The organism is Janthinobacterium sp. MP5059B (genome assembly GCF_001758645.1).
In the GTDB taxonomy this organism is placed as follows: domain Bacteria; phylum Pseudomonadota; class Gammaproteobacteria; order Burkholderiales; family Burkholderiaceae_D; genus Janthinobacterium; species Janthinobacterium lividum.
The window spans coordinates 1-55,265 of record NZ_LRHX01000021.1 but is presented as its reverse complement, the minus strand read 5'-3'; the positions used below and the strand labels follow the sequence as shown (position 1 = coordinate 55,265).

Below are 55,265 nucleotides of genomic sequence, written 5' to 3'. Positions count from 1 at the left end.
GTCGGAAAAGCGCCTGCCCGGCGTGCTGGCCAGCGTGCCGACGGCGCGCGAGCAGGGCATCGACGTGGTGTGGCCCATCATCCGCGGCTTGTGGATGGGGCCGCAGGTGCCGGAACAGGATTACCAGCGCTGGGTGGCCACGTTCGACCGTGCCATGGCCACGCCGCAGTTTGCCCAGTGGCGCACGCAGGCGGGCATGTATCCGTTCGCGCTGACGGGCGACAAATTGACGCAGTACGTGAACCAGGCAGTCGAACGCTACTCCAGGCAGGCGGCCGAATTGGGCCTGATGCGCTGAATCCAATAGCAAACCATACAACAATCACAGACGGAGACAAACCATGCAAACCAAGACCATTCTCGCCATCGCCCTGGCCGCCGCTTTCGCCGGTGCCACCGGCGCCGCTTTCGCCCAGGTACCGGCAGGTTATCCGGCCGACTACCAGAAGATCATCGACGCGGCCAAGAAGGAAGGCAAGGTGGTGATCTACAGCGCCACCGACAGCAAGGCCGCCGCGCCGCTGATCAAGGATTTCAGTGCCCTGTATCCCGGCATCTCGGTCGAATACAACGACATGAATTCCACCGAAGTGTACAACCGCTTCATTTCCGAAGTGGCCGCCGGCGGCAACACGGCCGACGTGATGTGGTCGTCGGCGATGGACTTGCAGATGCGCCTGGCCTCGGACGGCTATGCGCTCAAGTACAAATCCGTGGAAGCGTCCAAGATCCCCGGCTGGGCCATGTGGGACGACCAGGCTTACGGCACCACGTTCGAGCCGGCCGCCATCGTCTACAACAAGCGTTTGCTCGATCCGAAGGAAGTGCCGAAGAACCACGACGACTTCGCCAAGCTGATCGCCACGCCGAAGTTCAAGGACAAGGTCACCACGTACGACATTGAAAAGTCGGGCGTGGGTTTCATGTTCATGTCGCAGGACGCCAAGGAGTATCCGAAATTCCTGGCGCTGCAAAACGCGTTTGGCGTGGCCAAGGTGCGCGTGCAGTCGTCGACGGGCACCATGATGGAGCGCATTTCGTCGGGTGAAAACCTGATCGGCTATAACGTGCTGGGTTCCTACGCCCTGGTGCGCGCCAAGACCGACCCGTCGATCGGCGTGGTGCTGCCCAAGGACTACACCCTGATCCTGTCGCGCGTGCAGTTCATCAACAAGAACGCGAAGAACGTCAACGCCAGCAAGCTGTGGCTCGACTACATCCTGTCGCACCGCGGCCAGACCATCATCGCCAACGGCGCCAAGCTGTACGCGATTCGCGCCGACGTCACGGGCGAGACCACCTCGGCGGACCTGATCAAGGAAATCGGCGCGGCCAACGTCAAGCCGATTCCCGTGCATCCGATCATCCTGCAATTTTTGGGACCTGCCAAGCGCATGGCCTTCTTAAAGCAGTGGAAAGAAACAGCCGGCAAAAAATAGGAACATCCGAAAAACCTACTGCGCGTCGCGATTTGCGGCCTCCGATGCTCACTGTGCATTCGCACAGATCCGCTTCTCAGCCACAACTCACTGCCGCTCGCTACGGTTTTATCGGAGTTCCTTGGCCAGCCGCGGGCGTTCGCCGGCGGCTGGATGCCGCACCCTTCATTCATTGGATTCATCATGCAAACTGCTATCTTGCCGCTGCCTGCACGGTCGCGCTCTCCCTTGTCGCGCCTGAACTGGTCGCGCGGCGTGGTCGTGGCGATTACCCTGGTCGCCATCTTCCTGCCGCTGTTCCTGATTTTTTACCAGAGCTTTTTGAACGCGCCCTTCTTCATGCCGGTGCGCGAATTCGGCTTTGACTCCTACCGTTTCATCTTCGATGATCCCGATTTCGCCATGGCCTTCAAGAATGGCCTGATGCTGGCCTGCGGCCTGACCGTGATCGCCGTGCCGCTGGGCGGCATGCTGGCCTTCCTGATGGTGCGCACGGATTTGCCGGGCCGCGGCTGGGTGGCGCCCATGCTGCTGGTGCCGATCTTTGTCTCGCCGATGGTGATGGGCTTTGGCTACGTTGTGTCGATGGGACCCGTGGGCTTCTATTCGATCTGGGCCAAGGAGCTGTTCGGCTTCGTGCCCTGGAATATCTATTCCTTCACCAGCATCGTCATCATCGCCGGCCTGACGCACGTGCCGCACGTCTACCTGTATGCCTCGTCGGCCCTGAAAAGCCTGGGCTCGGATGTGGAAGAAGCGGCCCGCGTGGCCGGCGCTTCGCCGATCCAGGTGATGCTGAACGTGTCGCTGCCGATGATCATGCCGGCGCTGGCATATGCGGGCGTGCTGGTGTTCTTCCTCGGCTTCGAAGTGTTCGGCCTGGTGCTGGTGCTCGGCGATCCGGAAGGCCACCTGGTGCTGCCGACCTATCTGTACAAGCTGACGAACAAACTGGGCACGCCGTCGTACCACCTGATGGCCGCCGTCGCCGTCTGCCTGGTGATGGTGACCATGCCGCTGGTGATGATACAGCGCTGGCTGCTGAAATCGGCGAACAAATACGTGTCGATCAAGGGCAAGGGCGCGCGCAGCAAGGCCATGCCGCTGGGCCGCTGGAAGTGGCTGGCGTTTGCCTTGCTGGCCGGCTGGCTGATCTTCACCATCATCCTGCCGTTGACGGGCATCGTGCTGCGCTCCTTCGTGCAGTACTGGGGCGACGGCGTGCACCTGGCCGACGTGCTGACGTTGCAGCATTTCCGCGACATTTTTGACCAGCCATCGCTGGTGCGCGGCATCGTCAACACCATCCTGATCGGCGTCGTCGGCGGCGCGCTGGCCGTGGGCTGCTACAGCTTCATCGCGCTGGCCATGCACCGCAAGCAGGACGGCATCACGCGCCTGCTCGATTACAGCGTGCTGGTGCCGCGCGCCGTGCCGGGCCTGCTGGCCGGCCTGTCGTTCCTGTGGGTGTTCCTGTTCGTGCCGGCCTGGCTCGACGGCATATTGAAAGGCATGGACAACGGCGTGGCCTTGTGGCTGAGCGGCCATGTGATTCCCGTGCTGCGTGAAGTGCGCTCGACGATCTTCGCCCTGTGGCTCGCGTATTCGGTGGTGTGGATGGCCTACGGCATGCGCCTCATTTCCACGGCGCTGCTGCAAGTGGGGCCGGAGCTGGAAGAGGCGGCGCGCGCCGTCGGCGCCAACCGCGGCCAGGTGACGCGCGATGTGACCCTGCCGCTGATCAAATACGGCTTGCTGGGCGCCTGGCTGATGGTGTTCCTGATCTTCGAGCGCGAATATTCGACGGGCGTGTACCTGCTCTCGCCGGGCACGGAAGTGATCGGCGCCATGCTGGTATCGCTGTGGGCAGGCGGCTCGACCGACCTGGTGGCGGCGCTGTCCTTCATCAATATCACCCTGGTGGCCATCGGCCTGGGCATCGCGCTGCGCTTCGGCGTCAAGTTACACAACTGAGTTGCATAACTAAATACAAGAACTGAGACCACATCATGAATGAATTGACCGTCAATGAGCTGTACCTGGACTACGGCACCGGCGCCGCCGCCAACCAGATCCTGAAGGGTGTTTCGATGCACCTGAAAAAAGGCGAAGTGGTCGCCTTGCTGGGACCTTCGGGCAGCGGCAAGACCACCTTGCTGCGCGCCGTCGCCGGCCTGGAAAGCCCGAAGGCGGGCACCATCCAGATCGGCGAGCGCAATGTCTTCGACGGCGCGCAGCATTTCGAGATGCCGGCCGAGCATCGCAACCTGGGACTGGTGTTCCAGTCGTATGCGCTGTGGCCGCACAAGACCGTATTCGACAACGTCGCCTACGGCCTCAAATTGCGCAAGATGGGCAGCACGGAGATCGCCGCGCGCATCAAGGAAGTGCTGACGCAGCTGGGCCTGGGCCACCTGGGCGAGCGCTATCCGCATCAGCTGTCCGGCGGCCAGCAGCAGCGCGTGGCGATCGCCCGTGCGCTGGTGTACAACCCGCCCGTGATCCTGCTCGATGAACCGCTGTCGAACCTGGACGCCAAGCTGCGCGAGGAAGCGCGCGCCTTCCTGCGTGAACTGATCGTGCGCCTGGGCCTGTCGGCCCTGATGGTGACGCATGACCAGGGCGAGGCGATGGCCATTTCCGACCGCATCCTGCTGCTCAATAACGGCAAGATCGAGCAGCAGGGCACGCCGCAAAGCATGTATGAAACGCCGGACACCCTGTTCACGGCCGAATTCATGGGCAGTAATAACCGCCTGCCCGGCAAGGTGGTGCAGCGCGAAGGCAGTCAGGTGCGCCTGCTGGTCGATGGCGCGTCCATGCAGGGCGTGGCGCGCGGCGCCAACGTGGGCACGGAAGTGACCACCATGATCCGCGTCGAGGAAGTGAAGATCAGCGCCACGCAGGTCGACAACGCCATCGAGCTGCCGCTGCTGACGTGCATGTACCTGGGCGACCGCTGGGAATGCCTGTTCGAGCGCGGTGGCGCCGAGAACATCAGCCTGCGCGCGTACTCGCGCCACAAGCTCGAGGCGGGCAAGTACTGGCTGCACATGCCGGCCGATAAGCTCTGGGTGTTTTGACGGTGACGAGGTGGCCATGCTGGCCACCTCATCCGTGCTGCAGCGCCCTTAATTCCCCCGCACGACGATTTCCTGCACCTTCGGTTCGCGCTGGCGCATGAAGCGCACGATGGAGTCGACGGTGACGACATCGATCTGGCGCGTCATGCGGCGTTCGAACGGGTGATCGTCAAAAGCGATATTGGCGCGGAACATGCGCGCGCCCAGGCGCGTGGCGGCGGGTATGCTGAGCGTTTGCGGCGCGTAGCTGGCGCTGCGCAGCCAGCCTTGCGCTTCGGCGCGCGTTTCGATCTTGCCCGGCTCGTTGCTGGCGGCGGCCAGGGTTTCCAGCACCCACTGATTCGAATTCTGGTACTTGGTGGAAAACGGGTAGGCCAGCATATTGTAGTGCGGCTCATGCAGGCGCTTGGGCGTGTTCGACGTCAGCAGGCGCACCAGTTGCTGCTGCGTATCCTGGCCGGGAATCAGGATCAGGGTTTCATACATGAACACATCATCCATGAAGAAATTGCCCAAGCCTTCGTTGTACAGCGACGATTGCGCCGTGCCGCATTCATTGAGTTCATGCACCACCAGCCAGCGGCCTTTCGGGTGGTCGCGCCAGGCCAGCGCCATGTGCGAATAGCGCAAATTGTACTTCGACAGGTCTTGCCCGGCGCGCGCCACCAGCGCCACCTGCGCGCCCGAGCCATCGAGCGCCTGCAGGGTCTTTTGCGCCAGGTCCATCGATTTGACGAGGGTGCTCGCATCCGTTTGCTTTTCCTCGCACGAGCGTCCCGCATGGGCGGCGCCGGCCAGGGCCAGGCTGATGACAATCACGGTCAGGCGTTTCATGGGGTTCACGCTTTCGAATGGTAGAGGATGGCCTGGCCGGCGGCGTTCGGCACATAGGCGATGGCCTTGCCCGACAGCACCAGCATGTGGCCCGTCGACACGGCCACCACGTTGACGACCGTGCCGGCCGCCAGCGACAGGCCTTGCGTGGCCTTCTGGCTCAGCTTGACGGAAGCCGTGGCAGCCTGCGAGGCGCCCCGGGCCGTGCTTTTCAGTACGAGGACGCTGCCGTCGGCCACGTCTTCCACCTTGTCGATGACAACTTCACCGGCGGCGGCCAGCACCGACATGGAGCCGACCAGGACGATGGCCGAGGCCATGCTGGCGTTGTCGGACGCGTTGGTGGTGTCGGAATTGGCGGCCTGGGCCAGCGGCGCCAGGCTGGCGGCGCACAGCAGGGCGGTGGCGAGCAACTGTTTCATGGGATGTCCGTTCTTCATTGGTGCTTACGCTTTGGAGTGGTGCAGCAGCGCCTTGCCCAGTTCGTTCGGGATGAAGGCGATGGCCTTGCCGGACATGACCAGCATGTGGCCGGTGGACAGCGCCACCACGTTGACCACGGTGCCGGCTGCCAGCGACAGGCCCTTGGCCGCTTGCGCGCTCATCTGGATGGAAGCGCCGCCCGCTTCGGACGCGCCTTTCAGCACGATGACGATGCCTTCGCCCACCGTTTCCACGCTGGCGACGACCACCTGGCCGGAGGCGACCAGCATCGACATGGAACCCGCGACGACCACGGCGGAACCCTGGCTGAGGTTTTGCGAACCTTTCGACAGGTTCTCGGAGGCGGCGGCGTGGACCAGGCCGGGAGCGGCTACGGAGAGCGTCAACAGCGACAGGGACAGGCAGAGGGGCAGCAGGCGTTTCATGTGTTTCTCCTTCAAGTGTGCCAAGTGGCAACGCCATCATTGTAGACTGTGGGCAATTGGTCAATGAAAACGCTACTCGTAGCGGGCAGGCATACCGCAGGTAGCGTATTGCGCTACTTTTTTGCCGCTGGAACCGATGCTATTTATATAAAGGAAGTGCATGCCACAAACCCACGCCTTGATCGAAGCCTTGAAACGCCTGTTGAAAGCACGTTCCGTCACGTATGCCGAGCTGGCCCAGCGCATCGGCGTATCCGAAGCCAGCGTCAAGCGGATGTTTTCGCAGAAGCAATTTACCCTGCAGCGGCTGGATCAGATCCTGGTGGCCATCGGCAGCGATTTCCAGCAGCTGGCGCTGGCCGTGCAGTCAGCCCAGGCCGCGCCCACTCTGATTACGGGGCTGACATATGCGCAGGAAAAGGAAATCATCGAGGACACCCGGCTGTTCGTGGTGGCCGTGTCCGCCCTGAACTTGCTGCCGCTGGAACAGATCGTTGCCATCTACGACATCAGCGAAGCGCAAGCCGTGAAATACCTGCTGCGCCTCGACAAGATCGGTTTTCTGGAACTGCTGCCGAATAACCGGGTCAAACTGCTGGTGGCGCGCACGTTTGCGTGGATACCGAACGGTCCCATCCATACGTATTTCAAAAAGGAAGCCTATGGCGACTATTTGAATTCGCAATTCGATGGCGAAACGGAATTGCTGCGCCTGGTGAATGTGATGCTGTCGAAAAAGTCCACGGCGGCCTTGCTGGAGCGCCTGAAGCAAGTGGCGGTGGAATTCTCGCAGCAACACCAGGAAGACGCGCGCCTGCCTGGTGAGGAGCGCCTGGCCATCAGCTTCATGCTGGCGGCGCGGCCGTGGATGCCGCAGACGTTCAAGGCGCTGCTGCGGCAATAAGGCAGCCATATCGGGCAGCCATATCGCGGCCAACCGGCTAATGTTGCTGCTTGTCGGTACTGCCTTGTTCCTCTTTCATCTGCGTCAGCAAACGCCAGGCAAAAAAGCCCAGCACGCTTACGCCTAGCAGCAGGGCCGCCCATAGCGCGGCCAGGCGCCATGGCGCACTGGTGCCAGCCGGTGCCGGCGCGGCGTCGCTTGCGCCAGCGCGTGCCGTCAACGCACCCAATGTGGCAATCGGCAGCGCCTGCAGTTCGCCGTCGCGATAGCCTGGTGCCACCTGCGACAGCGGCTGCGCCACCGGTTGCGCATCGGCTTTGCCGAACACCAGATGATATGGCCCCTTGCCGCCGGCCAGGAACACCAGCGTTTCCGGCGTCCAGCCAAGGCGCAATAGCGGCGCGCTGGTCGGCATCGCCGTACTTTGCGACTCGGGCCGCAGCACCCATTGCGTGGTCTGCACCACGGGCATGGCCAGGTCGCCGGAGACGCGTTCCTTGCCAGCCTCGCTGATGCGGTAAAAGCTGGTGGTCAGCAGCGGCTCAAAATATTCGCCATTTGCCGGTCGCGTTTGCCGGTGCAGGGACAGGCGGCGCTGCGGCACATAGTTATTTTGGCGATACACGCCCAGCGTGACGGGCAGCACCACATTGCGCTCCTTGAATTGCAGCGCAATGCTGTCGGCGGGAATGGCGATCGGCGTGGCATACGCCCAATCGCCAGCAAGTTTGCCTGGCGCACCGCGCAGCACGATGCTCGCGCGTGGCGGCGCCGCCTCGGTTTCGCTGACGGCTTGCGCCGCAATCGATGCAAACACCAGCGGCTGGCCTTCCTGCCAGCTCAGGCGCGCGTAGCGGAAAGCACGCGGCGCAAAAGCGATGCTGTCGTTGGCCAGGGTTTGCGTGTCACTGTTGCTGAGCCAATTCAAGGTGGTGGTGCCGATGGCATCCCATTGCTTCAGGTCGTCGCTCACTTCCAGCAGTACTTGCGCACTGTAATTTTGCGTGCGCTCCGGTGGCGTGAAGCGCAAGGCGGCGATGCGCCTGTCTTGCGTCTGCTTGCCCAGGTCGAGTATCAGCGCTTGCAGCGCCGCCGTGGCCGCTGCCGTGCCGGCGCGGGTGCTGACCGACAGCAAGCGGCCATCGTCCGCCGTGCGGATGTCGATGCCTTGCAAGCCATCGCCAGTTGCCGGCGCGCCCGCCACGGGGAAAATGCGGACGGGAATGGCTGTCCGCTGCGTCGCCGATTGAGCCGGCGGCGCGCCGATGGCATAGGCCAGGCGCTTGCCGTCGGCATCGAACAGCCGCACGTCGGCCAGGCTGGCCGAGCTGGCGTGCAGGTAGACTTCCCTGGGCAATGCCAGCTTGACGATGCCCGCGCCGGCCGGCACGGTCACCGGCATGCTCCAGCCGTAGTCCTGTGGCCTGTCCTGGCCAGGGGCGGCCAGCGCGGCGCCTGCCAGCAGCAGGCTGCAGCAGATCAATGAGTGTTTCATGCTGCTCCTTGTTGCGGTTCAGCTGGCGCTGGCGCGGCAGCCTTGGGGAAAGGCGCCAGGTAGCCGATCAAGACCATCAGCAAGCCGACACCGACAAAGGAGATGATGCGTTCGATGCCGCCCACGTTCGACAGATCGATCAGGAACAGTTTCAAGACAACCAGTCCCAACAGCACAGCGCCCATGCTCCATTGCTGGCGCCGTTGATGGCGCGCCGCGTGGCGCATCAGCAGCAGGGCCGTGATGCTCCATACCAGCGACAGCATCGCTTGCACGAATTGCGAGGCCAGCATGGCGTCAAAGGTGTACGGCACGCCGACATAGTGCGATACCGTGCGCAGCAGCATCAGGTTGAACCACACATACATGCAGCAGGCGGCCACGGCAGGCAGACGTGCTTGCCACAAGGCAGGCAGGGGCAACTGCTTCGCCGGCAGCAGGCGGTAGCTGGCAATGGCCAGCAGGATGGCAAAGCCCGTGCTCAAGTCCAGCGGATTGAGCAGCGGCAAGTAGGGCAGCGGGGCCATGGCGCCATCGTCGAAGATATTCCAGGCGGCAATCAGCAGCAGCGACCAGAGTGCGCCCAGCGGTATCAAGGTGCGCTGGTACCACTCTGCAATCGGCGCCACCGGCCAGGCGCCCGCGCGGCAGCGGCGGATCAGCAAGGCCAGCACCAGCATCATGGCCCAGGCCGGCAAGTAGCGGGCCCAGGCCGGGCTGACGCGGTCTTCATGCTGTGCCAGCCAGGCGTTGACATGCATGGCGCCGACCGGCCACAGCATCAGCCATGGCGCGGCAGTGCGCAGCGTATGCAGCAGGCGCTGCGCCCGCAGGCCGAGTTGCCAGCCCGCTTGCGGCCAGGCCAGCAGCAGGTATTCGCCGGCCGCCAGGGCGCTGGCCAGCGCCAGCCAGCTCAAGCCGGTCGGCAGATAATCGCGCAGGTACAGCGCCAGCAGCATGTTGGCGCTCCACAAGCCCAGACCGAGCCAGGTGGCGACGGTGAACCAGCGCAATTGCGGCCAATCGAGGCGCCGCGCCAGGATGGCGAACGCGGGCGTCGTGACGCACACGGCGACCAGGTACAGGGCCAGCCAGTGCTCGCCCGCGTGCGGCTGCATGCTCGGATCGCCGTCGATCAGGCGCAGCAGCCAGCTGACGAGCGGCACGAGGATGGCGGCAAACCACAGCAAGCCGCTCCAGACCAGCAGGGGGCGCGCTGCCAGGGCCAGCAGTTCGTCGCCGCCGCGCGCGCGCAGCGCAAGGAAACGGGCGCTGGCAAAGGCGGCGGCGCCCAGCAGCAGCGCGCTGAGGAAGGAACCGTCGAACAGGCTGGCCGGGTGCTGGTCCCAGGCCCAGCTGGCGCGGCTGAGCATGACCATGCCGGCCAGCACCTGCACGGCCAGCAGCAGCGCGCGCGGCGCATGCCATTGTTCGCGCCGCGCCAGCGCCGCCAGCAAGGCGGCCACAGCCAGCGCGCTGACGGTGAGCAGGTTCAATTGCGTGGTGGCATCCGTGCGCAGCAGGATTTCGCTCCAGATGCCGCCCAGCAGCCAGGCTGCGGCGGCCGTCAGGAACAGCACGGACAGGCTGCTCATGAACTCCGGATGCAAATGGCCGGCGTGGCGGCGGAAATTGTAGGCCATCACCAGCGCGGCGGCGGCCAGCAGCGCGCAGCCGAGCCAGATGTTGGCGTGCAGGGCCGCAGCCGTATCGAGTTCCTGCATGGCGATCAGGAAGGCAATCCAGGCGGCCCCCTGCACCAGCAGGCCGAAGGCCCAGGCCAGTGTCTGGCGCTGGCGCAAGCCGACCCAGACGATGCCCGCGCCTTCCAGCGCCCAGGCGGCGGAGGTCCAGCGGCCGTCGAGGGCGAACGGGATGGCCAGGGTGCCGAAGACGATGCCCAGCGCGAGGAAGGCTTCGGCCAGCAGTTTGAAACCTGCGCGGCGCCACAGCGCCACGGCCAGTCCCGTGTAGCCCAGGCCGGCAATCAGCGCGGAAAAGGCCAGGCCGAAGTGAAAGTGCTGGACCAGGCCGTATTGCAAGCCCATGGCCGCCAGCGGCGTGCCAAAGACGAGGGTGCCATCCACGTAATGCTTGAGGCGCGGCGCCTGGCGCGCGCAGTAGGCGATGGCGATGCCGATATAGAACAGCACGAACAGGATCAGGAACAGCTGCGTCGACAGGTAGTGCTCGGGCGTGTAGCGCAGCAGGCCCCAGGTGGTGGCGACGACGAAGGTAAAGCCAAAGCTCAGCACATTCAGGACGCGCCAGGCGCGTTTCAGGGCGATGGCGAAGACGCCCGCATTGAGCAGCGCGTAATAGCTGAACAGGCCGATATGGTTGCCGCTGCCCGTCGACACGAGCAGGGGCACGGCAAAACCGCCGACGATGCCGAACACGGCCAGCCAGACGGCGTTTTGCAGCACGGCCAGCAAACACGTGAACGCCGTCAGCACGAACAGCACGGCAAACGCCAGGCCGGCCGGGATCAGTTCATACAGGCGGAAGGCGCCAAACGTCACCAGCATCAATATCGCCAGCGCCGTGCCCTGCAGCGGCAGACTGATGCCGGGACGGCTGAGGCGGATGCGCCAGGCCCAGGCCAGCAGGGCAATATCGGCCAGCGCGATGCCGGCCAGGCGCAGTTCGATGGGCAGCGTGACCTGCGCCGACACGTACTTGAGCAGGAAGCTGACGCCGAGGAAGAGGATCAGCAAGCCCAGCTTGGCAACCAGGTTGCCGGTGAATAGCCAGTTCTTTGCCTTGGCACCGAGGCCGTCCGGGTGCGCGATCCAGGAAGGGGTGTTGGGGACGGCAGGAGCGGGCCGGGCTGGAATCGGCGGGGCTGGTTTTGGCGGCTCGGGCGCGGCGGGTGCGGGAGCTGCTGCCGGCGCGGCCTGCGCCACCTCGGCCACCTTGAGCGCGGCCGCCTGCGGCACGGGGCTGGGCGTGGGCGGCGGTAGGGGCGCCGGCACGGCCACCGGCGCCACGTTGGCGGGCTCGGCGGGTGCTACGGCAACGACGGACGTAGCCGCAGGCCCTTCGGCCTGGCCTTCCAGCGCCCGCAGGCGCTGCTGGATACTGTCAACTTCCTTGCGCAAGCGCGCCGTCAGCAACTCCAGATCCGCTACTTTCCTGCGGTGCTGCAGCACGAGCACGAAGGCGGTGACCAGCAAGGCCAGGATGGTCAATGATGTGAATCCAGACATGGAGGCGGCTTTCCGGAAGGGGCGGGCAGGGGCGCCAGCGGTATGCACACATTACCTTATTATCAAGAAACAAGCGATTTCTGTTGTGTCAGGGTAAGTGCCAGCCAGCGCATGGAGCGGCAAGGCGAGCATGACGCGGCATGCCGTTTTCCATATTGACGCTAAGCAAGATGTCGACATTCACATTGTCGTGCGCATGATAGTGCTGTATTTTAGCAATTCCTTAATTGCCAGTTCCCCATGCCATGAGTCAAAGCAGCCAGTTTTCCTTATTGTCGCAGCGCCGTTTCGGGCCCTTCTTCTGGACCCAGTTCTTTGGCGCCTTCAACGACAATCTGTTCAAGACGGCCTTGATGGTGATCCTCGCCTACGATGCGCTGAGCTGGACCACGCTCGATCCGTCCACCATCACCAACCTGATTCCCGGCCTGTTCATCCTGCCCTACGTCGTGTTTTCAGCCACGGCGGGCCAGCTGGCCGACAAGTTTGAAAAGGCGGGCCTGGCCCGTTTCGTGAAATGGATGGAGCTGGCCATCATGGCCGTGGCCGCCGCCGGCTGGATGACGCATACCCTGTGGCTGCTGGTGGCGGCCGTGGTGGGCATGGGCGTGCATTCGACCCTGTTCGGCCCCGTCAAGTATGCGTACCTGCCGCAGCAGCTCAAACCGGAAGAACTGGTTGGCGGCAATGGCCTGATCGAGATGGGCACCTTTGTCGGCATTTTATTGGGCGAAATCCTCGGTGCCGTGCTGATCGTGCACAAGCCGCTGGGCGTGGAACTGGTGGCCGGCGCCACCATCGCCGTGGCCGTCTTCGGCCTGGTCGCCAGCTACCGCGTGCCGCGCACGCCGGCGCCGGAGCCGGACTTGAAGGTGAGTTTGAACTTTGTTGCCGAATCGTTCCGCAACCTGAATTTTTCGCGCAAGAACCGTCCCGTCTTCCTGGCCATGCTGGGCAATTCCTGGTTCTGGTTCTATGGCGCCCTGATCCTGGCGCAGTTTCCCGTGTACTCGAAGGATTTCCTGCATGGCGACCACAGCGTCTTCGTGCTGCTGCTGACCGTGTTTTCCGTCGGCATCGGCACGGGTTCCTTGCTGTGCGAACGCTTGTCCGGCCACAAGATCGAGATCGGCCTGGTGCCGTTCGGTTCCATCGGCCTGTCGCTGTTCGGCATCGACCTGTATTTCGCCAGCAATGCGTATGCGAATACGCAAGTGGTCGATGCGCTGGCTTTCGTCAGCCAGGCGGGCGTGCCGCGCATCTTGCTCGACATCGTCATGATCGGCGTCTTTGGCGGCTTCTTCATCGTGCCCCTGTTCGCCCTGATCCAGACGCGCTGCGACCCCAAGCACATTTCGCGCACGATCGCCGGCATGAATATCCTGAACGCCCTGTTCATGGTGGCGGCCGCCGGCGTGGCTATCGTGCTGCTGGGCCAGGGGTTTACGATTCCGGAATTGTTCCTCGTCACGGCCATCCTGAACGCGCTGGTGGCCGCCTACATTTTCTCGCTGGTGCCGGAATTCCTCATGCGTTTCCTCGCGTGGATACTCATCCAGACCGTGCACCGCGTCAAAGTCGTCGATGGCGAGCGCATCCCGACGGAAGGGGCGGCCGTGCTGGTATGCAACCACGTCAGCTATGTCGACGCCATCGTCATCATGGCGGCCAGTCCGCGCCCCATCCGTTTCGTCATGGACCACCGCATCTTCAAGATGCCGCTGATGGGCTGGATCTTCCGCACGGCCAAGGCCATCCCCATCGCGCCGGCCAAGGAAGACCCGTTTCTCATGGAAAAGGCTTTCATCGATATCGCGCAAGCGCTGCACGAAGGCGAGCTGGTGTGCATCTTCCCGGAAGGCAAGCTGACGCGCACGGGCCAGATCAGCGAATTCAAGGGCGGCATCGCCAAGATCGTCGAGCGCAGCAAGGTACCCGTGATTCCGCTGGCGCTGCGCGGCTTGTGGGGGCATCTGCTGAGCCATCGCAATGGCCATTTGTTCGAGCGCGCTTTCAAGGCGGGCTTGCGCTCGCGTTTGTCGCTGGCCGTGGGCATGCCCGTGGCGCCCGAGGCCGCCACGCCGGAATTGCTGCAGCAAAAGGTGCAGGAATTGCGCGGCAAGTGGAAATAAACGCTATTTTGTCCGCGTAGCTGTCCCCGTCCGCCGCGCCAGGTGCTGTTCCAGCAGGGCGGCGATGGCGGCGAAGTCCACCGGTTTCGTCAGGTGATGGTCGAAACCGGCTTGTTCCGTGCGTGAGCGCGCCTCGCCCTGGCCCCAGCCCGTCAAGGCGACCAGCAGCACTTCGCGTCCCTGCGCACGCTGGCGTATCTGGCGTGCCGCTTCGTAGCCATCCATGTCCGGCATGCCCAGGTCCATCACGATCAGTTGTGGCCAGGCCATCTCGACGGCCGCCAGCGCCTGCGCGCCGCCATACGCGACCTTGGCGGCATAACCTTCGAGCTGGAACAGGCTTTGCAAGGAATCGGCCGCATCGAGGTTGTCATCCACTACCAGCACTTGCACGGGCGGGTCCGCGCCGGTGGGCGCCTCGCTGCCGGCCGCCGCCGGGGTGGGCGGGGTGGCTGTCTGGGCGTCGCCGGCGCTGGCCGGCAAGGTGACGATGAAGCGGCTGCCGCGGCCGGGGCCGTCGCTGTACGCGTCGATGCTGCCGCCATGCATCTCGGCAAATTGGCGCGCCAGGCTCAAGCCGATGCCCAGGCCGCTGGCCATCTGGCCTTCCACCGTGCGTCCCTGTTCGAACATGGAAAAGATGCGCGGGATGGCGTCCGGCTCGATGCCGATGCCATTGTCTTCGACCGTCACCTGCAGCTGCCCCTGTCCCAGGCGCACCGTGATGTGGATGCGGCCGCCCTCCGGCGTGAACTTCACGGCATTCAAAACGATATTGGCAAAGATCTGCACCACCCTGGCATAGTCGGCGTGCAGCGTGATGGCAAGCGTCGGCAACGCCTGCGTGATGCTGATGTGCCGGCTGTCGGCCGCGGGCTGGCACAGTTCGATTACATGGTCGAGTACTTGCTGTAATTCAATATTTTCGCGCTGCAGCAGTACCTTGCCGCTGGTGATGCGCGCCACGTTGAGCAAGTCATCCACCAGCCGCGTCAGATGCGTCACCTGGCGCTCGATCACGCCGCTGATCTTGCTGACCTGCTCCGAGGCCGGATACAGGTGCTTGAGCAGGGCCACCGAAGTCTTGATGGGCGCCAGCGGATTGCGCAGTTCATGTCCGAGGCTGGCAAGGAATTCGTCCTTGCGCCGCTGCGTCTCGCGCACCTGGTACTGGCGCTGGCGCGCGCGCAGCATGGCGTGGGCCGAGGTGATCAGGGTCAATATGTGCACGGGGCGTTCCAGCAGGGTCAGGTTGCCCAGGGTGGCGACGGCTTGCCGCAAGGGCAGGGAATCGAGTCCCGCATGCGTCAGCAGGATGATGGGCAAATCGGACCAGTCCGGCTGCTGGCGGGTGTAGGTGTCGAGCACGGCGTAGACGCCTGCATGCAAGGCCTCGTCCACCGTCAGCACGCCGCCGGCGCCCAGCGCCAGCTGCTCGGCCAGCTCGCCGGCGGAGCGGCAGGCGTGGCTGGCGATGGCTACGCTGGCGAGTACCCTGGTGGTCAGGGAGGCGTCCTGGCCGCCAGGCGCGTAGATCAGGATACGCTGCTCCATGGCATTCCTAGGGGAAGGGCGTGCCGCCGACGGTGGGCAAGCCGGACAGGATGCCGTGAAAGCCGGCCAGGGCCGGGCCGATGCGGATGCCCTGCGGACTGATCTCGAAGCGGCGGATGCTGCGCTCGTGCGCGCTGCCGCGCTTCTTGAAGACGGAAATGGCTTGCCGCACCTCGCCTTCCGTTTCGTAATAGCGCAGCATGATGACGCCGTCGGCCAGGTAGCTGGCGTCGGCCGAGGTCGTCATTGCGGTGCCCAGCATGTTTTGCTGCACGCCGACGAGCAGGGTGGCCACGCCGCGCTGGCCCAGGTAATTGAGCAGTTCATGCAGGTAGGTGCTCTGGAAGCGCTCGTCGGGCACCGCGTGCATGTAGCCGTTCAGGCTATCGATGACGATGACCCGGGCGCCCCGTTCTGCCGCGTCGACCACGGCCTGGGCGAACTCTCCCGGGGTCAGCTCGGCCGGATCGATCTGCTGTGCGCTCAGCAGGCCGGAGTCGAGCGCCGCCTGCAGGCGCATGCCCACGTTGTCGGCCCGGCTCAGCAGCTTGCTGCGCGCTTCCTCGAACAGGAACATGGCGCACGATTCGCCGCGCGCCGTGGCCGCGTGCACGAATTGCGCCGCCAGGGTGGACTTGCCGCTGCCGGCCGGGCCGGAAATGAGCGTGCTCATGCCTTCTTCCAGGCCGCCCCCTATCATGGTGTCGAGTTCGGGCACGCCGCTCGACAGGCGCCGATGGTCGCCATCGCGGCGCGTGTCGGCCGCCACCAGGCGCGGAAAGACGAGCAGGCCGTCATGGGCGATCTTGTAGTCGTGGGTGCCGCTGCGAAACGGCACGCCCCGGTATTTCACCACCCGCACGCGGCGCCGGTCATTGCCATAATCCTGGTTTTGCAGCTCCAGGGAAATGACGCAGTGGGCCACGCTACGCACTTGCAAGCCGTCGTCCACCGCGGAACGGTCATCGATCAGCAGGGTGGTGCAGTGCCGGCTGGCCAGGTATTGTTTCAATGCCACGACCTGGCGCCGGTAGCGCAGGGGGTTCTCCGCCAGTAGTTGCAGTTCGGACAGCGAGTCGAGCACCAGGCGGGCAGGGCGGTGCTTTTCGATGGCGGCGAGGATGCGCTGGTTGGTCGATGCCAGTTCGATTTCCGACGGGTGGAAGATGGTGTACTGGCGCTCGGGGTCGAGGATGTCGTCGTTGGGCGCCACTTCTTCGATGGCGATGCCGGCCAGGTCCCAGCCATGCGACAGGGCCGCGCCGCGCAGTTCGATTTCGGATTCCGCCAGGGCGATATACAGCACGGGCACGCCGCTGCGCGCGCCTTCGGCCAGAAATTGCAGCGCCAGGGTGGTCTTGCCCGTGCCGGGGACGCCTTCGACCAGGTACAGGCGCTCGGCCAGCAAGCCGCCCGAGAGGATGGCATCGAGGCCGTCGACGCCGGTCGACAGCAGTGGCGGCGTGTCCGGGCCGCTGGCGCCATCCTGCCGCCGTGTTTTTCGCGCCTGTGCTGTCATCTTTGCGCCCCCGCTTTGCCACGCTGTGGAGACTATACTAGCGCGTTCGCCGCGGCATGTCTTTTCGATACCATTGGTAAATATTCATGGCGGCCGGCGGCCGCGCGTGGGGCAGTGTTGCGCGCGCGATCAAGGCTTCAGCAAAAAACGCATTACCCTGCTACAGTATTCATTCAATCCAACTTTCCCGCATTGCCGTTTTGCCGCCGTCCGCCAGCTCCCTGTTCCAATTGGCTGACGTGCAGACGCTGTCGCTGTCCTCATTTTATTGCTCATTGATAATTTAATTCGCTTGATAGTTACTATGTTTCAATTGTAACGATGCTTGACGATTTTAGAATGATCGTTCATTCTTTGATCTGCGTTAATAAATTTAGTCATTTCTAACGACACTAGCCAGCTTCTTTTTCAGAAAGTCCAAGATGCAACCAACTTTTTCCCTGACGTCGCCGCGTACGAGCGGCGCTATTGCCGTTCTGTGCGCCACTGTAATCATGGCCGGCTGCAGTAAAAAACAGGAAGCACCTCACGCGCAGCAAGCGCCACAGGTGGTCGTGTTTACTGTTAATCCGGCCGCGTTGCCGATGAGCGCCGAACTGCCCGGCCGCACGAATGCCTACCAGGTCGCCGATGTGCGCCCGCAAGTCGGTGGTTTGATCCAGAAGCGCCTGTTCGTCGAAGGCAGCGATGTGAAAGCAGGCACGGCCCTGTACCAGATCGATTCGGCCACCTACCAGGCGGCCTACAATTCGGCCAAGGCCGCCTTGTCGAAAGCCAAGGCCAACCTGCTGACGGCTGGTCCGAAAGCGTCGCGCTACAAGGAACTGGTCGCCATCGAAGGCGTGAGCCGCCAGGAATACGATGACGCCGTCGCGGCGTTCGAGCAAGCCAAGGCAGACGTCGAGTCCGCCACAGCGGCGCTGGAATCGGCGAATATCAACCTGAAATACAGCACCGTGACGGCGCCGATCAGCGGCCGCACTAGCCGCTCGACCGTGACGGCCGGCGCGCTGGTCACGGCGGGCCAGGCGGAAGCACTGACCACCGTGCAGCAACTCGATCCGATCTATGTCGACGTGACACAGTCGAGCACGGATTTGCTGCGCCTGAAGCGCCAGATGGCCGACGGTTCGCTGAAAAAAGTGGGCGAAGGCCAGGCCAAGGTCGACCTGATCTTGCCGGATGGCAGCAAGTACAGCGAACCGGGCAAGCTGCAGTTCGCTGGCGTGACGGTCGATCCGACCACCGGCAACGTGGTCTTGCGCGCGCTGTTCCCGAACCCGAAAGGCGAATTGCTGCCAGGCATGTACGTACGTGCCCAGCTGGAAACGGGCGTCGATGAAAAAGCCATCACCGTGCCGCAAGTGGGCGTGACGCGCAACCAGAAGGGCCAGGCAACGGCCCTGATCCTGAACAAGGAAAACAAGGTCGAGCAACGCGTGCTGACCACCAGCGGTACGGTCGGCAACGACTGGCTGGTGACGTCCGGCCTGGCCGCAGGCGATCGCGTGATCGTGGAAGGCTTGCAAAAAGTCAAGCCAGGCGCACCAGCCGTTGCCGTGCCGGCCAAGGCGCCTGCCGCGCCTGCCGCTGCCGCCTCTGCCGCAGCATCGGCTGCCAGCGCCCACTAATTCAGGAGAATATTAATGGCCCGTTTTTTCATTGACCGCCCGATTTTTGCCTGGGTGGTCGCGATCGTCATCATGCTTGCCGGCGTGATTTCGATCCTCAGCCTGCCGATCGCGCAGTACCCGAGTATTGCTCCGCCGTCGATTTCGATCAGCGGCTCCTATCCTGGCGCCTCCGCCAAGACCGTGGAAGACGCCGTCACCCAGGTCATCGAACAAAAGATGAAGGGTATCGACGGCTTGCGCTACATGGCTTCGTCGAGCGACGCCACTGGCGGCATCAGCATTACGCTGACGTTTACCAGCGGTACCAATCCCGACATCGCCCAGGTGCAGGTACAGAACAAGCTGCAGCTGGCCACGCCACTGCTGCCGACGGCTGTCACGCAACAGGGTCTCGTCGTGTCGAAGGCCACCAAGAACTTCCTGATGGTGTTCGGCTTCATTTCCGAAAACGGCAAGATGGACCAGACCGACTTGAGCGACTATGTGGCCGCCAACGTCGTCGACCCATTGAGCCGTGTTGCCGGCGTGGGCGATGTGACGCTGTTCGGTTCGCAGTACGCCATGCGTATCTGGCTCAATCCGGCCAAGCTGCAAAGTTTTAACCTGACCCCGGCGGACGTGATCACGGCCGTGCAGGCGCAGAATGCGGAAGTGTCGGCCGGTGAACTGGGCGGCACGCCGTCCATCAAGGGCCAGCAGCTGAACGCTACCGTGTCGGCGCAAAGCCGTTTGCAAACGGTGGAGCAGTTCGGTGCCATCTTGCTGAAAACCACGACCGACGGCGCCATGGTGCACCTGAAGGATGTGGCCACCATGGAGCTGGGCCGCGAGAACTACAACACCGTGGCCCGCTACAACGGCCATGCGGCAACCGGCGTGGCGATCAAGCTGGCGACGGGCGCCAACGCGCTCGATACGGCCAATGCGGCGAAAGCCATGCTGGGCAACCTGAGCAAGCAGTTCCCTGAAGGCATGAGCTACCAGGTGGCGTTCGACACGACCCCGTTCGTGAAACTGTCCATCGAAGAAGTGGTCAAAACCCTGGTCGAAGCGGTCATCCTGGTCTTCCTGGTGATGTATCTGTTCCTGCAGAACTTCCGCGCTACCCTGATCCCGACCATGGCCGTGCCGGTCGTGCTGCTGGGTACCTTCGGCATCCTGAATGCATTCGGTTACTCGATCAATACCCTCACCATGTTCGCCATGGTGCTGGCCATCGGTTTGCTGGTCGATGATGCGATCGTGGTGGTGGAAAACGTCGAGCGCGTGATGAGCGAAGAGGGCTTGTCGCCGCTGGAGGCGACGCGCAAGTCCATGACGCAGATCACGGGCGCGCTGGTCGGTATCGCCATGGTGCTGTCGGCCGTGTTCGTGCCGATGGCCTTCTTTGGCGGTTCGACGGGCGTGATTTACCGCCAGTTCTCGATCACGATCGTCTCGTCGATGGTGCTGTCCGTCGTCGTCGCGCTGGTCTTTACGCCAGCCTTGTGCGCCACCTTGCTGAAACCGGTCGAAAAGGGCCATCACGCGACCAACAAGGGTTTCTTCGGCTGGTTCAACCGCAGCTTCGATAGCAGCAGCAACAAGTACCAGGGCCTGGTTGGCGCCATGATTACGCACCGCGCCCGCTCGATGCTGCTGTATGTGCTGTTGCTGGCCGGCCTGGTGTTCATCTTCATGCGCTTGCCAACGTCGTTCCTGCCGGAAGAAGACCAGGGCATCCTGTTTACGCAGATTCAATTGCCGACGGGCGCCACGCAAGAGCGCACCCTGAAAGTGATCGAGCAGGTCGAAGACCACTTCATGAACAGCGAGAAAGATAACGTCGCTTCCGTGTTTGCCGTGGCCGGTTTCAGCTTCGGCGGTAATGGCCAGAATACGGGTATCGCCTTCGTGCGCCTGAAAGACTGGTCGCTGCGCAAGGACGTGGCGCAAAAAGCGCCGGCAGTAGCGGGCCGCGCCATGGGCAAGTTGTTGCAGATCAAGGATGCGATGGTGTTTACGTTTGCACCGCCTGCCGTGCTGGAACTGGGTAACGCCACCGGTTTCGACATGCAGCTGCAGGATATCGGCGGTGTCGGCCATGACGCCCTGATGGCGGCGCGTAACCAGTTGCTGGGCATGGCGTCGCAGAATCCGGCCATGGTCGGCGTGCGCCCGAACGGCCAGGAAGATACGCCGCAGTACAAGATCGACATCGACCAGCAGAAGGCAACGGCGCTGGGCTTGCAGATCTCGGAAATCAACCGCGTGCTGAGCGTCGGCTGGGGTAGTTCGTATGTGAACGACTTCCTCGACCGTGGCCGCGTGAAGAAAGTATTCATCCAGGGTGACGCCAGTTCGCGCATGCTGCCGGAAGACTTGAACAAGTGGTTCGTGCGCAATACCGCTGGCCAGATGGTGCCGTTCTCGGCCTTCGCCACCGGCAAGTGGATTTACGCGTCGCCACGCCTGGAACGCTACAACGGCTTGCCGTCGGTAGAGATCCTGGGTACGCCGGCGCCGGGCCAAAGCACGGGTGCCGCCATGAACGCGATGGAAGAAATGGTGGCCAAGCTGCCGCCTGGCATCGGCTTCAGCTGGACCGGCGTGTCGCTGGAAGAGCGCGAATCCGGTTCGCAGACGCCGCAGCTGTACGCGCTGTCCCTGCTGATCGTGTTCCTGTGCCTGGCCGCGCTGTATGAGAGCTGGTCGATTCCATTCTCCGTGCTGCTGGTGGTACCGCTGGGTGTGATTGGCGCCGTGCTCGGTACGTGGATGTTCGGCCTGTCGAACGACGTGTACTTCCAGGTGGGCTTGCTCACGGTGGTGGGCCTGTCGGCGAAGAATGCGATTCTGATCGTCGAGTTTGCCAAGGAAATGCAGGAATCGGGCATGTCGCTGCTGGACGCGACCTTGCACGCCGTGCGTCTGCGTCTGCGTCCGATCCTGATGACTTCGATTGCCTTCGGCCTGGGCGTGTTGCCACTGGCCATTTCCAGCGGCGCCGGTTCCGGCAGCCAGAACGCCATCGGTATCGGCGTGCTGGGCGGTATGTTGACGGCCACGTTCCTCGGTATCTTCTTCGTGCCGGTGTTCTTCGTGCTGGTGCGCGGCTTCTTCTCGAAGTCGGACGCGCCAACCACGCCGGCGACGCCTGGTTCGCCAGCCGTCACGCTTTCCAAGGATGCACATTAATATGAAAAAATCGCTACTCTCCATGGCGGCACTGGCCTTGCTGGCCGGTTGCAGCCTGGCCCCCACGTATGAACGTCCGGCAGCGCCGGCGCCCACAAGCTGGCCGACCGGTCCTTCCTACAAGGCCGACACGGCCGCCGCCGACGCCAAGCCGGTGGCGGACGTCGCCTGGCGCGAGTTCTTTGCCGATGCCCGCCTGCGCCAGGTACTGGAACTGGCGCTGGCCAACAACCGCGACCTGCGCGTCTCGATCCTGAACATCGAGAAGGCGCGCGCCACCTACGGCATCGAACGCGCCGCGCTGATCCCGACCCTGTCGGCGTCCGGCGGCCAGTCGGCCAGCCGCGTGCCGAAGAACGCCAGCGCCAACGGCGAAGCGTCCATCAACCGCCAGTACACGGCCAATCTGGGCGTGTCGGCGTACGAGCTGGACTTCTTCGGCCGCGTGCGCAGCCTGTCCGACAGCGCGCTGGAACAATACCTGGGCACGGAAGAAGCACGCCGTGCACAGCAGATCAGCCTGGTGGCCGAAGTGGCCAGCACCTACCTGAACCTGGTGGCCGACCAGCAGCGCCTGCGCGTGGCGCAAGATACCTTGAAGAGCCAGCAGTCGTCGTATGACCTGGCCGTGCGCCGCTTCAGTGCCGGTGCTACCTCCGGCCTGGACAAGTACGATGCCCAGACCAGCGTCGAGTCGGCCCGTTCCGACGTGGCTGTCTACACGAGCCAGGTAGCGCTGGATCAGAATGCGCTGGTTTTGCTGGTGGGCGGCCCCGTGCCGGCCGATCTGCTGCCGCAAGGCGAGTTCGGCGCCGTCACGGCCCTGGCGGAGATTCCGTCCGGCTTGCCGTCGGACGTGCTGCAACGCCGTCCCGACGTGCTGGCGGCCGAGCGCACCTTGCGCGCTGCCAATGCCAACATCGGTGCGGCGCGCGCGGCCTTCTTCCCGCGCATTTCGCTGACGGCCACGGCCGGTTCGCTGAGCGACAACCTGTCGGGCCTGTTCAAGGCGGGCAGCGGCACGTGGAGCTTCATTCCGCAGATCAGCTTGCCGATCTTCGATGGCGGCGTGAACCGCGCCAACCTCGATATCGCCAAGGTGCAGCGTGAAATCTCCGTGGCGCAATACGAAAAGGCGATCCAGGTCGCCTTCCGCGAAGTGTCCGATGCGCTGGCCCAGCGCGGTACCATCGACGAGCGCCTGCAATCGCAGGTCTCGCTGGTCGAGGCGTCGACGAAGAGCTACACCATCCACGACGCGCGCTACAAGCAGGGCGCCGAGTCCTACCTGAACGCCCTGGTGGCCCAGCGCGCGCTGTACACGGCGCAGCAGAGCCTGATCACGGCGCGCCTGGCCAAATCGACCAATCTGGTGACCTTGTACAAGGTGCTGGGCGGCGGTTGGCAGCCTGAGCAGACAGCCGTCGCGGCGGCTGGCGGCGCCCAATAATCACGGGGACGCCGACGCCGGCCTTGCCCGCAAGGGCAGGGCCGGCGCGCTACTGGAAAATCATGAACCAAGTTGAAAAGAAGCATCCGGACCCCGAGCGCGCCAACACGCGGCGCAAGCAGGTGCTCGATGCGGCCGAAAGCTGTTTCAGCCGCCGTGGCTTCCACGGCGCCAGCATGGCCGAGATATCGAAAGCGGCCGGCATGAGCGCGGGCCACATCTATAATTATTTTGACAGCAAGGATGCGATCATCGCCGCCTTCGTCATGCAGAATACGGAGCGGGTGTCGAACCTGATGCAGGACCTGGCGCAGCGCGAAGACCCGCTGCAGGCCGTGATCGACAATGCGGGCGAGCATGTGCTTGAAGCGCTGGACCCGAAAACGTGGATGATGCCGCTGGAAATTTTTGCGGAAGCATCGCGCAATCCGGTGATCGCGGAAATGCTGCAATGCTCGGACCAGCGTTCGCGCCAGTTGTTTCTCTCCATCATCCGCGATGCGCGCATCAAGCGCGGCTTGCCGGCCGATGAAGAGATGCTGGAAGGCCGCCTGAATGCCCTCGTCGCCATTTACCAGGGCTTGCCCGTGCGCCTCATTCACAATCCGGACGTGAAAGTCGAGCCGTTGATCGCGGGCTTCCGCATCGTCCTGACGGCGCTGCTGCTGAACGAATAGGCCGCTTGCCAGGGCCATGCAAAAAAGTTTGCGCAGTTCGATATGAATCACGCGCAAAGCATGGCAAAAACCTAAAAGGCTCTGCTATAATTCCCACCTCGTCGGGGCGTAGCGCAGCCTGGTAGCGTACATGCATGGGGTGCATGGGGTCGGAAGTTCGAATCTTCCCGTCCCGACCATTAAATTCAAGGAGTTACAGCGCAAGCTGTATAAAAACCCAGTACTGTATATTATACGTTTGTATAATATCGGTGCTGGGTTTTTTCCTTTGTGAAGTAGCATTGTTGAATGCGAATCTCCGTCTTTGTCACGCGCCGTGTGGGGAGGGCGATCTCATTGTGTAAAGAATCATCTCTAATGCTGTCTACAGAACTTGCAATATAAGATATTTTTAGCATGCTCAACAAACGGGGTCTAAATGAGATTAATCGAAGGAGTGGAAATTGCATATTTCCGATCGATTTATAAGTTTCAACTGAACGACTGTTCAGATGTAAATATTTTGTTTGGCCGGAATGACTCTGGTAAAAGTAATGTATTGCGTGCCTTGAATCTTTTCTTTGATGGAAAAACAAATCCTTTACAGAGTTTCGATTTTCCTCGTGACTTTTGCCATGCACGATTGTCCGAGGCTCAAGCTGCAGCAGATATTAGAAAATTCGTGTATGTAAAGATTTGGTTTCGTACGCCTGCTAACTGGCGTGCTTCACTTGGGGATAGTTTTTGGGTGAAGAAACAGTGGAGCATTACGACGGGTGGGAATGCACAGTTTTCAACTTCAGTTCAGAATAATCAAACATACTTGACACGTTTCCTAAATAAGGTGCGCTTTCACTATATTCCAGCAATCAAAGATCGAAAGATATTCGAACAGCTACAGGCGGAAATATACAAAGTTATATCTAAAAATGCCGAATTCGATGGTTCTTTTGCTGGGTTTACTAAATCTCTTCAACAAAGGACGGAAGAGCTTAGTAGCGGATTACTGGAGCGGCTTGGCATAGTTAGTGCTGTGTCAACTCCAGACGATCTCACGGACCTCTTTAGGTCACTTGATTTTGTTACGACTTCGGAAACTGGAGATTCATATAGTTTGACGTTACAACGTGGAGATGGTGTACAGGTTCGCCACATTCCACCGATTCTTGCCTTTCTTTCAGATAACAGTGTTGAGGATTACCACATCTGGGGTTTTGAAGAGCCAGAAAATTCACTAGAGTTAGTGAATGCAATCAAAGAAGCCGAGACGTTTCGATTATTTGGCGCACAGAAAAATAAACAGATTTTTTTGACCAGCCATAGCCCGGCATTTTTTTCACTAGATGGTCTGGATATACGTCGTTTCTATGTGTCTCGATCTGAGGAGCGTGGCCAACGTCTAACTTCGAAGATTCAGAAAATTGACTTTGCGACTGGTTTTCCTGGCGACCTCATGGGTGAGACGCCCCATTTGCCAGTCATAAGTGAATATTTACGTGCCGCGCATGAGGATATTCAGCGGCATGCAGCCGCAAGGGAGCTATTGGAAGGTAAAATCGCTGAGCAGGCGGTTCCAATTGTCTTCGTTGAGGGGGATAGCGATAAGATAATATTTGAGAAGGCTTGGTCTGTTTTAATGCAGACTCCGTTACCTGTAGCGTTTATTCCCGCAGGCGGAACAACGAAAATGGAGAGCCTTGGCCGAGACGGTCCAATACTAAATCGCCTAGCACCAATGCGCACGGTCTACACCTTGGTCGACAATGACTCGGAAGGTCGTGACGTGAATTCGACTGCGCGGCTTGCGCCTGGTGGCAAGTGGGTGCAACATAATTCGAACAAGGTGTATTGGTGTCGCTTACCCTTTGAGCCAGGTTTGGAAGCACTTATGGGGCAATTAAAGTTGCCACCAGCCGTTTGGCCAGGATGTTTGGAGAACCTATTTCCACCAGTATTGAGGCAGAGAGCGGTTAAGGACGGAGCACTGGCGTTTACAGAGAAGCCCCATGCGGAATTATGCGATGCGGAAACCATTGCTAAAATAATAGGCCACTTGACCCCAAGGGAGGATTTGGGCCACTACTATCTATTGACTGCGACGCCGCAAAGCAAGGTTACGTTCGCTGAATGGATAGTGAGTAAAGCTGACGCCGAGCCGGAAATCTTGGAATTGTTGAGGCCTGTTATGGATGGGTTACAGGTAGCACTTGCACCTATGCCTTAGTCTCGTTTTTCAGACCTTTCGCGACCGAATGTGATTTATATTGTGGACCTGGTAAAGGTTCTCCTAAATAGGTTCCGATCTTTTTTTTGACCTCATTTCCATGGAAGCGTCATAGGAATTTCCGACACGTCTGGCACGACTTCTTTAATGTAGATATCGGTTGTCTTGCCTGATGTGTGCACCAAGCGTTTCTGGATGTCGGCGCGGTCCTCTCCGCGCCGCGCCGCGTCCGTGGCCGCCAAGGCTCGGATATCGCGGAATACCACGTCATCCTTCATGCCAACTCTCTCCTTTGCGCGGTCCCACATCGAACTGAGGCCGGAGCGGGTGTAGGCGCCGCCTTTTTGAGTCGGAAATACGAACTGGCTGATAAGCCCATACTTAATTTTCAGCCCGCGGGCGCGAGCGATAACTTCGGCAATCTCAGGCGTGACGACGATATCCACTGCCTTGCCGCTAGTTTTTTGTGTTTTGCTTGGTTTGATCCTGATCCGCCCATCCTCGATTTGTGATTCTTTCAGCATGCGGATGTCGATGCCGCGCGCCCACAGCAGGTAGGACATATCGATGATGCACGCGAACATGGGGCCGCTGGCCGTCGGGATGCTCAAACCCGTTCCCTTGCGCTCCTTGCTCATCATGCCGGCTTCGCGTATCGCTTGCACTTGCGCATGCGTGGCCAGCACCTCGCGTCGTTCAGTCTTGTAGCTGGACATGTCGAGTTGATCGATAGGGTTGTCCTGGCGCACGCCCAGCTCGCCGATGATGAACTTGAACAGGCGGCTCATCAGTGCAGCGTATTTCTTCGCCGTGTTCGGCGTATTTTTGAAGTTGTCGCGCAAGAAGCCGGCGCAGTCCTTGGTTGTCACCTGGGATGCGTGAAATTCTTCGAACTCGTCGGCGATCACGTCCAGGTAACGCCGGTAGGCATCTTGCGTATCCTTGCCGTAGTTGCCCAGCTTGTTTTCTTTGAATTCCACGCAGGCATGTGGCATCGAGCCTTCGACAAGTTGCGGACTGCCCAGCAGCGCGGCCAGGGCAGTCAGCATTTTGCTTTCCCCCTCGGCCTCATAGGCAAGGTGAATCCAGCTCTGCATTTTGCCATTGGCCGGGTTGCGCATGGGCGCGGCCGCCAGGTAGCGATACGCGCCGTTCTTCAGATAGACCCGGCGCGGCAGGCCGCGATTGGTTTTGCGGTGACGATTCATTTTCTGGCAGACTTCCTTACAGGGGCGGGGGCCGCCGGCATGGTGGCGGGATGGATAAGATGCATGCGAAGCACGCGAACTGTGTTGTCGTGCAATCTGGTGGCGGGTACGCCCATTTCCTTCAAGACGCGGAGCTGCTCTGCCGCGCGCCGGTAGTGCGTCAGGTCGATAACCTCTTGATCGGTCAATGCCAATTCGTTCATTCCGGTATTTCTCCTTATTGGTCTATGAAATAGTTCTTATCAGGTCAATCTGGCGCGGATCGCTCTGGTCCAGCACGTAGATATAGGTCATGCCGCCCGGTGCGCGCTTCTCGCAGTCTGGCTGGCCATTGGCCATCGCAAGTGCAGCGGCAGTGGCGCACACACCGAACGATTGCTCAAACAGACAACCTTCGCAGTTCACCGCCTCTGCTTCCCGGGCCTTGAAGCGCACCGCCGCCGGATCGACGGGCTCGGCGCGCTCTCCGCGCCATTTATCGCTTGTGATGCACTTCGTCATGGTGCTGTTGCGGTGAGCTGCCGCACAGCGGCAAGCGGCACCGCCCTGAACATGCCGGCCCACTGGTGATCCAGCGTCACCCAAGCATGCAACTCCCCATTGCCCACGTCGCGGCGCAGGTCGTTGACGGTGCCGGCTTGGTAGCCTTCGTCGGTATCGAAGCTCACTCGGTCACCAATCGAGACTGGCTGTGAAAATTCAGTTGCTTGCATGGATATCACTCCTTTTTATATTTGCGTTGCAGATGCGCCAAATGCGCGCTTGGCCCGCCTGGCTGCCGTTTTTTGTGGTGCAGATAGATGGCTTCGGTATCAATCCGGGCGCATGGCGCGCCCTCTCTATCAAAACTCCGTCCGGTGTTGAAGGACGGAGTGAATTTTTTGTTTTCTGGCACTACGGCCGCCGGCGCTTTCGTGGCCTGCGTATACTTATTTACACCAGTCCGAGGAACGGCAAGGGCCACCCCGGCCCGGTCTATCGTCCAGCGGTAGCGGGTGGACTCATAGACCGCATGCGGCTGCGCCGCCAGATACACGCCTATGGGCCTGTGCGCCTCCACCTGCTCATAGCGCCCTTCGACGTCCTCTACCCGCTTGGCAAGCTGTATCGCGGCCTGGCGGCCCACGGTAGGGCCGCCCATGGCCCATATGAAACGGGCGAAGTCGGCGCGCTGGGCGATGGCGGGATTTTCGGACTCGACTTTCTGCGCGGCCTGGTATGCCTCGCGGATAGGCTCCGGCGCATTGCGCACCGACTCATCCGATAGTCGGCGGAACTCGCGCCACACGCCCACCGGCACGCCGCCGATCTGCTGGAACTGGCGAATGCCGTGTACCTGTGCCCAATAGGTGACGCGCTGGGATGCCGTGAATTCCTGTTTGTCGAACATATCGGGCACGATGACGTAAGTGCGGCCATCCTCGAATGCCTTGTGGTCGCCCACGCCTGCGCCGTCAATGCTCTTGCAGACGTACTTGATGATGTAGCCCGCCGCCGTGCCTTTCCCCGCCTCGATCCGTACCAGTTTGACGCGGTTTTTGATGGCGCCTGGCTCGTCGCCATCCTCGCGCATGGCGTAGGCATTTATCACGCCTTCCATCTCGGCCTGGTGTTCAGGCGCGACGAACAGCAGCATGTGCCAGTGCGGGCACCCGTCCGTGTGCGGCTCAGCGATGCGGAAGCCGTAGGGCTGGATACCGCGACGATGCAGCGCGGAACGGATGGCGGACCATACCTTGACCAGATACGCCTGTGCCGCGCGCGGCGTCGGGCTGCCGAATTCCGTGTATTTTGCGTTCGTACCGCCCACCGAGTGGTATTTGCTGGGGCATGTGATAGTCCAGAACATGCCAACGTGGCGCATCTTGTCTGCCACCTCTTCAAAGCCGCGAATGCGCAGCATCAATTCGCCGCGGCGAAGCGTTTTATTGCCCATACCCAGTTCGGCCAGCTCGGCCAGGCTGTAGACGTCGCCGTTTTCATTGGTGGCCGTCACGGCCGCCAGCGCTTTCTGGTTTGCCTCGTTCTGCGCCGCTTGGGCGAGGCACGTTTCGCGGCTCACATACGGATCCGCTCGCACGTAGGTCAGGCCCAGCTGAATAGACGTATGCTCGAAGCGGCGCATCAATTCCTTGCGCAGTGCGCGGCGCCACCACGCATGATCTGCGGCGCGCGCGATGTAGCCGCGTATCGTTGCCGCCACTGGCGACTTGACGCCGCGACGACTGCATATCGCGTCGATTCGCGCCTTGATGGCGTGCTCATCGTGCAGACTTGAGCACACCTCGTAGCACTCGCGCGCGGCCTGCAATGCGGCCACCGAGATAGCGCCCGGGCCGGTCATCATGCCGTTACTATCGGCCAGCGGCAGGCGCTGGTCGTCGGCTAGAATTGCATCGATCACTTCGCCACGGCGGCAGTTCAATCCTCCGAACAGGCGATGCACGGCGTTCGCCATGCGCGACGGTATGCCCATGCTCAACATCAATGCGCCTTGCCCGTGGCGCCAGGCATGCGTCCGCCATTCATACATTTCTTGACCACGCTGAGATTGCCTTGCAGCTTGTCCAGTTCGACCCAGATGCGGCCGCGCTCCAATGCATTGAATTTATTTAGGGCGTCGCGTGCACGCTCTTTTGGCATGCGCGCCGACATGACGGCTACCATGCGAGCGGCCAGCGGTACACGTGTCCAGTAAGCGGCGCGGATAGCCTCGACGTCTGCCGGTGTGGCGATCATCGCCAGCACAGCCGCAGAGCGTTCCATGCGCTGTTCGCGTGGTGTTGCATTGATCTGCGCGGACACAGCGTCCATTTCGGCCAGAAACGCCCTGGTTTCCAACTCTTGTTTGGTTAGTGTCGGTCCGGCGACGGCAGCGACGGCTGCCAATTCATTGGCTATGCTGCGCATTTTCAACTCCCGATCCAACCAAATGCTGCCATCAACACGGGCGCGAACATGACCAATCCGGCCAGCAGGCCGCTGCAGAATGTTTTCAGATTCTCTTTCATTAACTTTATCTTTCTTGATTTGAACGAGTTCAACACACTCAAAACCTTGTCGCGCGCGGCCAAAATTTCGGCGGCAGGCTGGAAGGACAGGTGATTGTCGATAAGGGACGCCGGCATGGTTCAGTCCTTGATGAAGCCAATGGCCCGCAGCACGCCGGGGGCAATGACGATCAGGAGCGACAGCAGCCAGATGCCGCAGGTTTTGGCCACTCGCAGCATCAGCGTGCTCCTGCCTTGAGAAAATGTTCTGCCCAGTACGGGAGCGTGTGCGATGCGCCGCAGCAGTGGCGGGAGCCCGCTTCGTTGGCGAAAATGTAGTTCACCTCGATGGGCAGCTTGCCGACCAGGGCGCGCTGCTTGGCTGGTGCGAAAAAGCCGTCACGTTCCAGTGCCCGCGCATCGCTGACGATGAAGGTCAGATTGGCAGCGCCGTAGGCGTGATAGGTCTTGGCAATCTCATGGATATGGGCGGTCAGCGCCGCGATGCCGACGCCAGCGCTGGCTTGCAGCAAAAAACACGTTGGTGCCACGGGGACAATGCAATTTTGCAAGGTCGGGCGGATCGTGCTTGATGCCATGGATTTGTCGGCAAGACTGGTGGCGTGCAGCGTGTTTTCCATCGGTTTTCCTTATTTCAGGTTGAACGAATCCCGCACGCTCAAAAGGGAGCGCAGCAGGGCACAGCAAAAGAGGGGAGTTACGGCGGCCGGGCTACGGCGGCGCGAGGATCGGGATAGTCATCAGCAGCCCGCCGTCAGGTCCAGGGCCAGCTGGCTGGTGGCTGCCGCGCGCGCATGCTGGGACATCGGGATGCGGATATCCGGCTTGGGCGTGGCGGACAGCGAGAGGGTGCGCAGTACTTCCAGGCCTGCCACGAAGGAGTGCCCGCATTCGGGGTTCTGGCACATGTAGGTGATTTCCTTGAACATGGCGGACATCGTGCGGCTCTTGACGGCGCGGACGGTGTATTCGCAATGCGGGCAGGGCAGGCCGATGACTCTCATTTGTTCTTTCTTTTCACTTGATACAGGGCACGGCCTCGGCCGCTCATCTTGCGAATCCCGATTCGTACGTTATCCTTAATCAACCACTCGATAGCCTGGTCGATGGTGTCCAAGCCCTGCTGTAATCGGACACGCTCAAACGTGTCTTGGTCTTCATCGCATGTTTCTACAGGTACGGAACGGTCGGGCATATTTTCGGCTGCTCAAAAGTTGCTGATTGGTGACTTCATTTAGGCAGCAATGCTGGGTAAGGTGACACTGTTGTCGTCGCCAAGCACTATTGCCGCCTGGCGAAGCGCGAGCTGCCGCAGAAACGGCGCCAGTTCCTCGCCCTGATAATTGGCGATGGCGGCCAGGACGTCATACTCATATTCGTCAAGGCGCACCATGACACGGTTGTTACGGACGCGTTTTGGATCGGGATACATGGGCCTGCTCCTGTGCAGTTAAGCGTTATGGACAAGGGAGAATTGTTCGAGTTCGGCCTCGTAAGATTGCAGGCCACGAAGCAGCAGTAGGCGCATAAACGATGCCCGCGAACGGTGATCTTGCTGTGCGAATTTTTCCACGCGCTCGATCTCAGGAGGAAGTAAGCGAATAGGGATGGGCTGCGAAAGTGGATTCTTTGGCTGCCGCGTCACTGGGGCGATAGTTGTCATAAGGTATGATTTGTATACGTCACATGGTAATGACGTAAATATAGTATGTCTAAACATACTTGTCAATTGGAATGTATGGATAAAAATATTTTTGGTGATAGGCTCAAGCAGGAACGAACACGTCTCGGCTTGACGCAAGAGGCATTCGCTGCTGTTGGTGGCGTCAAGAAACTAGCTCAAATTTCTTATGAACAAGGCAAGACCTTGCCGGATGCTGGGTATCTGGTGGCGCTGTCGGGTATTGGCGTTGACATCGGATACATCATGCTTGGCGTTCCGGCAAGCGATGATTTGACTACCGATGAAAATGAGCTTTTGATCGGCTATCGCAAGTTGGACTTGCGTGGCAAGGCACGAGTATTAGGCGTGGTTGAAGGAATTTCCGAACCCACGACTACACAGCTAACTAAATCGGGAGAGCGCACAAGCCACATGGTTGTTCATGGCAAAGTTGGGCAGCAGATTCATGGAGATATTACGGCTCCCCAAACGATCAACGTTGGTCGCAAAAAAAAATCGCCAACGTAAATCGTGTCGAAAGGGCAAATTCTCGTTGCTAAGGAGCGCAGGAACGTGGAAAGTTGCCGCTCTAGCCCCATTGCTCTTTGCTTGCTGCTGGCCGCAATATAAATGTGAAATGAAGGCTTCCACGGCCACAAGGTTTGTCAAAAATTCATGTTATTACGACGGGAAGCCGTATTCACTTGGTATAGTCATCGAGACGGCACACGGAGTTAAATGTGAGTGTGCCCCCACCTCCTCGGATGGTTTTCCAACTTGGGTGAGCGGTAACTGGAGTTAGCAATATTAGCCCGGCTCATGGCATTGCGGCCGATGACAGTGGCCGCCATCGGCCAACAGCGGACGTTCGATTTGAAGGAGAAATGCATGGATGAGTCCACTCAATTTAGCTTGCTACTGTCGAAATTGCGTGAGGCGTTGTCTAGCGAAGTTTTTCGAACATGCGAAAGCTTGAATGGACATGGCGAATGGGAGATGGCTTTGGATCATTGTGTCTACCATCTGGCAAAAGTGCCACTTGTTACAAAGATGGAACTGATGGCTTGCGCTCAGGGCTTTGGATCATCGGATACTGTGTTGACGAAGATTGAAAAGCTTTCATGCAGCTAGCCCATGGTTGTTTTTTCGGACGTCCGCTTTGGGGCGAAAGCAGTCGCTGAGCGGATGTAATTGCGCACGTTCATGCTGCGTCTGCGCTGGCTACTGCCTGCGTAGGCCTCCAAGTTTCCTCGTTGTTTTCGCGGATGATGTCCCGAACCTCCTCAATATGCCTCCACGCGTTTAGCACGGCCCGCTTGGCGGCCTGCTTGCTCTTGTAAAGGTGTTCCAGCGTCTTGAGCGTGCCCGTAGCACCGGCCTGCTCCTGCCCCGCTTTTTTCTTCTTCGCCGCCACATCCTTCCACTTGGCCACCACGCCCGTGATGCCTTCGTCCGGGTCTTTCTCGTCCTCGCGCTCGGCCTCCACCGCTTCCGTTTTCGTTTCAAATTCCACCCGCGTGGTGAAGCCGCTGCCGCCCAGGCTGTGCGTGACCTTGACCGATAGCCATTCGGTGGCGTCGATCTCGGGCTTGAAGCCTTGCACGGTCACGGGCGATTGCGGGAACACGGCCGGGTTGCCCAGGGCAAGGCTCATTTCAAAGGTGGCCAGGCCGCGTAGGATGCGTTGCCATTCGGCCACGGCCGCCGCGCGCGCGTCGATTTCGTTGGCGAAGGTGGTGCGCAGGCGCTTGCTGTTGCCGGGCACTCCGGCCACCACGCTGCGGCGCCGCGCGTAGCGTTCGTCATGCCAGAAGGCGCGCACGCCCGAGTAGGCGTCGCTTTCGGCGCTGTGGTAGCGGTGGCCATCGCCCAGCGCGCGCGTGATGGGAATGACGGGCAGCGCCTTGCCGCTGGCCGTGCGGCTCTGGTTGATGGGGATGAAGAGCAAAGTATCGTTCTTGACGGTGGCCACCGCATCGTATTTCCTGCCCAGCCGACGCAGGAAGGCCGCATCGCTTTCGTGGGTCTGGTCGATGTGCTCGATGGCGATGTCGCGCAGGCGCGCCGATACACCCGACGCCAGCTCGTTGCGAAAGGCAATCGCCTCGATGATGGCGCCCAGGGTGGTCTTGTGAAAGCTGTGTTCCTGCTGCTGTTTGAAGGTGTCGATCAGGTTGGCCGACCTGGCGCGCAAGGTGATGGTGTCGGGCGCGCCGCTGTGCTCCACCTCGTCGACGGTGAACTTGCCCATGTCCACCAGACCGGACGCTTGCCAGCCCAGCGCCAGGGCGATCTGCGCGCCGCGCGGCGGCAGGGCCAGCTTGCCGTCGCTGTCATCGAGCGAGATATCGAGCTGGTCGCTCTCGTCGCCACGGCACAGGGTCAACGTGAGATTGATTAGCCGCGGTGAAACGACGGCCGTCAAATCCTTGTCCTCGATGCTGACCTTGAAGGCGGGGATGTGCTCGCTCATTTGAACTTGTCCGCCGCGCTGCCGATGGCGCCGCTGATGCTGCCGCCGATCTTGTCTTTCATCTCGCTGACCACGCCGCCGTATTTCGACGTGATGCCGCCGACCACATTGCCCACCACGCTGCCCACGGCATTCTTGGCAGCGCCCGCGATACTGCTGGTCATGCCGTCGATGCTGAGCATGTTTTTCAGGTCGCCGATATCGCCCAGGCCGACCATGGCCAGCACACCGTCATCGTCGCGTTTGAGTGCAATCGAGAACTCGACGCGCCGCGCGCCGCCGCTGCCGTCGAGGATGGTGCGGCCCTCGGTCATGCTCGTGATGCGGTAGGAACCGAGAATGCGGCCCGTGCCCTGGATCAAAATCCACGATTTACCCGTGTCGGCCATCATGCGCAGCGCATCGAGCGAGTACAGGGAGCCGGTCAGCTCCGGCGCCACCCAGCCCGACAGGGTAATCGTGTCGTCACCTGGCCCCACGTATTGATGCGCGTCGCGCAGGCCTACGCGGGCCGTGCTGGCATGCTTCCATTCCGTTTGCCGCTGCAGCTCGTGATAGGCCAAGGTCGGCAGGCTGAATACGAACATTCCTAAAATCATCATCATGGTGTGCTTCTTTCTTAGTCGTGGTCGCGCAGGGACGAGCGGATGCGTGCCGCTTTTTCACGGTCACGCTGTTCCATGGCTGCATACACGGCGCGGGCGATGGCTTGCGGATCGGAACCGGCTTGCGCCTGGATCGTGATTTCGATCTTGTCGCCCTGAATCGTCATGCCTGCGCCGAACCCGCCCTGGGACAGCGGGGCGCGCGTGTCGAAGGCGCTGGCCGGCAAAGCGGTGGCCGTACCGATGGCGATGCCGGCGCCCAATTGCGTCAGGCGCTGCGCCAGGGTAGACACCTTGGCAATGGGCGCGCCCTCGCTGCGATCCAGGCCCACAGCCAAGCCTTGCATGGTGTAGTCGCCGAGCTGGGCAAACACGCGGCTCGGGCTGTGGATGCCCAGCTTTTCCTTGAACCAGGCAATGGTGCTGGAACCGGCATTGCTGATGGCGTCCTTGACGGCGTCCATGGAGCCGGTGATGCCGTTGACCAGGCCGCGCAGGATGTTGGCGCCGAACTCGGTGAACTGGGCCGGCAGCTTGATGCCGAACCAGCTCATGACGCCCGCGAAAGCCTGATAAAACACGCCGACGGGGGACCAGTTGATAATCAGGGCGCTGATACTGGCCATGCCGCCGCTGAAGGTGGTTTTCAGCTGCGACCACAGACTGGCGATGAAGCCTGTCAGCGGCGCCAGTCCCTCGACAATGCTGTGCCGGATAGTGGCGGCAAAGTCGGTGAACTTGGCCGGCAGCGCGATGCCGAACCAGCCCAACACTCCCGAGAAGGCGCGATAGAACAGACCCAACGGTGACCAGTCGGCGATCAGGCTGTTGATGCCAGTAAAGCCGCCGGCAAACGCCGCCTTAACGTCCGACCACAGGCCGCCGAAGAAAGCCTTGATCGGCTCCCAGTATGTGTAGATCAGGAAGGCGGCGCCGGCAATGACCGTGACGGCGATGCCAATCGGGTTCATCAGAAGAGCCCGCCCCAGCCACAGCACGGCACGCCCGGCCCACATGAAGGCACTGCCCAGCCCGCGCAGGATGGGCGTGAGCACGCCGCCGGTCACGCCCATCTTGGCGAACATGACGTGCAGCATGGCATACGGGCCAATCAGGGCGGCAATGCCCAACATCAGCGGGCCGAGCACCAGCAGCAGGCCGGCCAGCACGGCGAAGGCGGTAATCATGAGCTTGGCCACGGTCGGGTTGCGTTCCATGAAGCCGTTCAGGCGCGTGACGGCGGAAATCGCCAGTTCCAGCCCCTGCGCGTACAGCGGCAGAATTTTCTCGCCCATGGTGAGCTTGAGGTTGGCCAGCTTGGACTGCGCTTCCAGTTCCTTACCGGCGGCCGAGTCGCGCCCCAGCTTTTCCAGCTTGCCGATATCGGCAGCGCCACGGTTGAGCTTTTCGTTCTTGTGGATCTGCACGCGCTGCAAGTACATCTGCGAATACAGGTTCGAGGCCGTGCGGTTGGAAAAGATGCTGCCGATGGCGTCGAGCACCTGTTTCTTTTCCGTGATGCCCTTCTTGGCAAGTTGCGGCAACAGTACCTTTTCCAGCCATTCGAACTGGTTTTCGCGGAACAGTTCCGCGCCCAGCAGCGCGCCGGGATCGAGGAACGAGACTTGCCCCGCCTTGTCGTGCTTGACCTTGCTCTTGTCGCCAATCAGGCCGAACTCTTCCAGCTTCCTGGCCGAGCGCTTCGTCGTGCGGCCCTGGTACAAGTTCTGATAGGCGCTCATGAGGGACGTGCCGACGCGGTTGCCGCTCATTTCCTGCACCAGCGGTTCCATCTGGTAGTAAAAGGCGTCGTCTTTCAAGCCCTTGGCGGCGATACCGCCCGTCTTGATCATGTTCAGCCATTCATTCGGGCCGACGCGCCCGCCCGTGGCGGTAATCACCTGCTGCACGATATTGGCCTGGGCCTCAAACTTTTCCTTGCTCTCCAGGCCGCCGCGCAGCTCGATCACCTTGAGCATATCCATGAACTTGCGTTCGTTGTCGGCGCCTTCGGCCTCGCCAAAGAAGGCGTGATTGGCGAACTTCATCTTGGCCAGGGTAGGGGCGACCATTTCCGCGTGGTGCACGTCGGCAAAGGCACTCATGCCGTCGCGCATCAGCTGCAGGTTGTCGAGCTGGCTGGTGCCGTAGGTCTTCATGTTGCGCGCGAAGGCGACGGCCTCGGCTGACACTTTGTCGCCCAGGCCCAGCGCGTTGACCCTGCCCACTTCCGTTTGATAGTGCTTGGCCTCGTTCAGCCCCTTGACGACGGGCGCGCCGATGACGGCGCCCGTGGCGGTGGCGCCTGCGCCGGCCATGGCCAGGTTGCCCGCTTTGTTGCGCAGCTTGTCGGCGTGCTGGGTGGCGTTGGTGACGCGCTGCTGCCTGGCGGCTGCATTGGCCAGCTTCTGCTGCTGCAGCGTCATGGTTTTGTTGGTGGCCTCGATTTCGCGGCGCAAGGTGCGTTCCTGGTTGGCCAGGTCTTTGGTGCCGATGCCGGCGCCCGCCAGGCGCTCGCGCATGACCTGCAGTTGCTGGGCCTGCTGCTGGCCTGCCGTCTTCAAGGCGCCGGCCGCTTTGACGGCGGCGTTAAATTCGCGCGTCATGGCGCGCGTGGGCGCCTCCGTCTGCTTCATCTTGGTGGCCAGGCTGGCCACCTTTTGCTGGGCCGCCTCCAGCTTGGTGCGGGTGGCGTCCAGGCCGCCGTGCAGCTCGCGGAACTTGCTGATGTTTTTCTGCTGGGCATTCAGATCGCGCAAGCGGTCGCTGGTGGCCTTCAATGCCTTGGCCGTGTCGCTGGAACCGCCCATGATCTTTTTCAGCGGGCCGGTGATCTTGTCCAGCGCTGCAAACACTACCTGTAACCTCAAATCCCGACCAGCCATCTATTCCGCTCCGCTTCGCTGCCGGGCGCGTTCGCGCCAGGCCATCAGTTCATCAATCGTAAAGCCGTCCATCGCTGCCGGCGTCCAGTGGAAGATGCCGGCAATGTCGGCCATGGCGTCTTCTACTTCGCCGGGGATACCGAAAGGCGATCGGCTTTGCTCGCCAAAAAACCGGCAACCTCGGCGCCCACGGCCAGCAGGTCGGCCGGGTCCATGTTGGCGATGTCGTGCGCCGTCAAGGTCGGCTCGGTAATGCGCGGCAGCACGATCTGCAGGGCCGACACGTTCAGGTTGGCCAGCTCGATCAAGGAAATGCCGCGCAGGGCGCCCGCCTTGGGCTTGCGCACGGTGAGCGAGGTGATGAAGGTGTCGCCGCGCTTGATCGGTTCGTCCAGTTCGATGACGGCTTGGTGTTGGGTATCGTTGTGCATGGTGTGGTCCTTGTCGTGGTGTGATTAAAAAAGGGGGGATTACAGGCCGATGGCCTTGCGGATAGCGGCGTTGGTATCGCCGCCGCCGAAGTTCTCGGTGCCGCTCATGAAGTCCAGTTCGATGACGGTGGCGCCGTCGATCATCAGCTTGTAATAACTGCAAGCCATCGTGTATTTGTGGGTCGTGTCGTCGCCCATCTTGGCCGCGCCCATGTCGATTTCCTTGTAGCGGCCGCGCACGACGACCTCGACGGCGGCGACGTTGCCGTCTTCGTCGTTCTGGTAGGCGCCGGCAAAGCGCAGTTGCACGGCGCCGTGCGTATGCGCGCCGTACTGTTTCAGCGCTTCGGCGATCAGGCCGCCGGCGCTCCATTCCAGCGACAGCGCCTCGTTGCCGAAGTCGACCGATACAGGGCCGCTCATGCCGCCGGCGCGGTACTCTTCCATCTTGCGGCTGAGCTTGGGCAAGGTGACTTCGGGCACCATGCCCATGAATAGGACGCCGTTTTGAAATACGTTGAATTGCTTGAGTTTGTGGGGCATGCCCATAGTGTTCTCCAGTGGTCAGTGGCACCCGCACGCGGCGGGCACGGGGATGGTTAAGCCGCGATGCGCGAGGCGAAGTCGGCCAGGTAGCGGTCGGTGATGCGCTGCTGGAATTTCAGGTTTTCCAGCGGCGGCACGGGCGTGTAGTCGTAATCGATGGCCAGCTTGCCGTCTTTCAAGCCTGTCTTGTCGTTGTACTGCTCGTCATACCAGGCATGGCCGTCGATGATGTAGCCCTGCAGTTTCAAGTCGCGGAACTTGGCATTGATGCTTTCCAGCAGGTCGCGCACCAGGGACGGATGCAAGGGCACATCGACATAGGCGAAATGCGCTTCGGCAATGGTGTCGGCCAGTACCTGGGCCGTGCGCGTGTAGCTTTCGAAATAGAAGAAGCCGCCCGGCGCCTCGCAAGTGCGCGAACCCCAGAAGCGGTAACCGCCCATGTTGATCAGGGTCGTGACTTCCTTGGCGTTGAGCATGCCGGCATCCGTGGCCGGGTCTTGCAAGTCGAAAAATACGTCCTTGCTGATGCCGGTCGGGCCATTCACGACCACGTTCGACAGCGTTTTGTGCCAGCCCGTTTCCTCGTCGATCTTGGCGCGCAGGCCCATGGCGTAAGCGACGGCCGACATGCTGGCCTCGGCATCGATGGCGGTATCCCAGTTCACAAAATCCGGCCAGATGAGCATCAGCTCGCGCTGGCCGAACTGGCCGCGGTAAGTGATGGCTTCCGTGACGGTGGCGCAGCCGTAGGCCGACGCGTAGGCAAAGGCGCGCAGGCGCTGCGCCACGCTGGCCAGGGCATTGGTGACGGCCTGGGTATCCAGGCCCGGCGCGCCCAGGATGCGCGGTTTCACGCCGAGTTTGCTTTGCGCGGCCAGCAAGGCCTGGGCGCCCAGGTACTGGCCGTCCGGCGACACGCCGCCCACGGCGTTGCTGGTGGTTTCCGCTTCCGTCTCGCCTTCGGCCACGCGCACCACGACCGTCAAGGGCTTGGTCTGCGCGGCAATCGCTTTCAGCACGCGGTACAAGGTGCCGCTCTTGCCGGCCTTGCCCATGGCGGCCAGCACGTTGGTGACGAGCACGGGTTTATTCAGCGGGAAGGCGGCCGCGTCGGCATCGTCGGCCGTGGCGATCAGGCCCAGCACGGCCGTGGAGACGGTGCGGATCGGGCGCGAACCCTCATTGATTTCAATGACGCGCACGCCATGGTGGTAGTCGGTGGCCATAGGGCTCTCCTGGTGAGTGGTGAATGGGGCGTTACAGAGTGGATGCCATGCCGGCGGTATCGTCGAAGGCGCGCCGGGCCTCGCCAGACAGGGTGGCCGCGATGCGCGCGTATTCCGCGTTGACGGCCGCTTGCAGCGCCTCGATGTCCTGCGCGGCGGCAACCGTCGGGCAGATGGTGATGTCGAGCAGCCAGGCGCGCGCCGCCGCGATGGCTTGCACGGTATCCGCGTCGCCGTCGGCCATGGCGGCAAAGCCGATGCCGGCTAGGCGGTTGAGGATGGCGTCGCGCGTCTGGCGCACGCCGGCCAGAACCGGCGCGGCCAGCACGGCAAACGGTGGCGGCAGCGCGGCGGTGATTTTCCACTTTCCGCCGGCGGTCAGGCGGATGGCTGCGCACGCGGCGATGGCGTCGCGCAGGCGCACCTCGTCTTCGGGCGATACCTCAACGGCATCGTCCGGCCAGGTGCCTGCGGCATCGTAGTCGGCACGCATTTGCTCTGGATAAAAGCCGCGCGTACTGTTTGAAAAGAACATGGTGGACTCGCTTTCGATAATAGACGTCATGCTCAGTTGCCAATCGCGCGCCAGCTGAGAACGTCGGGAACGGCGTTCACGCCGTTGGAGTTGGCAACCCACGCGCCAGTGCGTGAGAGCGTTTTATCTGTCGTGCGACCGCTGTAGCCAGCCGTTGACAGTTCATTCATGCACTGCACCGTGATGGCGCGGCAGGCATTCGGGAAGGCGATGGGAAACGTCAGGTTCGGGGTGAATGGCGCCATGCTGGCGGACCCTGCGATGGTTCCCCATTGTTCGATATCGCCATTCGGAAGGCGCCGCCAATTTCTTAATACGCCAAGCTCTCCAGAAAAATCGGCGTTGCGCCACAGCTCGGCGGTCGATTCAATGACTTGCCACACTTTGGCGCTAGTGGCCATGAGGGTCAGGAATTGCCCCTGCTTGATCGTGATGCTTGGCACATTGCCGACATCCAGTCCGATACTCACGCCGGGCCCGGCCAGGATGGTGCCGGCATTGACAAGCCCGAAAAATCTGACGCACTTGCCGGAATTGTTGGGGATGCCCAGCGATATCGGGTCGGGGATGGTGATGGTCTTGCCTGCGGAAGGGAAGTACAGGGCGCAGCCCATGTCATCGACGGTGAGCGTGCGATTCTCAATGACTTCGGCATAGCGGACCATGTTTCCCTGCGCGCGCTGTACAAAATCGGCGTTGACCAGCTTGCTCGACGCGTCGAACTTCTGCGGTGTCGCTATCTCTTTCATGCTGTATTGCGCGTGCGGATCTGCGGCAGCCTGGTGCTTGGCCAGTTGCTGATCGACATAGGCGACCTTGGCCAGCAGCGGATGCGGGTCGGCGGCAGCTTGGTGCTTGGCCAGTTGCTGATCGCCATAGCTGCGCGCGCTGGTGTTTTGCTGATCGACATAGGCGACTTTGGCCAGCAGCGGGTGCGGATCAAGAGAGGCCAGGTGCTTGGCCAGCTTTTCATCGCTGTAGGCGCGGACGGTAATGTCTTGGTCATCAACATATTTACGGGTGGCCAGAATGACGGACGGGTCGATTTTCAGCTCGATGGCGGCCGTGCTGGCGACGATCAGCACGATGCGCACCACTTGCGTGCGCGCGCTGCCCTCGGCCATCACAGGTTTATAGCTGGGCGGGCAGTTGGCCACCGCGCACAGGTCGCCGGCCTCGTCGTAGATACCGATTTCGCGTATCCACCAGCCGCCCACATTCTCGGGCAGCACCTGTTCGACGATGATCTGGCTGGCATTGGCCGGATCGATGCTCAGCTGATTCAGGCCGGCACGGCGCACTTCATGCACCAGCGCCTTTTGCGTGCGCGACGGCATGGGCAGATTGCCGTTACCGTCGCCCACGGCCATGGTTTTCAGTTTCAGGGTTTGACCCAGGGCGATGGCGTTGGCCAGCTTGGCCTCGCCCACTTCGGTCAGGATGGCAAAGTATGTGCTCATGGATAGATGGTCAGGGTGTCGATGGTATGGGATGCGCCGGCTTGCAACAGCGTGCCGCGCACTTCGATGGTTTCCGCGATCCAGGGATACACGGTCATGGCGTCGCCTTGGTACGCGCAAGCGCCCGCGTAGATGCTGCCGCGACTTTCCAGATAAATCGCCAGGCCCGTCATATGACGGCTGACGGGCTTGGCGTCGGCGATCAGGCGTTCCATTTCCTGAAACATGGCGTCCGTGATACCCGTGTCCAGCACGCCGACGTCGAGGCGGAAGGTGCCCGGCATGCCCGGTGGCGTGGTTTGCCACCATTCGGTGATGCGGATCAGATAGCCCAGGGACTCGACCACGCGGCGCACGGCGGCAATGGTGCCCTTGTGCTTGTGGATGAAATAGGACGCCTTGATCGTGCCGCGCTTGATCGACTCGGGCCAGGCGTCGTCCCAGCGGTCCACGGAACAGGCCCAGGCCAGAAACGGCAACAAGTTGACGGGGCAGCGGTCGGCGTTCCACAGGTCGCGCAGCGGCACGGGCACGTTGACCAGCTCGGCGCAGGCCATGGCAATGGCGCGCTCCAGCGCCGTGGTGTTGGGCGGCAGGGTGGCCACGTGCTTATTCATCGAGCACCACGACATTGAGCTTGATGGCCGTGCAGCGCGCGGCCTGGGTGGCGTTCAGTTCGATGTCGGCCGCCGGGCTGGTGAGCACGACCTTGCGCACGCCTTCGACGTGGACGGCTGCGCTGCAGGCGGAACGGTAGATGCTGTGGCCCAGCGGACGGCGCGGCTGCGACACGCGCACGGCGTTGGCGCGCGCGGCGTCCAGCAAAATCGGCACTTCCGGGCCGACGCCGATAAACAAGGTGGCCTCGATCTGGTAGTCGATGACCTGGGCGGCTTGCACGCTCAAGCGGTCGCCCAGGGGGCGCACTTCCTCGGCGTTGAGCGCGCGCGCCACGGTGGCCAGCAGCGCGGCGTCGGCGATGCCCGTGTCGTTGTTGGCCAGCACCGTGACGATGACGTGCGCCGGCGCGGGGCTGGTGGCGCTCGCATCCTTGACGCGGCCGTCGCTGCTGCGGGCGTGGAATTCGTAGGAGGCTTTCGGGCCGGCAACGGACAGGCCGTCCGGCGCTTCCTGGATGCGCAGGCGATAGGCGTCGTTGTCTTCCATGACGGCGGACACGGGCGGCAGGGCGTTGGGATTGGCCGGCGTGATGACCAGGCGCGCCACGTTGACGTTGGCGCCCAGTTGATCGAGGTCGCCATCGAGGGCGAAGGCCAGCATGACGGCCTTGCCCGCCTCGTTGACGCGGTTGCGCAGGATGGTTTCCTGATACGCATTCTCTTCCAGCAGCTTGGTGGCCGGCTCCGATTCCAGCTCCAGCAGGGCCGTGACGGCGGCGCGCTCGGCTTCCGGCAGCAGGCTGACCAGGTGCGCCTTGCGGGTGGCCAGGATGGCTTCGAAGTCCAGCACCTCGACCACGCTGGGCGCGGGCAACTGGGTCAGGTCGATAGGCGTGCTCATATGCTGCCGCCTTGCTTGACGGGTATGGCCAGCGTGATGCCCTGCCCATTCGCCGTGCCATCGAGCAGCAGGGCGATGGCGCCGTCCGTGTCGCGCGTGAGCTGCACGCTGGACAGTTGCAAACGCGGTTCCCAGCGGCGCAGGGCAAAGGCGGTGGCGGCATAGATGCGCAACTGCGTGGCGCTGTTCAGGGGCTGGTCAATCAGTTCGGGCACTTCCGAACCATAGCGGCGGCGCCGGATGCGCGAGCCGATGGGCGTCGTGATGATGTCGGCAACCGACTGGCGCAGGTGGCCCAGGCCCGTCAGGCTGCACCCGGTGGCGGCGTGCATGCCCATCATGGCTGTGGCCCGCCCGACTGGTCTCCGCCGGCCTTAACGCCGCCGTGCGGGTGCTTGGCCAGGCTGATGGCGCCGGCCAGCACGTCCTCGCTGGCCTTGATTGTCCCTTGCACGGCCATGGCCACGCTACCAGCGGCGCCGGCCTTGGCGTTCACGCCGCCGTTCAGCGCGGTGGCGCCGTTGACGGTGGCCGATTGCATGATGATCAGGTTTTTCATGACGGTCAGGTCGCCCGTGCAAATGGTGCTGGGCGCGTTCGACGTGACCTTGTCGGCGGTGATGGTGGCTGTGCCGCCGGGAAGCACTGCCGTCAAGGCATGGGCCGCATGGTCATACTGCAGCACGGCGCCGTCGGGGTAGTGTGTGGTGTGGATGCTGTCGCTCGATTCGGGCGCGTCAAATTCCTGGGAGTACAGCGCCGGCAGAATGACGCCGCGCGTCAGGTCGCCGCCGGGGGAAAAGACGATGACCTGTTCGCCCACGGTGGGCATGGACCAGGTGCGCGTGCTGCCGGCGCGCCGTGTGGCCCATTTCAGCCATTCGGTGGTGAGGGTTGGCCCGAGCCGCACGCGCGCCTTGGCCCCATTGACCTCGGCGATGGAGCCCAGGCGGATCAGGTTTTGCAGCAAGCGGAGGAGGTCGGACAGGTCGGCGTTCATGCAGTGCATGTTGCCGAAGTCCGCGTGCGGATGCACGCGGGGGCGGGTTGATAAGCGGCTTAGCGACTATGGCGCGAGTGTCGTTTATGAATTCTGCATGTTGTCAGGTGAAGTTTTGCTTAATAAATCGTATCGGTTTTCATAAATCTGGCAATCTCGTACGGGACATTGCAATTGCCTCAGGCGAAAAGCTTTTCGGATGGCGGAGAACAACCGCTTCAAAAGCGAAGTCCATCAGATCCATTTCTGCCAGTATGGTAAACCCCATTGAAACCTCTCGTTTGGTTACGATACGCTCAACGGCAGGGATAATTCCATGACGCTTGATCATCTGCCAAGTTCGTGATGCTGGCTGACGTTTACCTTTTCGGGCGGAGAGGACTTCTTCATAAGCGTATACCGCCAGAAGGCATTCACGTTCTATGTCGCTGGTAGCTCCGTGCGCATCGGCTCGAATTTGGATAGCGCGCTTGCGAGCCTGATCAGCCAAGTGTGGAGCGCCTCGGGCCCGTGCATTTACACCAAATGAATCGCAATCTTCCACCGTGACAAATTTTGCAATTTTCGGGTCCATGATGGAACCTCGCTTTAAATAGGTTATGGGGTGTTTAAGAGAGTAATCGTAGGACTTATCATATGGTTTGAGTCATTCTACGCCATTTTTTGTAAGCTTTTCCCTCTGCTGGGCTGCGGCTTTTGGCCTGAAAGACCACAGTCCCTCGAAACCAACTTTGGATGAAGAGTAAATCAGTTCATCTCAGAACCTTTCCAGGTGACGCAACAAGGATTCGCGGATTAACGTCCGATCCGTTTCACTTAACCCCAATAGCGGTCGGGCGGGGTAGCTGTATTTCGGTCCCTTCTTGGTGACGTTGTCCGTCAGACCCTCATGATGCACCCGTGCGACGTGCATCACTTTGCCCACGAAGCCGATAGTCAACTGGCCAGGATCGGCGTGCACCTTGAGGTATTTCGCGGTGCGTATCTTGTTGAACATGGCCGCCTTTTGCCGCTTGATCCGTCCATTCTTCCCCTTGAATTCCTTGCGCCGCTTGCGCGCAGGGTAGGCCGCGCCATCCGGCCCCTGCTGCGCCTTGATGCGCTGCGCCTGGTTGCGGCGCAGGTCGATGGCGACCTTGTGGTTGATGGCGCGGCGCTGGGCTGGCTGCAGCTTGGCCAGCAGGGCGCCGGCCCAGGCTTCCAGCGCGTGCAGGTCGTCGCTCATGGCGTGGCCTCGGGCGTGCGCCATTCGGCCAGCAGGGTGTCGCCGTTATACAGCTTCCAGAACTCGTCCGCGTAGGCCGGCATGTGCTGTATCTCGGCCAGGTGCTTGATGTCCAGGCGCCCCGCCTCGCCGGTCTTGACGGCGACGCGTTCGGTCAGGTCCAGCTTGATGGAAATATCGACGGTTTCATGGTTGTTAAAATCGACCTCGAAGGCGATGCCGTGCTTGCGCGTTTCCTCGTTGGCCATCAGGTCGAGCTGGTGGACTTTGAGCCAGGCGATCAGGGCCACCATGATGGCGTCGGCGTCGCCCGCATAATCGGTGACGATCAGGTTGAGCTTGAAGCGGTATTCGAAGGAGAGCGAGGCGGTGGCACTCGCCACCACGTTGCCCTCGTCGGCAAAGACCAGCAGGCGGTCGGGGTCGCGCTGCAGGTCGGGGATGGCGGCGGCCAGGTGCTGGCGCAGGCTATTCGGTTTGTACATGGTAGGTGTCGCGGATCAGGTTGTAGGCGTCGATGCAGGCGTTTAGCTGACGGGTGGCGTCGTCGCCGTCGCCGGCAATGGCGTCAAGAGCTGCCGCAGTCGCTGGGTCAAGTTCGGCGCGCGTTTCGTGCCGATTGCTTGCGGCAGCGGTGGAATCTGCAGTTGCGGCGCACTGGCCGCTGGCAACGGGGATTGACAGGCGCACAGCGCCGCTGCGCACGTCATCGTTAAAACGGTCACGTTCAGTTTTCGCATGGGTTTGCTCCTGGGTGAGGTGGTCGGCGCGCTGCGCCAGGGCGGCGCCGGCGGCGCGCTCCAGCGTGAGCACGCGGGCGGTGGCCTGGGCCAGCTCGGTGGCGGCGGTGGTCTTGGCAGTGGCCGCCGTCCGCTGCAAGGCGGCGATGGCGGCATCCTTGCGCCAGCCCTGCGCAGTCCAGCCTGCGATGGCGCCGCACAGCAGGCAGGCGGCCAGCGGGCGCCAGGTGGTCGCGGTCACATGGCCACCCGTTCCTTGATCCAGCCGAACAGGAAACGGCGCTGGGTCTTGTTGGCCTCGGTAATTTCCAGGTAGCGCGCCGCCTGCAGGCCATTCAGGGCGCGCAGAAGCACAGCGGCGCCGTCCTGGCCGCGCCATTTCAGGAAGGTGGCCAGCGCGCCCAGCGACTGCGCGCCCAGGCGGCCGTCGACGAACAGGACCGGATAGCGCGCGCCGGTGTCATTGAAACCGTTCAGCCAGCGCTGCAGGAACTCGGCCGCGCGGTGCGGCCCCATGTTCACGCCCGTGTCGATCACTTCGGCGCCGATGCCGGCATGGATGGCCAGCACCTGGTCGAACTTGGGTTCCGTGATGTAGCGCGCCGTGTAGATGGCGCGCGCCACCGCCACAGGCAAGTCGCGCATCGGCCCCGTGTAGCCGTTCGAGCGGGCCACGGCGACAGTGATGCCGTAATTGGTTTCGCCACCCTTGTCTTGCGGGTCGCTCACGTAGCCACCTTCGGCGCGCAGGATGGCGTCGATGACGCGCGCGATCAGGGGATTTTCCATGGTGGCCATCAGTGTTCCTTCGCGTCTTTGACCAGCTCGGCAATGTCCTTGTCGCTGCGGCGCTGGAACCACAGGGCCACGGCGCGCGATACCCACCAGCCGGGGGCGCCGACGATCAGGTCGATGGCGGACGCGTTGACCATGGCGCCGATGGCCGGGAGCTGGGCGCACAGCAGCTGGTACACGGTGCCGCCCAGCAGGCACGAGAACACGCCGGCGCAGGCCAGGCGGGCGACGAATTCGCCCTTGTTGAAGGTGCCGTCGGCATTCAGCGGCGGCAGCACGATGTACAGCATGGCCGCGCCGACCATGCCCAGCGCCGCCTTGAAGCCGTACAGTTTGACCAGGGTGGCGAAACCACCAAACGATTCAGCGGACATTGCTTGTTTCTCCATGATGAGGATAAGTAGATGTGTTGTTAAAAAAGTTAGTCCCATAGCTGCACAAGATCGGCAACGGCGGCCACGTTGGCGGCAGATTCCTGCAGGGTGACGACCAGGCCTGCCGGCAGCACTGCGCCGTGGCGCGCCAGCGCGGGATTCATTTCCAGGGTTTGCTCGACGTATCCCTCGCCGTCGCCCAGGTAGCGCCACACCAGGGCGTCTACCGTGTCATGCTGCTGCGTGCGCACCTGCATCAGATCAATTCCACTGTCAGGTGCGTGCGGCCGACCATATCGGCGATGGCCCATTGCGCATTGCGCCGCTGCGCGCCGGGCGCTTCGTCGAGCCACTCCATGCTTTTCTTGTCGCTGACGGAGGTGGCCGTGCTGTCGTAATCGCGGTAACGCTCGATCAAGTCGGCTTTCGCCGTGCTGTAGACGGCGCGCCGGTACTGCGCCAGCAGGCGGGATTCGCGGTTGATGCGCGCGGCCGGCACGTCCACCAGCGCGGCAATGCCGGCGGCGGCGTGCTGGCCCTGCCAGTCGGCCAGCTCGCGGTTGACCTGCAGGATGGCATCGACGACGGCTTGCACCAGGCGCGCGTCGGTGACAGTGCCGTCCAGGCGCATGGCGTCGCGCATGTCAGCCAGCGTGATGTCGGGAAACCAGCCATCGTTCTCCACGATGCCGGGAGCGGGAAGTGCCGGCGGCGCGCCTTCTGCGGCGGGAGCACGGGGAGGGAGGGCGATAAAGGACATGGTGTCTGCGGTGGAAGTGAAGGGGAGGCGGTGGACGGGGTTCATCAGGCCGATATTGGTAGTGCGTTGGCCAGAATCCCCCCGTGCCGCCTGTGCGCCGGGGGCTGCTCTTTAGCTGGAATCGGCCGCGCGCTTGATGCGCCGTTCCAGCCGTTCCATTTCTTTCTTGACGCCGACGGACTCGGACAAGGCCCGCGCCCGCTGCAACTGGGTCATTGCCACGCCGGCTTGTTCCAGCAGGGCCGGGGCGATGTCCGCCTCGTCGTGCTGGTCCAGTACGGCCACCATGGCCAGGCCGATGGCCTTGTGCAGCTTGGCGCGTGCCTGGTCGGGCGCATCGCTGAGAGCTGTCATGGCTTCGACGGCGCCCAGCACGGCCACGGCGTGCTGAGGATCGTCGCCCAGCTTGCCTTGCAGGTAGGCGGCGGCGAATTCGTCCAGCATCATGGTCGGAATGTCGCGGCTGTAGCCATCGGGCAGGGTGAACTTGTGTTCCATGCAGTAGGCGGCAATGACCAGGGCGCGGTCATACGCACCCGTATCGATGTGCCACACCAGCAGGGCGGCCACGACATCGTCTTGCGCGCCCTTGCCGCCAGCCAGCACGCCGTCGATCCACTGGTCGTAATCGGGCAGCAAGGTGGTCTTGACCTCGATCTTGCGTTCCACCGACTGGATAGATTTCAGGCGCCGCCGGTCGTCGGCCAGCTTGTACAGCATCAGGTCGTAAGCGTTGCCGGTGGTCACGCCCAGCGGCTCGGCGGCGCCGGCCGTGCGCTCGGCCAGCATGCGCGCGCGATGGCGCAGGGCAGGAGACAGATTGCGCATGGCTTAGGCTTTCAGCTCGATGTGCTCCACCAGTGCGGCCAGGCCCAGGTCTTCGATCACGTAGGCGTCATTCGACGATTCGTAGTTCTCGATGCGGTCGCGCGAGGGCTTGTCCTCGACGCGGCGGCGGCGCGCGCCGTCCTGGAAGTAGATCGACAGATTGTCGAAGCGGGTAATCAGGATGGCGTTGTCCGGGAAGTAGGGAACGCGCGCCGCAGGCAAGCCGCCGATGCGTTTCTGGCTCAGGATAATGTCGGCCGCCAAGGTTTCCGTGGGCGCCTGCTTGGTATTCACCAGCGGGAAATATTTATCGCTCAAGAGTTTGCGCCCGACGATGGCCACCAGGCCTGTGTCTTCCTGATACCACGGATCGAGCAGGTTGACGGCATCGACCACGGCCGCGTCCAGATTGGCATAGTCGGCGTCCGCATCCGCGCCGATGATGACCTTGCCCGGCAAGCCGGCGCCGGCCAGGCCCAGCACACGCTCGGGCGCCTGTTCGCGCAAGTGCTGCAGCCAGCCCTTGTTGACGTCCTGCAGAAGTGGATTGGCCGCCAGGTCGGTATTGGCCATGACCTTGACGCCATTAAAGCCGATGACGATGCGGTCCAGTGCCTGGCGAATCACGATAGCATTGGCCACGCGCGCCTGGAAGTCGGGGAACTTGGCCCAGGCGTCCAGCTTGGCATACGTCAGGTGCGTGTCGAAGTTGGTTTGTTCGCAGCGGTATTTCGTGCTGTCCAGGGTAGACAGGTCGCGCGTTTCGCGTTCCTTTGCCTTGGTGTCGGTCCGGCCGGCAATCGGGCCGGACACGCCCAGGCCCAGCTTTTCGCCTTCCTGCTCGGCCACGCCCATGATGTTGATTTTCGACAGGAATTCGCTCGATTCCTGCATCTTCGTTTCCAGCTTTTGCTGCACGCTGGGTGCCACGCTGAAGGTCTTTGACACGTTGTCCGTGTCGTTCAGTTGGCCCAGGCGGTTTTCATACTGGCTGTAGACCTGGCGGGTGTTCTTTTTCATTGATTGGTGCTCCGTTGTTGATGGGGTGTTGGGGATGGCGCGCGCTTAAAACTCGGTTTGCACGGCGCCGTCGTTGCCGGTGGCGGACGGGCGGCGCGGGCTGTTGCCGGGGGCTGCGTCCATCTGCGCCTTGAAGGCGGCCAGTTCGGTTTGCGTGGCCGTCAAGGCTGTTTCCGCTGCATCCAGGCGTTTGACGGCTGCCGCATAGTTGTCGTTGGCGGTGACGACGTGGCCGGCCAGGGTTTCCACGGCTTCGCTGATGTCGGCGAACTGCGCTGCGTCGCCGCTGGTTTTGCTGGAAAAGCGGGACAACAGGTTTTTCATGGCATCGGCCAGCTTGACGCCCGTCGGTTCATCGAACACCAGCTCGACTTCGACGGCCGCGCTAAACAGGTTGGTGCTTTGCTGCTTGCGGTTCGCTGAGAATTTCAGTGCATCGGTGCCCAGGCTGGCAGGGCTGTCGGTCACGCCCAGGCCGACCAGGTAGGGCATGCCCGTGTCGGCAAAGTCAGGGGCGATTTCCAGGCTGGAATACAGCTTCTGTTTCGCCTTGTTGATGGCGACCAGTTCCGGCGTCGGCTCGATCTGCGCGAACAGGGCCAGCTTCTTGCCGCTGTCGGTGTCCACTTCCTCGGCTTTCACCGCGATCACGTCGCCGTAAGCCTTGAATTGGCTGTCGGGCAGGATGCCGCGGATGTGCTCGAGCCAGATGCGCGCGCCGTAGGTTTTCGGGTTGTAGGTGGCGGCGATCTGCTCGATGGTGGCGCGGTCGATGTTGCGACCGTCCGTGGTGGCGCCTTCGGTGGCGACGCGGAAGAATTGGGATTTAGGCATGGTGGCGTGTCTCGGTTGATCGGATAACGCCATGGTCAACGTCTTGGCCCTGCGATTCAATGCGGGGCGGGTTGCTATGGGCCATAGCGACTTTTGCCTTTCCCCGCTCCGCGCGCGCGCGGCCTACGCTGGCGGCATGCTGACAATCGAGAAAACAAGCGAACAAACCCCCGACGAGAAAATCGCCGAACTGGCCGTGCCCGAATCCGAGCCGCGCCGTGCCGCGCGTGCCCTGTACTGGAAGGGCTGGCGCATTTCATCCATCGCCCGCCACCTGGGAATCAAGCGCAGCACGATCAATAGCTGGAAGTTGCGCGACGAATGGGACAAGGCGCAGGCCATCGAGCACGTCGAGGCGGCGGCCGAGCTGCGCCTGGTGAAATTGATCGAAAAAGAGGTCAAGAGCGGTAGCGACTACAAGGAAATCGATCTGCTGATGCGCGCTATCGTGCAGGCGGCGCGCGTGCGCCGCTATGAGCAGCCGGGCGGCAACGAGGTCGATCTTAACCCGAAACTGGCAAACCGCAATGCCGGGCCGAAGAAGAAGCCGACGCGCAACGATTTCAGCGAAGAGCAGAAAATCCAACTGCTCGACGCCTTCCAGGACTCGTTGTTCGACTATCAAAAAGTTTGGTATCGCAACGGCGACCAGCGCACGCGCGCCATCCTCAAGTCGCGCCAGATTGGCGCCACCTGGTACTTCGCCCGCGAAGCACTGGCCGACGCCATGCAGACGGGGCGCAACCAGATTTTCCTGTCCGCTTCCAAGAGCCAGGCCCACGTCTTCAAGCAATACATCGTGCAATTCGCGCGCGAGGCGGCCGGCATCGACCTGACGGGGGATCCCATCGTGCTGCCGAACGGCGCGCACCTGTACTTCCTGGGCACGAATGCGCGCACGGCGCAGGGCTACCACGGCAATTTCTACTTCGATGAATTTTTCTGGACGCAGAACTTCCAGGAACTCAACAAGGTGGCCTCGGGCATGGCCATCCACAAGAAGTGGCGCAAGACCTACTTTTCCACACCGTCCTCGACCACGCACCAGGCCTACCCGTTCTGGACGGGCGAGCTGTTCAACAAGCGGCGCGCCAAGGCCGAGCAATTCAACATCGACGTGAGCCACCAGCGCCTGGCCTCGGGCTACACGGGAGAGGACAAGCTCTGGCGCCAGATCGTCACCATCCTCGACGCCGAACGGGGCGGCTGCAACCTGTTCGACATCGACGAACTGCGCAACTTCGAATACAGCCCCGACCAGTTCGAAAACCTGTTGATGTGCAATTTTATCGACGACTCTGCCAGCGTCTTCCCCTTGAACGAGCTGCAGCGCTGCATGGTTGATTCCTGGGTGGAGTGGGAAGACTACAAGCCGCTGCTGGGCCTGCGCCCCTTCGGCAACCGCGCCGTATGGATCGGCTACGACCCGGCCTTGAACGGCGACAGCGCCGGCTGCGTGGTGCTGGCGCCGCCGATGACGGCCGGCGGCAAGTTCCGCATCCTCGAGCGTCACCAGTGGCGCGGCCAGGATTTTAAAGACCACGCCGAAGCCATCCGCCAGATGACGCAGCGCTACAACGTCGAATACATCGGCATCGACACGACCGGCATGGGCATCGGCGTGCTGCCCATCGTGCGCGGCTTCTTCCCGGCCGTCACGGCCATCAACTATTCGCCGGAAGTCAAGACGCGCATGGTCTTGAAGGCGAAAAACATCATCAGTAAGGGCCGGTTGGAATTCGACGCCGGCTGGATCGACATCGCGCAGTCCTTCATGGCGATCCGCAAGACCCTCACGCCCAGCGGGCGGCACGTCACCTATGTGGCCGGGCGCAGCGACGAGACAGGCCATGCCGACCTGGCATGGGCCTGCATGCACGCGCTCGACCACGAACCCTTCGAAGGCAGTACCGACAACAACCAATCCATCATGGAGATTTACTCTTGAGCAAACGACATCAGCGCGCCCGCGCGCCTTCCGCGCCCGGCGCCAACACGAACGCAGCCACGCCAGCGGCGCCGGACGCCGCCGGCACCCAGGTGTTTTCCTTCGGCGACCCGACGCCCGTGCTCGAGCACGCCGACATTCTCGATTGCTTCGAATGTTGGAAGAATGGCCAATGGTATGAGCCGCCCATCAACCTGGCTGGCCTGGCCAAGTCATTCAATGCCGGCGTGCATCACTCAAGCGCCATTCACTTCAAGGCCAACGTGCTGGCGTCCACCCTGGTGCCCAGCAAGTATTTGTCGCGCGATGCATTTAAACGCCTGGCGCTCGACTTCCTCACCTTCGGCAACTGCTACCTGGAAGACAGGCCCAGCCGCAGCGGGCGTCCGTTGAGCTATGCGCATGCGCTGGCCAAGTACATGCGGCGTGGCGTCGACTGGGACACGTATTTCTTTGTCACCAATCACGGCACGGCGCATCAGTTCGACAAGGGCCGCGTGTTTCACTTGATGGAACCGGATGTGAACCAGGAGCTGTATGGCGTGCCGCAGTACTTGAGCGCGCTGCAATCGGCCTGGCTCAACGAGGCGGCCACCCTGTTCCGCCGCAAGTATTACAAGAACGGCTCGCATGCCGGTTTCGTCTTCTACATGACGGACGCCGCGGCGAACACGCAGGACGTGGACAACCTGCGGCAGGCCATGCGCGACAGCAAGGGGCCGGGCAACTTCCGCAACCTGTTCATGTACGCGCCGAACGGCAAGAAGGACGGTATCCAGATTCTGCCGGTGTCGGACGTGGCCGCCAAGGATGAGTTTTTCAATATCAAGAGCGTCACGCGCGACGACCAACTGGCCGCGCACCGCGTGCCGCCCCAGCTCATGGGCATCCTGCCGAACAATGCAGGCGGCTTCGGTGCCGTTGAGCCGGCCGCGCGAGTCTTCGCGCGCAATGAGCTGGTGCCGCTGCAGTCGCAGTTCATGGCGATTAACGAATGGGCCGGCGTGGAAGTGGTGAAGTTCGCCCCGTATGACCTGGCCACAGGCGGGGAGGGCGCGGCATGAGCGACCACGTCGACAACACGGACAAGATCATCTTCGCCGAGGTGGCGCGCGGCTTGGCCGCCGTGCGGCGCCGGCCGGGCCTGGTGGCGCACGGCGCCTGCCACTACTGCGACGAGGTGCTGGCGCCCGGCCTGCCGTTCTGCAACGTCGATTGCCGCGATGATTACCAGAAGGAGCAGGCGGCGATGATCCGCGCCGGCCGCCCAGGATGACCGCCACGCCGCGATGACCGGCAGGGCAGGGCGGCGATAGCCCAGCCGCGCCAGAGCGCCCCAGCCACCGCACAAGCCGCCCACGAGGCGGCTTTTTCACGTCCTGATGATGGATGTTGCACCAGAAGCAAGAAAAAAGCCCATTTCGGCCCGGCGCGCGCAGTTGTCCCCCCTCCACACCTGCCCGCTATATAGGGCTCTTTTGACTCAAATTTGCGTTATGGCCGAAGGCGCATGAGGACTGGTGCGGCGGGGCGAAGAGGGGACATGCGATTTGACGCATTTTGACGCACTTTGAACGTATCTTGACGCTACTGGTGTATTGGTGTGGGAAGGGGCGTTTTAGTGTACTAGCGGGGCTGTATTGCGGTCATATTGTCCGAGCACGAAAGATATCAGTCAGCGGAGCAATTAGAACAACATGGTGCTTCGATAACCATGCAACGCCTCTGAATTCGGGGCAGTCACTATTTCGATAGGCTCACCAAAAAGGTTAAAATCTGGTATGGGTAAAGGGGGCACAACCCTTAATATTTGCTTTTCGTCAATTCGTGCGTCTTCTCTAAGTTCCATAAGCAAGCGGCCGAGAACATTCTCTCCTACAAGAGTATTTTGATCGATAACTCGCGCGCCCCAGAATGTATCTTTACTTGATTGCTCAACGATATGACCATCACCTGTAGAAAGTAACAAAGCTCTGAACTCAGTGTAGTTTTGGG

General features: G+C 61.9%; 58 protein-coding genes and 1 tRNA gene (1 of these 59 running past the window's edge). 17 read left to right on the top strand and 42 right to left on the bottom strand.

Annotated elements, in window-relative coordinates; genetic code table 11:
- The 4 genes from JAB1_RS25770 to JAB1_RS25755 form a co-directional block, all read left to right on the top strand.
- Nucleotides 1-298: the 3' portion of a tripartite tricarboxylate transporter substrate-binding protein gene (locus JAB1_RS25770; protein WP_070282362.1), read on the top strand. Its footprint begins 698 nt before the window's first position; the window shows 298 of its 996 coding nt (coding positions 699-996); the start codon falls outside the window, past its left edge; it ends in the stop codon at nt 296-298.
- A gap of 43 nt (nt 299-341) precedes the next feature.
- A complete protein-coding gene (locus JAB1_RS25765; RefSeq protein ID WP_070282360.1) occupies nt 342-1,439 on the top strand; it encodes an ABC transporter substrate-binding protein in 1,098 nt (365 codons plus the stop codon).
- 183 nt (nt 1,440-1,622) lie between these two features.
- Entirely contained in the window at nt 1,623-3,413 is a 1,791-nt protein-coding gene (locus tag JAB1_RS25760) for an iron ABC transporter permease (protein ID WP_070282397.1), read from the top strand.
- 35 nt (nt 3,414-3,448) lie between these two features.
- On the top strand, nt 3,449-4,522 hold the full coding sequence (locus JAB1_RS25755; protein ID WP_070282358.1) for an ABC transporter ATP-binding protein: 1,074 nt from the start codon (nt 3,449-3,451) through the stop codon (nt 4,520-4,522).
- Between the two features lie 48 nt (nt 4,523-4,570).
- On the opposite strand, the gene JAB1_RS25750 is transcribed toward JAB1_RS25755, so the two are convergent.
- From JAB1_RS25750 to JAB1_RS25740, 3 genes are read right to left on the bottom strand one after another with little or no spacing between them, the layout of a single operon-like run.
- Complete coding sequence (locus tag JAB1_RS25750; protein WP_034785488.1) at nt 4,571-5,356, bottom strand: DUF2145 domain-containing protein; 786 nt, start codon at nt 5,354-5,356, stop codon at nt 4,571-4,573.
- Between the two features lie 5 nt (nt 5,357-5,361).
- The gene (locus tag JAB1_RS25745; RefSeq protein WP_034785489.1) at nt 5,362-5,778 is read right to left on the bottom strand and encodes a hypothetical protein; all 417 of its coding nucleotides are present in this window, start codon (nt 5,776-5,778) and stop codon (nt 5,362-5,364) included.
- Between the two features lie 24 nt (nt 5,779-5,802).
- Complete coding sequence (locus JAB1_RS25740) at nt 5,803-6,225, bottom strand: hypothetical protein (protein WP_052140399.1); 423 nt, start codon at nt 6,223-6,225, stop codon at nt 5,803-5,805.
- A gap of 160 nt (nt 6,226-6,385) precedes the next feature.
- Here JAB1_RS25740 and JAB1_RS25735 point away from each other — a divergent pair, with 160 nt between their 5' ends.
- Nucleotides 6,386-7,129 carry a helix-turn-helix transcriptional regulator gene (locus JAB1_RS25735; protein WP_034785491.1) on the top strand — a complete coding sequence of 248 codons (744 nt, stop codon included), beginning with the start codon at nt 6,386-6,388 and terminating at the stop codon, nt 7,127-7,129.
- 37 nt (nt 7,130-7,166) lie between these two features.
- Here the strand turns inward: JAB1_RS25735 and JAB1_RS25730 are convergent, their stop codons facing one another.
- Both JAB1_RS25730 and JAB1_RS25725 read right to left on the bottom strand, forming a co-directional pair.
- The gene (locus JAB1_RS25730) at nt 7,167-8,624 is read right to left on the bottom strand and encodes a DUF3999 family protein (RefSeq protein WP_070282356.1); all 1,458 of its coding nucleotides are present in this window, start codon (nt 8,622-8,624) and stop codon (nt 7,167-7,169) included.
- Nucleotides 8,621-11,833, bottom strand: coding sequence for a DUF2339 domain-containing protein (locus tag JAB1_RS25725; protein WP_083299995.1), 3,213 nt, complete (start codon nt 11,831-11,833; stop codon nt 8,621-8,623). Before JAB1_RS25725 ends, JAB1_RS25730 begins: the two co-directional genes overlap by 4 nt.
- Before the next feature lie 245 nt (nt 11,834-12,078).
- Here JAB1_RS25725 and JAB1_RS25720 point away from each other — a divergent pair, with 245 nt between their 5' ends.
- Nucleotides 12,079-13,965 (top strand): MFS transporter, encoded by a 1,887-nt coding sequence (locus JAB1_RS25720; protein ID WP_070282353.1) that lies wholly within the window; start codon nt 12,079-12,081, stop codon nt 13,963-13,965.
- Between the two features lie 3 nt (nt 13,966-13,968).
- Here JAB1_RS25720 and JAB1_RS25715 read toward each other — a convergent pair whose 3' ends face one another.
- Both JAB1_RS25715 and JAB1_RS25710 read right to left on the bottom strand, forming a co-directional pair.
- Nucleotides 13,969-15,519 (bottom strand): ATP-binding protein, encoded by a 1,551-nt coding sequence (locus JAB1_RS25715; protein ID WP_070282351.1) that lies wholly within the window; start codon nt 15,517-15,519, stop codon nt 13,969-13,971.
- 7 nt (nt 15,520-15,526) lie between these two features.
- A complete protein-coding gene (locus JAB1_RS25710) occupies nt 15,527-17,038 on the bottom strand; it encodes an ATPase domain-containing protein (RefSeq protein ID WP_083299993.1) in 1,512 nt (503 codons plus the stop codon).
- A 422-nt stretch (nt 17,039-17,460) separates the two neighbouring features.
- Between JAB1_RS25710 and JAB1_RS25705 the strand changes: the two genes are divergently transcribed.
- The 6 genes from JAB1_RS25705 to JAB1_RS25680 all read left to right on the top strand — a co-directional run bounded on the left by JAB1_RS25705 (nt 17,461) and on the right by JAB1_RS25680 (nt 26,179).
- Nucleotides 17,461-18,669, top strand: a complete 1,209-nt coding sequence (locus tag JAB1_RS25705) for an efflux RND transporter periplasmic adaptor subunit (protein WP_052140403.1) — start codon at nt 17,461-17,463, stop codon at nt 18,667-18,669.
- A gap of 15 nt (nt 18,670-18,684) precedes the next feature.
- On the top strand, nt 18,685-21,849 hold the full coding sequence (locus JAB1_RS25700; protein ID WP_070282349.1) for an efflux RND transporter permease subunit: 3,165 nt from the start codon (nt 18,685-18,687) through the stop codon (nt 21,847-21,849).
- Between the two features lies 1 nt (nt 21,850).
- Nucleotides 21,851-23,299: an AdeC/AdeK/OprM family multidrug efflux complex outer membrane factor gene (gene adeC / locus JAB1_RS25695; protein ID WP_070282347.1), complete on the top strand. Its 1,449-nt coding sequence runs from the start codon at nt 21,851-21,853 to the stop codon at nt 23,297-23,299.
- Nucleotides 23,300-23,361: 62 nt separating this feature from the next.
- Nucleotides 23,362-23,976 (top strand): TetR/AcrR family transcriptional regulator, encoded by a 615-nt coding sequence (locus tag JAB1_RS25690; protein ID WP_070282345.1) that lies wholly within the window; start codon nt 23,362-23,364, stop codon nt 23,974-23,976.
- A 102-nt stretch (nt 23,977-24,078) separates the two neighbouring features.
- A tRNA-Pro gene (locus tag JAB1_RS25685) sits at nt 24,079-24,155 on the top strand.
- Between the two features lie 239 nt (nt 24,156-24,394).
- On the top strand, nt 24,395-26,179 hold the full coding sequence (locus JAB1_RS25680) for an AAA family ATPase (RefSeq protein WP_070282343.1): 1,785 nt from the start codon (nt 24,395-24,397) through the stop codon (nt 26,177-26,179).
- A gap of 92 nt (nt 26,180-26,271) precedes the next feature.
- On the opposite strand, the gene JAB1_RS25675 is transcribed toward JAB1_RS25680, so the two are convergent.
- From JAB1_RS25675 to JAB1_RS25625, 10 genes are all read right to left on the bottom strand, one after another.
- Nucleotides 26,272-27,387, bottom strand: coding sequence for a tyrosine-type recombinase/integrase (locus JAB1_RS25675; protein ID WP_070282341.1), 1,116 nt, complete (start codon nt 27,385-27,387; stop codon nt 26,272-26,274).
- A complete protein-coding gene (locus JAB1_RS25670) occupies nt 27,384-27,590 on the bottom strand; it encodes a DUF4224 domain-containing protein (protein WP_070282335.1) in 207 nt (68 codons plus the stop codon). Before JAB1_RS25670 ends, JAB1_RS25675 begins: the two co-directional genes overlap by 4 nt.
- Nucleotides 27,591-27,612: 22 nt before the next feature.
- The gene (locus tag JAB1_RS25665) at nt 27,613-27,888 is read right to left on the bottom strand and encodes a hypothetical protein (RefSeq protein ID WP_070282333.1); all 276 of its coding nucleotides are present in this window, start codon (nt 27,886-27,888) and stop codon (nt 27,613-27,615) included.
- Nucleotides 27,885-28,100, bottom strand: coding sequence for a hypothetical protein (locus JAB1_RS25660; protein WP_070282331.1), 216 nt, complete (start codon nt 28,098-28,100; stop codon nt 27,885-27,887). The genes JAB1_RS25665 and JAB1_RS25660 overlap by 4 nt, the downstream gene beginning before the upstream one ends.
- A gap of 5 nt (nt 28,101-28,105) precedes the next feature.
- A complete protein-coding gene (locus tag JAB1_RS25655) occupies nt 28,106-29,872 on the bottom strand; it encodes a replication endonuclease (RefSeq protein WP_070282328.1) in 1,767 nt (588 codons plus the stop codon).
- The gene (locus JAB1_RS25650) at nt 29,872-30,303 is read right to left on the bottom strand and encodes a hypothetical protein (protein WP_139144684.1); all 432 of its coding nucleotides are present in this window, start codon (nt 30,301-30,303) and stop codon (nt 29,872-29,874) included. The genes JAB1_RS25655 and JAB1_RS25650 overlap by 1 nt, the downstream gene beginning before the upstream one ends.
- Complete coding sequence (locus JAB1_RS25645) at nt 30,300-30,515, bottom strand: hypothetical protein (RefSeq protein ID WP_070282324.1); 216 nt, start codon at nt 30,513-30,515, stop codon at nt 30,300-30,302. The genes JAB1_RS25650 and JAB1_RS25645 overlap by 4 nt, the downstream gene beginning before the upstream one ends.
- A gap of 101 nt (nt 30,516-30,616) precedes the next feature.
- A complete protein-coding gene (locus JAB1_RS25640; protein WP_070282322.1) occupies nt 30,617-31,018 on the bottom strand; it encodes a hypothetical protein in 402 nt (133 codons plus the stop codon).
- A 120-nt stretch (nt 31,019-31,138) separates the two neighbouring features.
- Nucleotides 31,139-31,402 (bottom strand): ogr/Delta-like zinc finger family protein, encoded by a 264-nt coding sequence (locus tag JAB1_RS25635; RefSeq protein WP_070282320.1) that lies wholly within the window; start codon nt 31,400-31,402, stop codon nt 31,139-31,141.
- Between the two features lie 230 nt (nt 31,403-31,632).
- The gene (locus JAB1_RS25625) at nt 31,633-31,830 is read right to left on the bottom strand and encodes a hypothetical protein (RefSeq protein ID WP_034745824.1); all 198 of its coding nucleotides are present in this window, start codon (nt 31,828-31,830) and stop codon (nt 31,633-31,635) included.
- 306 nt (nt 31,831-32,136) lie between these two features.
- Here JAB1_RS25625 and JAB1_RS25620 point away from each other — a divergent pair, with 306 nt between their 5' ends.
- Together JAB1_RS25620 and JAB1_RS25615 are read left to right on the top strand one after the other, a co-directional pair.
- Nucleotides 32,137-32,589: a helix-turn-helix transcriptional regulator gene (locus tag JAB1_RS25620; RefSeq protein WP_070282317.1), complete on the top strand. Its 453-nt coding sequence runs from the start codon at nt 32,137-32,139 to the stop codon at nt 32,587-32,589.
- A 360-nt stretch (nt 32,590-32,949) separates the two neighbouring features.
- On the top strand, nt 32,950-33,192 hold the full coding sequence (locus JAB1_RS25615; RefSeq protein ID WP_139144682.1) for a hypothetical protein: 243 nt from the start codon (nt 32,950-32,952) through the stop codon (nt 33,190-33,192).
- Nucleotides 33,193-33,262: 70 nt separating this feature from the next.
- Here the strand turns inward: JAB1_RS25615 and JAB1_RS25610 are convergent, their stop codons facing one another.
- From JAB1_RS25610 to JAB1_RS25505, 24 genes are all read right to left on the bottom strand, one after another.
- Nucleotides 33,263-34,534 carry a phage late control D family protein gene (locus tag JAB1_RS25610; protein WP_070282312.1) on the bottom strand — a complete coding sequence of 424 codons (1,272 nt, stop codon included), beginning with the start codon at nt 34,532-34,534 and terminating at the stop codon, nt 33,263-33,265.
- Nucleotides 34,531-35,139 (bottom strand): phage tail protein, encoded by a 609-nt coding sequence (locus JAB1_RS25605; RefSeq protein WP_046682352.1) that lies wholly within the window; start codon nt 35,137-35,139, stop codon nt 34,531-34,533. Before JAB1_RS25605 ends, JAB1_RS25610 begins: the two co-directional genes overlap by 4 nt.
- Before the next feature lie 14 nt (nt 35,140-35,153).
- Nucleotides 35,154-37,994: a phage tail protein gene (locus JAB1_RS25600; RefSeq protein WP_083299990.1), complete on the bottom strand. Its 2,841-nt coding sequence runs from the start codon at nt 37,992-37,994 to the stop codon at nt 35,154-35,156.
- A gap of 30 nt (nt 37,995-38,024) precedes the next feature.
- The gene (locus JAB1_RS29055; protein WP_071653424.1) at nt 38,025-38,138 is read right to left on the bottom strand and encodes a GpE family phage tail protein; all 114 of its coding nucleotides are present in this window, start codon (nt 38,136-38,138) and stop codon (nt 38,025-38,027) included.
- 8 nt (nt 38,139-38,146) lie between these two features.
- Nucleotides 38,147-38,455, bottom strand: coding sequence for a phage tail assembly protein (locus JAB1_RS25595; RefSeq protein ID WP_070282309.1), 309 nt, complete (start codon nt 38,453-38,455; stop codon nt 38,147-38,149).
- A gap of 39 nt (nt 38,456-38,494) precedes the next feature.
- Complete coding sequence (locus JAB1_RS25590; RefSeq protein ID WP_070282307.1) at nt 38,495-39,004, bottom strand: phage major tail tube protein; 510 nt, start codon at nt 39,002-39,004, stop codon at nt 38,495-38,497.
- 50 nt (nt 39,005-39,054) lie between these two features.
- On the bottom strand, nt 39,055-40,230 hold the full coding sequence (locus JAB1_RS25585; protein ID WP_070282305.1) for a phage tail sheath protein: 1,176 nt from the start codon (nt 40,228-40,230) through the stop codon (nt 39,055-39,057).
- Between the two features lie 31 nt (nt 40,231-40,261).
- Nucleotides 40,262-40,795 carry a hypothetical protein gene (locus tag JAB1_RS25580; RefSeq protein WP_070282303.1) on the bottom strand — a complete coding sequence of 178 codons (534 nt, stop codon included), beginning with the start codon at nt 40,793-40,795 and terminating at the stop codon, nt 40,262-40,264.
- 2 nt (nt 40,796-40,797) lie between these two features.
- The gene (locus JAB1_RS25575; protein WP_070282301.1) at nt 40,798-42,225 is read right to left on the bottom strand and encodes a phage tail protein; all 1,428 of its coding nucleotides are present in this window, start codon (nt 42,223-42,225) and stop codon (nt 40,798-40,800) included.
- Nucleotides 42,222-42,842, bottom strand: coding sequence for a phage tail protein I (locus JAB1_RS25570; RefSeq protein WP_070282299.1), 621 nt, complete (start codon nt 42,840-42,842; stop codon nt 42,222-42,224). Before JAB1_RS25570 ends, JAB1_RS25575 begins: the two co-directional genes overlap by 4 nt.
- Entirely contained in the window at nt 42,835-43,746 is a 912-nt protein-coding gene (locus tag JAB1_RS25565; protein WP_070282297.1) for a baseplate J/gp47 family protein, read from the bottom strand. The genes JAB1_RS25570 and JAB1_RS25565 overlap by 8 nt, the downstream gene beginning before the upstream one ends.
- Entirely contained in the window at nt 43,743-44,087 is a 345-nt protein-coding gene (locus tag JAB1_RS25560) for a GPW/gp25 family protein (RefSeq protein WP_070282295.1), read from the bottom strand. The genes JAB1_RS25565 and JAB1_RS25560 overlap by 4 nt, the downstream gene beginning before the upstream one ends.
- Nucleotides 44,084-44,755 carry a phage baseplate assembly protein V gene (locus JAB1_RS25555; RefSeq protein WP_254672251.1) on the bottom strand — a complete coding sequence of 224 codons (672 nt, stop codon included), beginning with the start codon at nt 44,753-44,755 and terminating at the stop codon, nt 44,084-44,086. The genes JAB1_RS25560 and JAB1_RS25555 overlap by 4 nt, the downstream gene beginning before the upstream one ends.
- 130 nt (nt 44,756-44,885) lie before the next feature.
- Complete coding sequence (locus tag JAB1_RS29755) at nt 44,886-45,320, bottom strand: hypothetical protein (RefSeq protein ID WP_071653423.1); 435 nt, start codon at nt 45,318-45,320, stop codon at nt 44,886-44,888.
- A gap of 183 nt (nt 45,321-45,503) precedes the next feature.
- The gene (locus JAB1_RS25550) at nt 45,504-45,971 is read right to left on the bottom strand and encodes a phage virion morphogenesis protein (RefSeq protein ID WP_070282293.1); all 468 of its coding nucleotides are present in this window, start codon (nt 45,969-45,971) and stop codon (nt 45,504-45,506) included.
- Complete coding sequence (locus JAB1_RS25545) at nt 45,968-46,456, bottom strand: phage tail protein (RefSeq protein ID WP_035825628.1); 489 nt, start codon at nt 46,454-46,456, stop codon at nt 45,968-45,970. Before JAB1_RS25545 ends, JAB1_RS25550 begins: the two co-directional genes overlap by 4 nt.
- Complete coding sequence (locus tag JAB1_RS25540) at nt 46,440-46,952, bottom strand: lysis system i-spanin subunit Rz (RefSeq protein ID WP_070282291.1); 513 nt, start codon at nt 46,950-46,952, stop codon at nt 46,440-46,442. The genes JAB1_RS25545 and JAB1_RS25540 overlap by 17 nt, the downstream gene beginning before the upstream one ends.
- A complete protein-coding gene (locus JAB1_RS25535) occupies nt 46,949-47,509 on the bottom strand; it encodes a glycosyl hydrolase 108 family protein (RefSeq protein WP_070282290.1) in 561 nt (186 codons plus the stop codon). The genes JAB1_RS25540 and JAB1_RS25535 overlap by 4 nt, the downstream gene beginning before the upstream one ends.
- On the bottom strand, nt 47,509-47,880 hold the full coding sequence (locus tag JAB1_RS25530) for a hypothetical protein (protein ID WP_070224671.1): 372 nt from the start codon (nt 47,878-47,880) through the stop codon (nt 47,509-47,511). Before JAB1_RS25530 ends, JAB1_RS25535 begins: the two co-directional genes overlap by 1 nt.
- 47 nt (nt 47,881-47,927) lie before the next feature.
- Complete coding sequence (locus JAB1_RS25525; protein ID WP_070282289.1) at nt 47,928-48,137, bottom strand: tail protein X; 210 nt, start codon at nt 48,135-48,137, stop codon at nt 47,928-47,930.
- Complete coding sequence (locus JAB1_RS25520; protein ID WP_070282287.1) at nt 48,137-48,640, bottom strand: head completion/stabilization protein; 504 nt, start codon at nt 48,638-48,640, stop codon at nt 48,137-48,139. Before JAB1_RS25520 ends, JAB1_RS25525 begins: the two co-directional genes overlap by 1 nt.
- 111 nt (nt 48,641-48,751) lie before the next feature.
- Nucleotides 48,752-49,468 carry a phage terminase small subunit gene (gene gpM / locus JAB1_RS25515; protein WP_070282285.1) on the bottom strand — a complete coding sequence of 239 codons (717 nt, stop codon included), beginning with the start codon at nt 49,466-49,468 and terminating at the stop codon, nt 48,752-48,754.
- 3 nt (nt 49,469-49,471) lie between these two features.
- Nucleotides 49,472-50,488: a phage major capsid protein, P2 family gene (locus tag JAB1_RS25510; protein ID WP_070282283.1), complete on the bottom strand. Its 1,017-nt coding sequence runs from the start codon at nt 50,486-50,488 to the stop codon at nt 49,472-49,474.
- Nucleotides 50,489-50,533: 45 nt separating this feature from the next.
- Nucleotides 50,534-51,322, bottom strand: coding sequence for a GPO family capsid scaffolding protein (locus JAB1_RS25505; protein ID WP_070282281.1), 789 nt, complete (start codon nt 51,320-51,322; stop codon nt 50,534-50,536).
- Between the two features lie 136 nt (nt 51,323-51,458).
- Between JAB1_RS25505 and JAB1_RS25500 the strand changes: the two genes are divergently transcribed.
- Genes JAB1_RS25500 through JAB1_RS25490 form a run of 3 tightly spaced genes read left to right on the top strand, consistent with a single transcriptional unit; the run spans nt 51,459 to nt 54,546 of the window.
- A complete protein-coding gene (locus tag JAB1_RS25500; protein WP_070282389.1) occupies nt 51,459-53,270 on the top strand; it encodes a terminase ATPase subunit family protein in 1,812 nt (603 codons plus the stop codon).
- Nucleotides 53,267-54,334 carry a phage portal protein gene (locus tag JAB1_RS25495; protein WP_070282279.1) on the top strand — a complete coding sequence of 356 codons (1,068 nt, stop codon included), beginning with the start codon at nt 53,267-53,269 and terminating at the stop codon, nt 54,332-54,334. The genes JAB1_RS25500 and JAB1_RS25495 overlap by 4 nt, the downstream gene beginning before the upstream one ends.
- Complete coding sequence (locus JAB1_RS25490; protein WP_070280078.1) at nt 54,331-54,546, top strand: hypothetical protein; 216 nt, start codon at nt 54,331-54,333, stop codon at nt 54,544-54,546. The genes JAB1_RS25495 and JAB1_RS25490 overlap by 4 nt, the downstream gene beginning before the upstream one ends.
- 411 nt (nt 54,547-54,957) lie before the next feature.
- On the opposite strand, the gene JAB1_RS29045 is transcribed toward JAB1_RS25490, so the two are convergent.
- Nucleotides 54,958-55,265: NADAR family protein (locus JAB1_RS29045; RefSeq protein ID WP_139144680.1), on the bottom strand; the 308-nt coding region annotated here is incomplete at its 5' end.

Excerpts from the sequence above, each read along its gene's own strand:
- JAB1_RS25765 (WP_070282360.1), top strand. The coding sequence starts at position 342 with ATGCAAACCAAGACCATTCTCGCCATCGCCCTGGCCGCCGCTTTCGCC.
- JAB1_RS25760 (WP_070282397.1), top strand. The coding sequence starts at position 1,623 with ATGCAAACTGCTATCTTGCCGCTGCCTGCACGGTCGCGCTCTCCCTTG.
- JAB1_RS25755 (WP_070282358.1), top strand. The coding sequence starts at position 3,449 with ATGAATGAATTGACCGTCAATGAGCTGTACCTGGACTACGGCACCGGC.
- JAB1_RS25750 (WP_034785488.1), bottom strand. The coding sequence starts at position 5,356 with ATGAAACGCCTGACCGTGATTGTCATCAGCCTGGCCCTGGCCGGCGCC.
- JAB1_RS25745 (WP_034785489.1), bottom strand. The coding sequence starts at position 5,778 with ATGAAACAGTTGCTCGCCACCGCCCTGCTGTGCGCCGCCAGCCTGGCG.
- JAB1_RS25740 (WP_052140399.1), bottom strand. The coding sequence starts at position 6,225 with ATGAAACGCCTGCTGCCCCTCTGCCTGTCCCTGTCGCTGTTGACGCTC.
- JAB1_RS25735 (WP_034785491.1), top strand. The coding sequence starts at position 6,386 with ATGCCACAAACCCACGCCTTGATCGAAGCCTTGAAACGCCTGTTGAAA.
- JAB1_RS25730 (WP_070282356.1), bottom strand. The coding sequence starts at position 8,624 with ATGAAACACTCATTGATCTGCTGCAGCCTGCTGCTGGCAGGCGCCGCG.
- JAB1_RS25725 (WP_083299995.1), bottom strand. The coding sequence starts at position 11,833 with ATGTCTGGATTCACATCATTGACCATCCTGGCCTTGCTGGTCACCGCC.
- JAB1_RS25720 (WP_070282353.1), top strand. The coding sequence starts at position 12,079 with ATGAGTCAAAGCAGCCAGTTTTCCTTATTGTCGCAGCGCCGTTTCGGG.
- JAB1_RS25715 (WP_070282351.1), bottom strand. The coding sequence starts at position 15,519 with ATGGAGCAGCGTATCCTGATCTACGCGCCTGGCGGCCAGGACGCCTCC.
- JAB1_RS25710 (WP_083299993.1), bottom strand. The coding sequence starts at position 17,038 with ATGACAGCACAGGCGCGAAAAACACGGCGGCAGGATGGCGCCAGCGGC.
- JAB1_RS25705 (WP_052140403.1), top strand. The coding sequence starts at position 17,461 with ATGCAACCAACTTTTTCCCTGACGTCGCCGCGTACGAGCGGCGCTATT.
- JAB1_RS25700 (WP_070282349.1), top strand. The coding sequence starts at position 18,685 with ATGGCCCGTTTTTTCATTGACCGCCCGATTTTTGCCTGGGTGGTCGCG.
- adeC (WP_070282347.1), top strand. The coding sequence starts at position 21,851 with ATGAAAAAATCGCTACTCTCCATGGCGGCACTGGCCTTGCTGGCCGGT.
- JAB1_RS25690 (WP_070282345.1), top strand. The coding sequence starts at position 23,362 with ATGAACCAAGTTGAAAAGAAGCATCCGGACCCCGAGCGCGCCAACACG.
- JAB1_RS25680 (WP_070282343.1), top strand. The coding sequence starts at position 24,395 with ATGAGATTAATCGAAGGAGTGGAAATTGCATATTTCCGATCGATTTAT.
- JAB1_RS25675 (WP_070282341.1), bottom strand. The coding sequence starts at position 27,387 with ATGAATCGTCACCGCAAAACCAATCGCGGCCTGCCGCGCCGGGTCTAT.
- JAB1_RS25670 (WP_070282335.1), bottom strand. The coding sequence starts at position 27,590 with ATGAACGAATTGGCATTGACCGATCAAGAGGTTATCGACCTGACGCAC.
- JAB1_RS25665 (WP_070282333.1), bottom strand. The coding sequence starts at position 27,888 with ATGACGAAGTGCATCACAAGCGATAAATGGCGCGGAGAGCGCGCCGAG.
- JAB1_RS25660 (WP_070282331.1), bottom strand. The coding sequence starts at position 28,100 with ATGCAAGCAACTGAATTTTCACAGCCAGTCTCGATTGGTGACCGAGTG.
- JAB1_RS25655 (WP_070282328.1), bottom strand. The coding sequence starts at position 29,872 with ATGTTGAGCATGGGCATACCGTCGCGCATGGCGAACGCCGTGCATCGC.
- JAB1_RS25645 (WP_070282324.1), bottom strand. The coding sequence starts at position 30,515 with ATGCCGGCGTCCCTTATCGACAATCACCTGTCCTTCCAGCCTGCCGCC.
- JAB1_RS25640 (WP_070282322.1), bottom strand. The coding sequence starts at position 31,018 with ATGGAAAACACGCTGCACGCCACCAGTCTTGCCGACAAATCCATGGCA.
- JAB1_RS25635 (WP_070282320.1), bottom strand. The coding sequence starts at position 31,402 with ATGAGAGTCATCGGCCTGCCCTGCCCGCATTGCGAATACACCGTCCGC.
- JAB1_RS25625 (WP_034745824.1), bottom strand. The coding sequence starts at position 31,830 with ATGTATCCCGATCCAAAACGCGTCCGTAACAACCGTGTCATGGTGCGC.
- JAB1_RS25620 (WP_070282317.1), top strand. The coding sequence starts at position 32,137 with ATGGATAAAAATATTTTTGGTGATAGGCTCAAGCAGGAACGAACACGT.
- JAB1_RS25615 (WP_139144682.1), top strand. The coding sequence starts at position 32,950 with ATGGATGAGTCCACTCAATTTAGCTTGCTACTGTCGAAATTGCGTGAG.
- JAB1_RS25610 (WP_070282312.1), bottom strand. The coding sequence starts at position 34,534 with ATGAGCGAGCACATCCCCGCCTTCAAGGTCAGCATCGAGGACAAGGAT.
- JAB1_RS25605 (WP_046682352.1), bottom strand. The coding sequence starts at position 35,139 with ATGATGATGATTTTAGGAATGTTCGTATTCAGCCTGCCGACCTTGGCC.
- JAB1_RS29055 (WP_071653424.1), bottom strand. The coding sequence starts at position 38,138 with ATGGCCGACATTGCCGGCATCTTCCACTGGACGCCGGCAGCGATGGAC.
- JAB1_RS25595 (WP_070282309.1), bottom strand. The coding sequence starts at position 38,455 with ATGCACAACGATACCCAACACCAAGCCGTCATCGAACTGGACGAACCG.
- JAB1_RS25590 (WP_070282307.1), bottom strand. The coding sequence starts at position 39,004 with ATGGGCATGCCCCACAAACTCAAGCAATTCAACGTATTTCAAAACGGC.
- JAB1_RS25585 (WP_070282305.1), bottom strand. The coding sequence starts at position 40,230 with ATGGCCACCGACTACCACCATGGCGTGCGCGTCATTGAAATCAATGAG.
- JAB1_RS25580 (WP_070282303.1), bottom strand. The coding sequence starts at position 40,795 with ATGACGTCTATTATCGAAAGCGAGTCCACCATGTTCTTTTCAAACAGT.
- JAB1_RS25575 (WP_070282301.1), bottom strand. The coding sequence starts at position 42,225 with ATGAGCACATACTTTGCCATCCTGACCGAAGTGGGCGAGGCCAAGCTG.
- JAB1_RS25570 (WP_070282299.1), bottom strand. The coding sequence starts at position 42,842 with ATGAATAAGCACGTGGCCACCCTGCCGCCCAACACCACGGCGCTGGAG.
- JAB1_RS25565 (WP_070282297.1), bottom strand. The coding sequence starts at position 43,746 with ATGAGCACGCCTATCGACCTGACCCAGTTGCCCGCGCCCAGCGTGGTC.
- JAB1_RS25560 (WP_070282295.1), bottom strand. The coding sequence starts at position 44,087 with ATGATGGGCATGCACGCCGCCACCGGGTGCAGCCTGACGGGCCTGGGC.
- JAB1_RS25555 (WP_254672251.1), bottom strand. The coding sequence starts at position 44,755 with ATGCACTGCATGAACGCCGACCTGTCCGACCTCCTCCGCTTGCTGCAA.
- JAB1_RS29755 (WP_071653423.1), bottom strand. The coding sequence starts at position 45,320 with ATGGACCCGAAAATTGCAAAATTTGTCACGGTGGAAGATTGCGATTCA.
- JAB1_RS25550 (WP_070282293.1), bottom strand. The coding sequence starts at position 45,971 with ATGAGCGACGACCTGCACGCGCTGGAAGCCTGGGCCGGCGCCCTGCTG.
- JAB1_RS25545 (WP_035825628.1), bottom strand. The coding sequence starts at position 46,456 with ATGTACAAACCGAATAGCCTGCGCCAGCACCTGGCCGCCGCCATCCCC.
- JAB1_RS25535 (WP_070282290.1), bottom strand. The coding sequence starts at position 47,509 with ATGGCCACCATGGAAAATCCCCTGATCGCGCGCGTCATCGACGCCATC.
- JAB1_RS25530 (WP_070224671.1), bottom strand. The coding sequence starts at position 47,880 with ATGTCCGCTGAATCGTTTGGTGGTTTCGCCACCCTGGTCAAACTGTAC.
- JAB1_RS25525 (WP_070282289.1), bottom strand. The coding sequence starts at position 48,137 with ATGCAGGTGCGCACGCAGCAGCATGACACGGTAGACGCCCTGGTGTGG.
- JAB1_RS25520 (WP_070282287.1), bottom strand. The coding sequence starts at position 48,640 with ATGTCCTTTATCGCCCTCCCTCCCCGTGCTCCCGCCGCAGAAGGCGCG.
- gpM (WP_070282285.1), bottom strand. The coding sequence starts at position 49,468 with ATGCGCAATCTGTCTCCTGCCCTGCGCCATCGCGCGCGCATGCTGGCC.
- JAB1_RS25510 (WP_070282283.1), bottom strand. The coding sequence starts at position 50,488 with ATGAAAAAGAACACCCGCCAGGTCTACAGCCAGTATGAAAACCGCCTG.
- JAB1_RS25505 (WP_070282281.1), bottom strand. The coding sequence starts at position 51,322 with ATGCCTAAATCCCAATTCTTCCGCGTCGCCACCGAAGGCGCCACCACG.
- JAB1_RS25500 (WP_070282389.1), top strand. The coding sequence starts at position 51,459 with ATGCTGACAATCGAGAAAACAAGCGAACAAACCCCCGACGAGAAAATC.
- JAB1_RS25490 (WP_070280078.1), top strand. The coding sequence starts at position 54,331 with ATGAGCGACCACGTCGACAACACGGACAAGATCATCTTCGCCGAGGTG.